General features: G+C 72.4%; 55 protein-coding genes, 2 pseudogenes and 1 riboswitch (1 of these 58 running past the window's edge). Of the genes and pseudogenes, 24 read left to right on the plus strand and 33 right to left on the minus strand.

Translation table 11 applies throughout. The annotated features are described in order from the left end of the window. A protein-coding gene (locus C7C46_RS00930; RefSeq protein WP_110664594.1) for an SCO7613 C-terminal domain-containing membrane protein crosses the window boundary here: on the plus strand, nt 1-1,573 show its 3' portion. 1,022 nt of this gene lie to the left of the window's left edge; the window shows 1,573 of its 2,595 coding nt (coding positions 1,023-2,595); the start codon falls outside the window, past its left edge; its stop codon occupies nt 1,571-1,573. Between the two features lie 66 nt (nt 1,574-1,639). Here the strand turns inward: C7C46_RS00930 and nicT are convergent, their stop codons facing one another. Next, entirely contained in the window at nt 1,640-2,743 is a 1,104-nt protein-coding gene (gene nicT / locus C7C46_RS00935) for a Nickel transporter NicT (RefSeq protein ID WP_425470002.1), read from the minus strand. A gap of 40 nt (nt 2,744-2,783) precedes the next feature. Further along, nucleotides 2,784-3,016: riboswitch (cobalamin riboswitch) on the minus strand. A 95-nt stretch (nt 3,017-3,111) separates the two neighbouring features. Here nicT and C7C46_RS00940 point away from each other — a divergent pair. Beyond that, nucleotides 3,112-3,477, plus strand: a complete 366-nt coding sequence (locus C7C46_RS00940; RefSeq protein WP_110664596.1) for an ArsR/SmtB family transcription factor — start codon at nt 3,112-3,114, stop codon at nt 3,475-3,477. Nucleotides 3,478-3,513: 36 nt separating this feature from the next. Here the strand turns inward: C7C46_RS00940 and C7C46_RS00945 are convergent, their stop codons facing one another. Both C7C46_RS00945 and C7C46_RS00950 read right to left on the minus strand, forming a co-directional pair. Then, complete coding sequence (locus C7C46_RS00945) at nt 3,514-4,452, minus strand: AraC family transcriptional regulator (protein WP_110664597.1); 939 nt, start codon at nt 4,450-4,452, stop codon at nt 3,514-3,516. A 55-nt stretch (nt 4,453-4,507) separates the two neighbouring features. Continuing rightward, complete coding sequence (locus C7C46_RS00950) at nt 4,508-5,431, minus strand: NADP-dependent oxidoreductase (protein WP_110664598.1); 924 nt, start codon at nt 5,429-5,431, stop codon at nt 4,508-4,510. A gap of 296 nt (nt 5,432-5,727) precedes the next feature. Here C7C46_RS00950 and C7C46_RS00955 point away from each other — a divergent pair, with 296 nt between their 5' ends. The 3 genes from C7C46_RS00955 to C7C46_RS34665 all read left to right on the plus strand — a co-directional run bounded on the left by C7C46_RS00955 (nt 5,728) and on the right by C7C46_RS34665 (nt 7,270). Beyond that, complete coding sequence (locus C7C46_RS00955; RefSeq protein ID WP_110664599.1) at nt 5,728-6,030, plus strand: hypothetical protein; 303 nt, start codon at nt 5,728-5,730, stop codon at nt 6,028-6,030. 290 nt (nt 6,031-6,320) lie between these two features. Then, nucleotides 6,321-6,731, plus strand: coding sequence for a hypothetical protein (locus tag C7C46_RS00960; RefSeq protein ID WP_146258946.1), 411 nt, complete (start codon nt 6,321-6,323; stop codon nt 6,729-6,731). 389 nt (nt 6,732-7,120) lie between these two features. Then, on the plus strand, nt 7,121-7,270 hold the full coding sequence (locus C7C46_RS34665) for a hypothetical protein (RefSeq protein ID WP_181442122.1): 150 nt from the start codon (nt 7,121-7,123) through the stop codon (nt 7,268-7,270). Between the two features lie 61 nt (nt 7,271-7,331). On the opposite strand, the gene C7C46_RS00965 is transcribed toward C7C46_RS34665, so the two are convergent. The 5 genes from C7C46_RS00965 to C7C46_RS00985 all read right to left on the minus strand — a co-directional run bounded on the left by C7C46_RS00965 (nt 7,332) and on the right by C7C46_RS00985 (nt 10,192). After that, the gene (locus C7C46_RS00965) at nt 7,332-8,135 is read right to left on the minus strand and encodes a maleylpyruvate isomerase family mycothiol-dependent enzyme (protein WP_110664666.1); all 804 of its coding nucleotides are present in this window, start codon (nt 8,133-8,135) and stop codon (nt 7,332-7,334) included. Between the two features lie 427 nt (nt 8,136-8,562). Continuing rightward, a complete protein-coding gene (locus C7C46_RS00970; RefSeq protein ID WP_146258947.1) occupies nt 8,563-8,922 on the minus strand; it encodes a hypothetical protein in 360 nt (119 codons plus the stop codon). A gap of 73 nt (nt 8,923-8,995) precedes the next feature. Next, complete coding sequence (locus C7C46_RS00975; RefSeq protein ID WP_110664602.1) at nt 8,996-9,205, minus strand: DUF397 domain-containing protein; 210 nt, start codon at nt 9,203-9,205, stop codon at nt 8,996-8,998. A 31-nt stretch (nt 9,206-9,236) separates the two neighbouring features. Beyond that, nucleotides 9,237-9,449, minus strand: a complete 213-nt coding sequence (locus C7C46_RS00980; RefSeq protein WP_110664603.1) for a DUF397 domain-containing protein — start codon at nt 9,447-9,449, stop codon at nt 9,237-9,239. After that, a complete protein-coding gene (locus tag C7C46_RS00985; RefSeq protein WP_245983969.1) occupies nt 9,446-10,192 on the minus strand; it encodes a helix-turn-helix domain-containing protein in 747 nt (248 codons plus the stop codon). The genes C7C46_RS00980 and C7C46_RS00985 overlap by 4 nt, the downstream gene beginning before the upstream one ends. A gap of 496 nt (nt 10,193-10,688) precedes the next feature. Here C7C46_RS00985 and C7C46_RS00995 point away from each other — a divergent pair, with 496 nt between their 5' ends. From C7C46_RS00995 to C7C46_RS01010, 4 genes are all read left to right on the plus strand, one after another. After that, complete coding sequence (locus C7C46_RS00995; RefSeq protein ID WP_110664605.1) at nt 10,689-10,883, plus strand: hypothetical protein; 195 nt, start codon at nt 10,689-10,691, stop codon at nt 10,881-10,883. A 482-nt stretch (nt 10,884-11,365) separates the two neighbouring features. Further along, the gene (locus C7C46_RS01000) at nt 11,366-11,557 is read left to right on the plus strand and encodes a hypothetical protein (RefSeq protein WP_110664606.1); all 192 of its coding nucleotides are present in this window, start codon (nt 11,366-11,368) and stop codon (nt 11,555-11,557) included. A 223-nt stretch (nt 11,558-11,780) separates the two neighbouring features. Then, complete coding sequence (locus C7C46_RS01005; protein ID WP_146258949.1) at nt 11,781-12,521, plus strand: hypothetical protein; 741 nt, start codon at nt 11,781-11,783, stop codon at nt 12,519-12,521. Beyond that, on the plus strand, nt 12,518-12,856 hold the full coding sequence (locus C7C46_RS01010; protein ID WP_110664608.1) for a winged helix-turn-helix domain-containing protein: 339 nt from the start codon (nt 12,518-12,520) through the stop codon (nt 12,854-12,856). Before C7C46_RS01005 ends, C7C46_RS01010 begins: the two co-directional genes overlap by 4 nt. Nucleotides 12,857-12,964: 108 nt before the next feature. On the opposite strand, the gene C7C46_RS01015 is transcribed toward C7C46_RS01010, so the two are convergent. Then, a complete protein-coding gene (locus C7C46_RS01015) occupies nt 12,965-13,867 on the minus strand; it encodes an NAD(P)-dependent oxidoreductase (protein ID WP_342775356.1) in 903 nt (300 codons plus the stop codon). A gap of 76 nt (nt 13,868-13,943) precedes the next feature. Here C7C46_RS01015 and C7C46_RS01020 point away from each other — a divergent pair, with 76 nt between their 5' ends. Continuing rightward, nucleotides 13,944-14,498, plus strand: coding sequence for a CGNR zinc finger domain-containing protein (locus C7C46_RS01020; protein WP_110664610.1), 555 nt, complete (start codon nt 13,944-13,946; stop codon nt 14,496-14,498). Nucleotides 14,499-14,580: 82 nt separating this feature from the next. Here C7C46_RS01020 and C7C46_RS01025 read toward each other — a convergent pair whose 3' ends face one another. Beyond that, complete coding sequence (locus C7C46_RS01025; protein ID WP_245983975.1) at nt 14,581-15,558, minus strand: alpha/beta hydrolase; 978 nt, start codon at nt 15,556-15,558, stop codon at nt 14,581-14,583. Between the two features lie 232 nt (nt 15,559-15,790). Between C7C46_RS01025 and C7C46_RS01030 the strand changes: the two genes are divergently transcribed. Both C7C46_RS01030 and C7C46_RS01035 read left to right on the plus strand, forming a co-directional pair. Beyond that, nucleotides 15,791-16,291, plus strand: coding sequence for a MarR family winged helix-turn-helix transcriptional regulator (locus C7C46_RS01030; RefSeq protein WP_110664611.1), 501 nt, complete (start codon nt 15,791-15,793; stop codon nt 16,289-16,291). Beyond that, nucleotides 16,282-17,553: an MFS transporter gene (locus tag C7C46_RS01035; protein ID WP_110664612.1), complete on the plus strand. Its 1,272-nt coding sequence runs from the start codon at nt 16,282-16,284 to the stop codon at nt 17,551-17,553. The genes C7C46_RS01030 and C7C46_RS01035 overlap by 10 nt, the downstream gene beginning before the upstream one ends. A gap of 108 nt (nt 17,554-17,661) precedes the next feature. On the opposite strand, the gene C7C46_RS01040 is transcribed toward C7C46_RS01035, so the two are convergent. From C7C46_RS01040 to C7C46_RS01060, 5 genes are all read right to left on the minus strand, one after another. After that, complete coding sequence (locus C7C46_RS01040; RefSeq protein ID WP_110664613.1) at nt 17,662-18,915, minus strand: AMP-binding protein; 1,254 nt, start codon at nt 18,913-18,915, stop codon at nt 17,662-17,664. A gap of 151 nt (nt 18,916-19,066) precedes the next feature. After that, nucleotides 19,067-19,915 carry an SDR family NAD(P)-dependent oxidoreductase gene (locus C7C46_RS01045; RefSeq protein WP_110664614.1) on the minus strand — a complete coding sequence of 283 codons (849 nt, stop codon included), beginning with the start codon at nt 19,913-19,915 and terminating at the stop codon, nt 19,067-19,069. Beyond that, nucleotides 19,912-21,183: an MFS transporter gene (locus tag C7C46_RS01050; protein ID WP_110664615.1), complete on the minus strand. Its 1,272-nt coding sequence runs from the start codon at nt 21,181-21,183 to the stop codon at nt 19,912-19,914. Before C7C46_RS01050 ends, C7C46_RS01045 begins: the two co-directional genes overlap by 4 nt. Continuing rightward, complete coding sequence (locus C7C46_RS01055) at nt 21,183-22,397, minus strand: AMP-binding protein (protein WP_110664616.1); 1,215 nt, start codon at nt 22,395-22,397, stop codon at nt 21,183-21,185. Before C7C46_RS01055 ends, C7C46_RS01050 begins: the two co-directional genes overlap by 1 nt. Continuing rightward, the gene (locus C7C46_RS01060; protein ID WP_181442123.1) at nt 22,397-23,452 is read right to left on the minus strand and encodes an ATP-grasp domain-containing protein; all 1,056 of its coding nucleotides are present in this window, start codon (nt 23,450-23,452) and stop codon (nt 22,397-22,399) included. The genes C7C46_RS01055 and C7C46_RS01060 overlap by 1 nt, the downstream gene beginning before the upstream one ends. 540 nt (nt 23,453-23,992) lie before the next feature. On the opposite strand from C7C46_RS01060, the gene C7C46_RS01065 reads away from it, so the two are divergent. Then, complete coding sequence (locus C7C46_RS01065; protein WP_110664618.1) at nt 23,993-25,357, plus strand: FAD-dependent oxidoreductase; 1,365 nt, start codon at nt 23,993-23,995, stop codon at nt 25,355-25,357. 79 nt (nt 25,358-25,436) lie between these two features. On the opposite strand, the gene C7C46_RS01070 is transcribed toward C7C46_RS01065, so the two are convergent. The 5 genes from C7C46_RS01070 to C7C46_RS01090 all read right to left on the minus strand — a co-directional run bounded on the left by C7C46_RS01070 (nt 25,437) and on the right by C7C46_RS01090 (nt 31,009). Further along, nucleotides 25,437-25,985: a cysteine hydrolase family protein gene (locus tag C7C46_RS01070; protein ID WP_110664619.1), complete on the minus strand. Its 549-nt coding sequence runs from the start codon at nt 25,983-25,985 to the stop codon at nt 25,437-25,439. Nucleotides 25,986-26,078: 93 nt separating this feature from the next. Further along, nucleotides 26,079-26,936 (minus strand): NAD-dependent protein deacetylase, encoded by an 858-nt coding sequence (locus C7C46_RS01075; protein ID WP_220040532.1) that lies wholly within the window; start codon nt 26,934-26,936, stop codon nt 26,079-26,081. A 69-nt stretch (nt 26,937-27,005) separates the two neighbouring features. Then, a complete protein-coding gene (locus C7C46_RS01080) occupies nt 27,006-28,202 on the minus strand; it encodes a vWA domain-containing protein (protein ID WP_245983986.1) in 1,197 nt (398 codons plus the stop codon). A 173-nt stretch (nt 28,203-28,375) separates the two neighbouring features. After that, nucleotides 28,376-29,632: an AAA family ATPase gene (locus tag C7C46_RS01085; RefSeq protein ID WP_245983978.1), complete on the minus strand. Its 1,257-nt coding sequence runs from the start codon at nt 29,630-29,632 to the stop codon at nt 28,376-28,378. Between the two features lie 48 nt (nt 29,633-29,680). Next, entirely contained in the window at nt 29,681-31,009 is a 1,329-nt protein-coding gene (locus tag C7C46_RS01090; RefSeq protein WP_110664622.1) for a hypothetical protein, read from the minus strand. Nucleotides 31,010-31,194: 185 nt separating this feature from the next. Here C7C46_RS01090 and htpG point away from each other — a divergent pair, with 185 nt between their 5' ends. Further along, complete coding sequence (htpG, locus tag C7C46_RS01095; RefSeq protein ID WP_110664623.1) at nt 31,195-33,090, plus strand: molecular chaperone HtpG; 1,896 nt, start codon at nt 31,195-31,197, stop codon at nt 33,088-33,090. Nucleotides 33,091-33,142: 52 nt separating this feature from the next. On the opposite strand, the gene C7C46_RS01100 is transcribed toward htpG, so the two are convergent. Further along, complete coding sequence (locus tag C7C46_RS01100) at nt 33,143-33,472, minus strand: hypothetical protein (protein ID WP_245983980.1); 330 nt, start codon at nt 33,470-33,472, stop codon at nt 33,143-33,145. 399 nt (nt 33,473-33,871) lie between these two features. On the opposite strand from C7C46_RS01100, the gene C7C46_RS01105 reads away from it, so the two are divergent. Next, nucleotides 33,872-34,825: a LacI family DNA-binding transcriptional regulator gene (locus C7C46_RS01105; RefSeq protein ID WP_181442131.1), complete on the plus strand. Its 954-nt coding sequence runs from the start codon at nt 33,872-33,874 to the stop codon at nt 34,823-34,825. A 90-nt stretch (nt 34,826-34,915) separates the two neighbouring features. On the opposite strand, the gene C7C46_RS01110 is transcribed toward C7C46_RS01105, so the two are convergent. Continuing rightward, a complete protein-coding gene (locus C7C46_RS01110; RefSeq protein ID WP_110664625.1) occupies nt 34,916-36,295 on the minus strand; it encodes a ricin-type beta-trefoil lectin domain protein in 1,380 nt (459 codons plus the stop codon). Nucleotides 36,296-36,528: 233 nt separating this feature from the next. Here C7C46_RS01110 and C7C46_RS01115 point away from each other — a divergent pair, with 233 nt between their 5' ends. Next, on the plus strand, nt 36,529-38,829 hold the full coding sequence (locus C7C46_RS01115) for a glycoside hydrolase family 3 N-terminal domain-containing protein (protein WP_181442125.1): 2,301 nt from the start codon (nt 36,529-36,531) through the stop codon (nt 38,827-38,829). 71 nt (nt 38,830-38,900) lie between these two features. Here the strand turns inward: C7C46_RS01115 and C7C46_RS01120 are convergent, their stop codons facing one another. Next, entirely contained in the window at nt 38,901-39,647 is a 747-nt protein-coding gene (locus tag C7C46_RS01120) for a dienelactone hydrolase family protein (RefSeq protein ID WP_110664627.1), read from the minus strand. Between the two features lie 295 nt (nt 39,648-39,942). Here C7C46_RS01120 and C7C46_RS01125 point away from each other — a divergent pair, with 295 nt between their 5' ends. Both C7C46_RS01125 and C7C46_RS01130 read left to right on the plus strand, forming a co-directional pair. After that, nucleotides 39,943-40,227 (plus strand): hypothetical protein, encoded by a 285-nt coding sequence (locus C7C46_RS01125; RefSeq protein ID WP_146258950.1) that lies wholly within the window; start codon nt 39,943-39,945, stop codon nt 40,225-40,227. A gap of 715 nt (nt 40,228-40,942) precedes the next feature. After that, nucleotides 40,943-41,299: a hypothetical protein gene (locus tag C7C46_RS01130; RefSeq protein ID WP_110664629.1), complete on the plus strand. Its 357-nt coding sequence runs from the start codon at nt 40,943-40,945 to the stop codon at nt 41,297-41,299. Nucleotides 41,300-41,322: 23 nt separating this feature from the next. Here C7C46_RS01130 and C7C46_RS37650 read toward each other — a convergent pair. Beyond that, nucleotides 41,323-41,628 (minus strand): annotated as a pseudogene (locus C7C46_RS37650) (SCO2400 family protein); the annotation flags it as partial. A gap of 347 nt (nt 41,629-41,975) precedes the next feature. After that, the gene (locus tag C7C46_RS01135) at nt 41,976-42,467 is read right to left on the minus strand and encodes a hypothetical protein (protein WP_146258951.1); all 492 of its coding nucleotides are present in this window, start codon (nt 42,465-42,467) and stop codon (nt 41,976-41,978) included. Between the two features lie 578 nt (nt 42,468-43,045). Between C7C46_RS01135 and C7C46_RS01140 the strand changes: the two genes are divergently transcribed. The 3 genes from C7C46_RS01140 (at nt 43,046) to C7C46_RS01150 (ending at nt 45,473) form a co-directional block, all read left to right on the plus strand. Continuing rightward, nucleotides 43,046-43,348 (plus strand): DUF4193 domain-containing protein, encoded by a 303-nt coding sequence (locus tag C7C46_RS01140; RefSeq protein ID WP_110664631.1) that lies wholly within the window; start codon nt 43,046-43,048, stop codon nt 43,346-43,348. A 250-nt stretch (nt 43,349-43,598) separates the two neighbouring features. After that, nucleotides 43,599-44,216 carry a 3'-5' exonuclease gene (locus C7C46_RS01145; protein ID WP_110664632.1) on the plus strand — a complete coding sequence of 206 codons (618 nt, stop codon included), beginning with the start codon at nt 43,599-43,601 and terminating at the stop codon, nt 44,214-44,216. Between the two features lie 111 nt (nt 44,217-44,327). Further along, the gene (locus C7C46_RS01150) at nt 44,328-45,473 is read left to right on the plus strand and encodes a hypothetical protein (RefSeq protein WP_110664633.1); all 1,146 of its coding nucleotides are present in this window, start codon (nt 44,328-44,330) and stop codon (nt 45,471-45,473) included. A gap of 25 nt (nt 45,474-45,498) precedes the next feature. Here C7C46_RS01150 and C7C46_RS34670 read toward each other — a convergent pair whose 3' ends face one another. Next, nucleotides 45,499-45,666, minus strand: coding sequence for a hypothetical protein (locus tag C7C46_RS34670; protein ID WP_181442126.1), 168 nt, complete (start codon nt 45,664-45,666; stop codon nt 45,499-45,501). A 258-nt stretch (nt 45,667-45,924) separates the two neighbouring features. Here C7C46_RS34670 and mscL point away from each other — a divergent pair, with 258 nt between their 5' ends. After that, nucleotides 45,925-46,323 carry a large conductance mechanosensitive channel protein MscL gene (gene mscL, locus C7C46_RS01155; protein ID WP_220040533.1) on the plus strand — a complete coding sequence of 133 codons (399 nt, stop codon included), beginning with the start codon at nt 45,925-45,927 and terminating at the stop codon, nt 46,321-46,323. Nucleotides 46,324-46,548: 225 nt separating this feature from the next. Here the strand turns inward: mscL and C7C46_RS01160 are convergent, their stop codons facing one another. Continuing rightward, a complete protein-coding gene (locus C7C46_RS01160; protein WP_110664634.1) occupies nt 46,549-48,606 on the minus strand; it encodes a phosphocholine-specific phospholipase C in 2,058 nt (685 codons plus the stop codon). A gap of 167 nt (nt 48,607-48,773) precedes the next feature. Further along, the gene (locus C7C46_RS01165; RefSeq protein WP_110664635.1) at nt 48,774-49,337 is read right to left on the minus strand and encodes a maltokinase N-terminal cap-like domain-containing protein; all 564 of its coding nucleotides are present in this window, start codon (nt 49,335-49,337) and stop codon (nt 48,774-48,776) included. A gap of 128 nt (nt 49,338-49,465) precedes the next feature. Here C7C46_RS01165 and C7C46_RS01170 point away from each other — a divergent pair, with 128 nt between their 5' ends. Then, the gene (locus C7C46_RS01170) at nt 49,466-49,813 is read left to right on the plus strand and encodes a cupin domain-containing protein (RefSeq protein ID WP_181442127.1); all 348 of its coding nucleotides are present in this window, start codon (nt 49,466-49,468) and stop codon (nt 49,811-49,813) included. A 25-nt stretch (nt 49,814-49,838) separates the two neighbouring features. Here the strand turns inward: C7C46_RS01170 and C7C46_RS01175 are convergent, their stop codons facing one another. Together C7C46_RS01175 and C7C46_RS01180 are read right to left on the minus strand one after the other, a co-directional pair. Further along, nucleotides 49,839-50,735, minus strand: a complete 897-nt coding sequence (locus tag C7C46_RS01175; protein ID WP_181442128.1) for an adenosine kinase — start codon at nt 50,733-50,735, stop codon at nt 49,839-49,841. 89 nt (nt 50,736-50,824) lie between these two features. Next, on the minus strand, nt 50,825-51,460 hold the full coding sequence (locus C7C46_RS01180) for a GNAT family N-acetyltransferase (protein ID WP_110664638.1): 636 nt from the start codon (nt 51,458-51,460) through the stop codon (nt 50,825-50,827). A 73-nt stretch (nt 51,461-51,533) separates the two neighbouring features. Between C7C46_RS01180 and C7C46_RS01185 the strand changes: the two genes are divergently transcribed. Further along, complete coding sequence (locus C7C46_RS01185; protein ID WP_110664639.1) at nt 51,534-52,130, plus strand: NAD(P)H-dependent oxidoreductase; 597 nt, start codon at nt 51,534-51,536, stop codon at nt 52,128-52,130. An 82-nt stretch (nt 52,131-52,212) separates the two neighbouring features. Here the strand turns inward: C7C46_RS01185 and C7C46_RS01190 are convergent, their stop codons facing one another. The 3 genes and pseudogenes from C7C46_RS01190 to C7C46_RS01200 all read right to left on the minus strand — a co-directional run bounded on the left by C7C46_RS01190 (nt 52,213) and on the right by C7C46_RS01200 (nt 54,796). Then, the gene (locus C7C46_RS01190; protein ID WP_110664640.1) at nt 52,213-53,079 is read right to left on the minus strand and encodes an SCO6745 family protein; all 867 of its coding nucleotides are present in this window, start codon (nt 53,077-53,079) and stop codon (nt 52,213-52,215) included. Between the two features lie 199 nt (nt 53,080-53,278). After that, a complete protein-coding gene (locus C7C46_RS01195; RefSeq protein WP_110664641.1) occupies nt 53,279-53,491 on the minus strand; it encodes a hypothetical protein in 213 nt (70 codons plus the stop codon). 115 nt (nt 53,492-53,606) lie between these two features. Beyond that, nucleotides 53,607-54,796 (minus strand): annotated as a pseudogene (locus C7C46_RS01200) (GTP-binding protein). Nucleotides 54,797-55,132: the final 336 nt, after the last annotated feature.

The following is a 55,132-nucleotide window of genomic DNA, read 5'->3' on the forward strand; positions in this document are numbered from 1 at the left end:
GCTGCTGGCGGGTACGGTCGCGGTCCGGCTGCGGGACCGCGGTGAGCGGGCCTGGCCCGTCGGCGCCGCCGCCGTCGCCGGGCTGGCGCTGGTGGCGGCCGGCGGCGGGACGCTGCGGCTGCCGCTCGGCGCGCACTGGGCCGCCGTCGGCTACCAACTGACCGGCTCGGCACTGGTGCTGGTCACCGTGCCGCTGCTGCACCGGACGGACCCGCGGCTGCGCGGGCTGCCCGGCCTCGGCGCGGTGGGCGCCCTGACGGCACTGGCCGCCGCACTCGCCGCGCTGACCGGCCTCGGGCCGGCCCTGCGGGCGCCCACCGTCCAGGCCGGCCGGGTGTGGGGTCAGCACCTGTCCGGCTCCTGGGCCTGGCCGGTGGACGGGGCCGCGCTCACCGGCCTCGCGCTGCTCGCCGCGCTGCTGGCCGTGGTGACGGTGCTTCGGATCCCCGGTGCGGCGAGCGGGTGGCCGGCGGCCGGTACGGCCGTGGTGGCGGTGCCCGTACTGGCCCTGCTGCCGGCCATGTTCGGCCTGCCCTACGCCCTCGCGGTGGCGGTCGCCCTGCTGCTGGTGCTGGCGGCGGCCGCCGGCCTGCTGCTGCGACCGGGGCACCCGGCGGCAGTGGCGATGCTGTTGACCGCCCTGGTGCTCGCCCTTGACTGGGCGTCGGCTGACCGCACCGCGAGCCTGCTCACGCTCGCCCTCTGCACCCTGCTCGGCGCGACCCTGGCCTGGCGGCTGCGCGCGTCCGCCCAGCTCGCCCCCTCGGCCGCAGTCGGCACCGTCCTCGCGCTGGCCACGACGGCGCTCGCGGCGACCGACACCGCCGGCCTGTCCGCACCGGTAGTGCTGCTGACGGTGCTGGCCGTCGCCCTCGCCACCGCGCCGGCGGCGGCCCGGCTGGCTCAACTCGCGGCACTGTCCCGTGCGGTGGAGTGCACCGGATACGGCCTGGCCGCCCTCGCCCTGGCCCTGCTCACCGCGCACCCCGAGCCGCTGGTGCTGGGCCTGGCCGCCGGTGCGGTCACCGCGCTCGGCGTGGCGCTGCGCGCCGACCGGCGCCCGGGTGCCGGGTACGTGGGCGCCGGCCTGGCCCTGCTCGCCTGCTGGGTCCAACTGGCGCTGTGGCACGTGCACAGCCCCGAGCCGTACTCGCTGCCCCTGGCCGCCGCCGCCCTGCTCGTCGGCCGGGCCCACGCCCGCCGCGACCCGGCCCCCTCCTGGACCACCGACGGCCCGGGCCTGGCCGCCGCCCTGCTGCCCAGCCTGCCGGCCCTCTGGCTCGCGGACAGCAGCCACTGGCTGCGCCCCCTCCTGCTGGGCACCGCCGCCCTGGCCGTCACCGTGCTCGGCGTCCGCCTGCGCCGTCAGGCCCCCCTACTCCTCGGCGGCACCGCCCTGCTCCTCACCGCCGCCCACGAACTCGCCCCCACCGTCCTGCACGCCCTCGGCCTCCTCCCCCGCTGGATCCCCCTGGCCACCGCCGGCCTCCTGCTCCTCACCCTGGGCGCCCGCTACGAACAACGCCTTCGGGACATGCGGCGGCTGGGGCAGACACTGCGTCAGTTCAGCTGACTCGAAGGCCTTGCAACGCCCGTACAACCCCGGAGTTCGCTCCCCTAGCAGTGACCTGGCGGAGCATCAGCTCTTGGCCGCCCACTTGGTCTCGACCTTGGCCAGCCGCCAGTACCCCAGCGCCACCGCCCAGACCGCCACGAAGATGCCGACGATCACGAATCCGACGTTGTTCAGGTCGACCCCGGAGATCCAGCCGGTGACCGGGTCGGTCAGGTCGAGTTGCTCGTGCAGCACGCCGACCAGCTCGATGGTCCCGATCAGGAACGCCACCGCGATGGACAGGCCCGTGATGGTGAGGTTGTAGTAGACCTTGCGGGCCGGGTTGGCGAAGGCCCAGTGGTAGGCGAAGTTCATGAAGGTGCCGTCCAGGGTGTCGAACAGGCTCATCCCGGAGGCGAACAGCAGCGGCAGGCAGAGCACCGCGTACCAGGGCAGCCCGGCGGCGGCGCCGGAGCCGGCCATCACCATCAGGGTGACCTCGGTGGCGGTGTCGAAGCCGATGCCGAACAGCAGGCCGATCAGGTACATCTGGCCGGGGCGGGTGATCGACTTCGTCAGCCGGCCCAGGATCCGGTTGACGAAGCCCCGGCTGTCCAGGTGCTTCTCCAGCTCGTGCTCGTCGAACTGGCTGGCCCGCATCGCCTTGAACACCCGGTAGATCCCGGCCAGCGAGACCACGTTGAGCGCGGCGATCAGGTAGAGGAAGCCGCCCGAGACGCTGGTGCTCAGCACGCCGAGCAGCTTGTGGGTGCCGGAGGCGTCGTCGGTGAGGGTGCCGACCACCTTGGCGCCACTGGCGATCAGGCCGGCCAGCACCACCACGATGCTGGAGTGGCCGAGCGCGAACCAGAAGCCGACCGAGACCGGGCGCTTGCCGTCGGCCATCAGCTTGCGGGTGGTGTTGTCGATCGCGGCGATGTGGTCGGCGTCGAAGGCGTGCCGCATGCCCAGGGTGTAGGCGGTGACGCCCAGGCCCAGGCCGAACACCTGGGTGCCGACGGTGTAGTGGTGCGGGGCCACCATCGCGATCAGCACGGTGAAGGCCGCCACGTGCATCGCGACGATCACCGCCAGCAGGCCGCCGGTGCGCAGCCAGTCCTTGCGCTCCCAGCGCAGCGCGGGGGGTCTGGCGCTGCCGCGGTCCGGGACGGCGACGGTTTCGGGCATGGTCATAGGGGGGCAGCCTCTCCAGCACCTCGTGGATGGGTCATCGTGCGGTGCCGTGGCCGGTCTCCTGGCTGACGGGTTCCCTTCCGCGGACGGAGTGGCGTGCGCCCGCACCTGGCCTTCCCGGACACCGCGGTGTCCAGTGACCGCCCGCACCCCGAGGGCGCGGACTCGATGCGGGAGCTCCCGATCACAGTGGCGAGGGCCGCTCCGGACTCCTGTGACGAGCACAGTGCACCGGTCTTCCCGAACACCACGGCGGCTCCACCGTAGAGGTGACAGCCGCTCACCCACAAGCCTGCACAGGTGTGCAGGTGTTTCAGGTGGCGCAGGTCACGCCGGGAGCCGGGTGGTGAATGATGGACCCCATGCACCTGGTCCCCGAAGAGCGCGCCCACCGGCGCCCCATCGACGAGCACACGGTCTGCGCGGCGGTCGCCGGCATCGGTGAGCCGCAGGCCGTCCGGGTCTGGGCCGACCGCTTCTCGCTGCTCGGCGAGCCGGGCCGGCTCGCGGTGCTGCTGGCCGTGCACCGGGCCGGGCCGATCGCGGTCACCGACCTGGCGCTGGCCACCGGGATCAGCGAGACCGCCGTCTCGCAGATCCTGCGCCTGCTGCGGGTGGCGGGCGCCGTGACCGCCGCCAAGGAGGGCCGGGTGGTCCGCTACCGCCTGGACGACCCCGACCTCGCCCGGCTGCTCGACTCGGTGCCGCCGCTGCCGGGCGGCCACTGACTGCGGATCAGCTCGGCCCGCGCGCCTGACGTACCGTCAGGCCGCCTTGCTGCGAAGGCGGTAGCTGCCCGGAGCCAGTCCGTACTCGCGCTTGAAGGCCTTGCCGAGCGCGTACTCCGAGCCGTAGCCGGTGCGGGCGGCCACCGTGCTCAGCGGGGTGTCGCCCTCGCGCAGCAGGCGGGCCGCGGTGGTCATCCGCCACCGGGTCAGGTACGCCAGCGGCGGTTCGCCGACCTGCGCGGTGAACCGGCGGGCGAACCCCGCCCGGGACAGGCCGACCCGGCCGGCCAGACCCGCCACCGTCCAGGCCGCCGCCGGGTCGGCGTGGATCGCGGTGAGCGCGCCGGCGATCGCCGGGTCGCTCAGCGCGGCGGCCCAGCCGCGGCCGGTGGTGGTGTCCTGCTCGTCCAGCCAGGCCCGCAGCACGTAGAGCAGCAGCGCCTCGACCAGCAGCGGCACGATGCCGCTCGACCCGGTCCGCGGGTTCTCCAGCTCGCTGCTCAACAGCTGCACGGCGGCCGACAGTTCGGGATGCCGGCCGGGGCGGGCCGGCAGGTGCACCACGGCCGGCAGGTGGCTGAGCAGCGGGTGCGGGCGGTGCTGGTCCAGCTGGTACGCCCCGCAGAGCAGCCGGGAGAGCGCGCCGTCCCCGCCCAGGGTCACGCTGCCGATCGGCGAGTCCGGCGGGACCGGGTTCGCGCTGACCGGGGAGAGCGGCGAGCCGGGCTGGTCGGCGAGGATGTGCCCCTGGCCGGCCCGCAGGAAGACCACGTCCCCCGGGCCGAGCGGGACCGGCGCGCCGGCGCCCGGGGTGCCCTCCAGCGGGACCAGCCAGCAGGTGCCCTGCAGCACCACGTGGAAGCCCGCGCCGGAGACCGGCGGCAGCCGCAGCCCCCAGGGTGCCCGCCCCTCGGTGCGCACGGACGTCGCGCGCCCGGTCCGCATCGAGCTCAACGCCTCGCTCAGCACGTCCACCGCTGCTCCTTCTCCCTCACCCCGGTCCTGGTCCCGGTTCCGGGCCTCGTTCCGGTCACACCGTCAGGACGATCTTGCCCTGTGTGTGGCCCTGCTCGAGCTGCTGGTGCGCCTTGGCCGCCTGGGCCAGCGGGAAGACCGCGTCGATGTACGGGCGCAGCAGACCCTGGTCGACCAGTGCCGCCAGCTCGGCCAGCCCGGCGCCGTCCGGCTCGACCGAGATCCCGACGAAGCGCCGCCCGGCCGCCGCCACCTCGGCGGCGAGCTCCTGGTCGCGGTGCTCCAGCAGGCTCACCAGCGCGCCGCCGGGGCGCAGCACCCGCAGCGAGCGCGCACCCTCGGCGTTGGAGTCCAGCACCACGTCCACGTCGCTCAGCACGGTCGAGAAGTCCACGGTGCGCGAGTCGACCAGCTCGTCGGCGCCCAGCTCGCGCAGGAAGTCGTGGCGGGCCGCACTGGCCAGCGCGATCACGTGGGCCCCGCGCGCCTTGGCGATCTGCACCGCGAAGTGGCCCACCCCGCCGGCCGCGCGGTGGATCACCACCCGGTCGCCGGCCTTGATGCCCGCGCCGAGCACCAGCCCCTGCCAGGCGGTCAGCGCGGCCAGCGGGAGGGCAGCGGCGTGCACGTGGTCCACGCCGGCCGGCTTGGCGGCCAGCTGGTCGGCGGGCGCCAGCACGTACTCGCTGTAACCGGCCGCCTGCGCCGGGAAGTGCGGCATCCCGTACACCTCGTCGCCCACCGCGAACGCCGCCCCGGGGCCGGCCTCCTCGACCACTCCGGAGATGTCCCAGCCGAGCGCGAACGGCGGCTCGCCCAGCAGCGGGAGCAGCCCGGACCGCACGGCCGCGTCCACGGGGTTCACCGCGCTCGCGTGCACCCGCACCAGCACCTCCCCCGCGCCGGCCTGCGGCCGCTCGACCTCCATAAGCTCCAGCACCTCGGGGCCGCCGAAGGACTTCTGCACCACGGTACGCATGATCTCTCCTCGTTGATCGAGCCCTGCTCGACCTGCTCGTTCTGCCCGACCCGGCGTCGAACGAGATCAACGTTAGGGATGCCGACTGAGACGCTGAATGGCCGATGATCCACCATGGATGTCCGAGCGTCTACGCGCCCTGGACGGCCGGCCATGTCAGCCACTGTCCGTTCTGCCCCGCTACTACCCTGGACTAGACCAATTCCAGCGACTATGGTGCTTCGAGGGCCCCCGGTCGGCCGGCCCGCGAGAACCAGGGCCGGCCAACGCACAACCAGCTGCCCCAGGAGCGCGCAATGGCTCTTGCTGTTCCCCCCACCTCGGCCGACTCCGACGCGGACCACCGCACCGTTCACCGCCCCGTCCCGCCCCCGCGCTCCTGCCGCGCCGGCGACCTGGGCCTGCCGCTCTGGCTGGTCACCATGCCGACCAGGCTCACCACCGGGGCGCACGGCACCCAGACCTTCGCCGTCCGCGCCCTCACCATCCCGGACGCCATCGCCACGGCCACCGCCCTCGCGCACAGCCATCAGGCCGCCACGCGCCGTCGGGGCGCCGAGATCGACCCCCTGGGCGCTTGCGCTGCGCCGTTCCACTGAGTAGCGGGTGATCGAGCACGGTGCGCGGGTTCCGGCCGGCCGTGCCCTGAGGTAGGCGCGCGTACCGCGGCCGCCGGACGCTGCCCCGCGACACCCCGTACCGAATGCGGGAGTTCGCACTGGTGGACCACAGCGGGAACGTGCTGCGGCGAGGCATCCTGCTCGCTCGCCGCGCATGCGGATCCCCAATGTGACCGACATTAGAGCAGCGCGCTACCCCTGCGCCGCCAATCCCCTCGATCCAGTGAAGATGCGCATGCCAGGAATGCCGTTCGGGCATGCTGGGCCTCGTGACCAAGACTCAGACCGCGCCGGCGCAGCCCGTCGGCAGCACGCTCCCCGCACCAGCGGACCAGCGCGCCTTCGCCGCACCACCACGCATCGTCAACGACCTTGCCCGCGACCTGGCCGGCGCCGCCGCGGCCGCCCGCGCGATGCAGCCCGGCGCGGGCGATGTCACTGTCTCCGCCTACACCGCCGTGGTCTGCACCGGCGCCACCGTCCGGGACGCCCTGCTGGAGGCCGCCCGCTGGTGCCACGAGGCGCCCGCCGCCGAGGTGCACGCCAGCAGCCTGGCCCGGGTCCCGGGGCACCGCGAAGACCTCTGGGAGTACACCGTCACCCTCACCGTCTCCTTCCCCGACGAAACCGGCGTCCCCACCGGCCAGTCCCACCACAGCTCCCGCCTCCGCCCGGCCTGAGCGACTGGCATATGCAGAAACGGTTCAGCAGCCGCCTCGGCTGCCGACCGGACCGCCCCGGTCGCCTCGCGTTCGACGCCCGGCAGGCCCAGCAGCACCTCGTCGCCCCGGACACAACTCGCAGCCGTGAAAACCGAGTCGAGTTCACACCCTGCCGACAAGGCCCCGCGACAGGATCCGCCCCGCCCCAGCCCCCACCACGCGACCTGACCGACTGCATCACCCAGCCCCCTGACCGACTCGACGCCGACCGCCCCGAGCCCCTCGCGGAGCTCCCTCCCGGCCCACCGTCCGGGCCGCGTCCATACCGTCGGACACGTCCGGGTTGTCGCCGAATCAGCTCCCCGCCGTGCGCATCAGGGCGCGGGCTGCGGTCACCTGCCCTGGCGGTGAAGTTCAACGCCCTGCTCACCAACCGCCAGATCTTCCACAGCACCCTGGACATCGCCCAGGTGGTGCGCGAGGACCCCGGCCGGCCCATCACCGTCACTCCCCTGGACTGGCGCCGCCGCCTCGTCGGCCAGGGCCGGCCTGTGTGATGTCGCCGTTGCCGCGCTGACCGCGTCTGGCACCGGTTTCGTGGCGGTGGACGCCTCCCGGTCAGCCGGCTACGTGGGCTGTGTTGTCGACCCACTGCTGAGCGAGGTCGGTGTCGCCGTCGACGCTGACCCCGGCGGCGACGCGGTCGGTGAGAGGAAGTCGGCGGGTCAAGATCAACAGCAGCGAGCGCGCCGGGCCGGTCACCGTGACATCGGCCTGCTGGGTCCCGGGCTTCCACACCGCCCCGTCAGGCCGCCGTTCGACGAACCAGGCGCCCGCATTCTCAAAGGTGTCGGTGGCCAGCCACTGCAAGGTCTGCCCCGTGCCCCGGATGGCGTGGGCGGACTCGGAGCGCTGCATCTCCCACGTGGGGGAGGTGAGCATCGCAAGGTGGTGGCTGATGAGCGCGGCTGCGACGTCAGCGTCGATATCGGCCGGTCGGCCCGCCGCGTCGGCTGCGTCGAAGCCGTGGACGACCGCCTCGTTGAGCATGCTGGACAACCAGAACCGCGTCCCGGGCCGCCCGTCGGCCGCAGGGTTGAAGACCGGTGCGTCGAGCGCCTCGTCCGAGCACGCGCTCACGACCCGCTGCGCGGACTCCGACAGCCATGCCTGCCACTGGCGAGGGTCGGTGGGGGACACGGCAAACTCCGTCGGCAACTGCGTGGGGTCGGTGATGCGCCGTTCGATGATCTCCGCGACCCAGTGCTGGGTTTGGCCCACGTGCGTGACCAGGTCGCAGACGGTCCACTTCGGGGCTGTCGGCACGGCCGCGTCAGGACCGGCCTCAGCGGCTGATTCCGCCAGACGCCGGGTGTGTTCGACAAGCGCTAGCCGGGCCTGCTCTGCGTTCAGCTCGGTCATGGACTGCCCTTTCCGGAGGTCATGGTGCTGTGTGTGACACGCCGTGTCGGGCAAACTCATCGGCGGCCAGCAGATCGGGATGCCAGGCCGCTCGCGGATCGCTTCCTGGCCCGTCATCCGTCGGTCGGATCCTCGAAGAGTTGGACTCGGCGCGCGGGTCCGAGGGGAGAGGCGATTGCCTCGTCCTGTCGGCCCACTCAGTATGGAGCGAGGGACCGACAACCCATCAGATCGGTTGCGCTGGCGACTCGAACACGGTCACGGACGTAACTGCGGTGCCGTGGACACGCCCCCCGCGGCATCGCCCACTCGCCGACGCCGACCACCCGCGGCCGCCGTCGCGGAGCTGATGGTTGCCCTGACGCATTGACGTCCGACGCCGCTTGGGTGCCGCGCGCCCTGAACCGCGAACCGTCGGGACGGACCCTCACCGCGGCGGGCTCGTGATGTAGTTCGTGACTCCCATCGAGCCGGCGGTCAGCGGGCAGCCCTGGTTGGTACACGGCCCGGCGGCCTGCCAGCCCGTCTCGAAGAAGTGCACCTCGTGGCAGTACAGGCCGAAGCACGGCCGGGTGGTACTGGACGCCGTGGCGGCTGCCGCGGACGGCGTCGCCGGATGCGTGTGGGTCAGCCAGTTCTTGAACTCGTCGAAGGTGTGGAAACCGAAGAAGCCGGCGACTGCCAGGGCGGTGCCGATCCCCAGGTAGCCGAGCCTTGAGACTGCGTCGCCGCCTACCCCCCCGGAGCACCACCCTCGCCCACCACCGGACGACGGTGTTGGCAGCACCCGCCGGCCCGCCTCTGCCCGGGTCGAACCGTCGGCCGCCCTGCGCCGCCGGCCGACCCGGGCCAACGCCCCGTCAGCCGACGCCGAGCCCGCCGGCCCGCACCTCGGCAACGAACGCCCGCCACGCCCCACATCCGAACGCCAGCATGCCGCCCTCGGCGTCCTTGGAGTCACGCACCGGGACCACACCCACCCGAGCAGCCTCGGACGGCGCCCACTCGATGCACTCTCCGCCAGTCTGGCTGTAGGACGACTTCACCCACGCCACGTCAGCAACCGTCATCACTCTTATCCCTTCGAACGGTGGCGACCCGTCAGTTGGTGCCGAACTCTCCCGCCTGCACCCCGGCGACGAACGCCTGCCACGCCCCACGTCCGAACGCCAGCGCGCCACCCTCGGGGTCCGTGGAATCCCGCACCGGGACCACACCCAGCCGAGCGGCCTCGGACGGCGCCCACTCGACGCAGGCTCCGCCGCTCTGGCTGTACGACGACTTCACCCACACCACGCCGGTGACCTCTATCATTCGTATCCCCTTCGGACAGTGCGGATCACCCTGAGCGAAGCCACGGTTGAGAGCGACTCCACCGGAAGCTGATCGTAGTCCCTCTCCCAGCCCGCGCATGTGGCTGGAGCCCGCTCCAGGTACCCGCGCGCGTGAGTCTCCGTATAGCCGACCAAACTGCGGTCCGGGAGATACAGCAAGAACACCGGGAAGACAAACGGATTCAGCTCACCAAGACTGAGCGGCGCGACCCGCATCGTGATGTTCGGTCGTGCGGACAGCTCCACCAGGTGGTCCAGCTGAGGACCCATCACCTCCGGGCCGCCGACCACCCGGGTAATGCAGGTCTCGTCCATCACGGTGTAGATGAGCGGTGGCTTCCGTCGCTCCAGCACCCGCTGCTGCCGCGCCGCCAGGAAGGCAACTCGTTCGTCCGCCTGGTCCTGCGTGATGCTGCCTCGTCGAACGGCCGCCGCTGCCAGGGCAGCGGCATACTCCGGAGTCTGAAACAGGCCGGGGATCACGCCCGTCTCGAACGACCGCAGCTTGCGGCACTTGGCCTCGCAGTCGGCGAACTCCTCGAAGCCCTCCAGCAGGGCCGTGTTCTTGATCCGCCGGTACAGCTCGACGAAGGTCCCACCCGTCTCGAACACTTCATCGGCTTTTACCGCGAATTTCGGTGTTGGTAGGCGGTTCACTCGTTCGATGAAAGAGATGGCGGTGTCCGAGTAACCCATCCGCCGGCCGAGTTCGACCTGGGACACCCACGCGCCCGCCGCAGCCTGCGGAGTTCCGTCGCGAACCGGACTGACGGAGATGACGTGACGTCAGTCTCGTAAGCTTCCAAGACCATTCCTGGATTTTACCCGCCGGTCCATTGCGGGTGAAAGCCCTAGCTTTCAGCCATCTCCGAGCCAATCCTGGTAACCGATCGACTACGGAGAGGAGTGCACCCATGGCACCGCGGACCAATCCGCCCAACACCCCGCATTCACCCCAAGTAGGCGAAGTCGTCGCCGACTTGGGACACGAGGGACGTCAGGGGGTCTATATGGGCCGACTGCGCGGCCGCGCCTACCTGCGCCCGCTCGGCGGCGGGATCGAGTGGGACACCGACCCTCGCAACCTCGAACAGCTCTCCGACCCCGCGCAATTGGTGCAGGTCAGCACCCGCAGCAGGCCTCGCTCCCCCGAACGCGTCCGCCTCCCGGGGCCTGCCCCGGCTTGATCCGTACCCTCATCAGCCCAGGAAAGACCGAAGTGAACCCCTACGGCAGCTTGCCGTTCCCCGACCCCGTGCCCGACTGCACCGAGTGCGCGACCTTCCGCCGCCGGCTCGCCGAGGTCAGCCTCGACGACTCCGCCGCTGCCGACGTGCGCGTGCTGTGGCGCCGGCACGCTGCGGAGCGGCACGGCCAGCAGTTCTCGATCCTTCAACACCCGCCTCAGCAATAGGCTTCCGAATGCCCAGCCCCGCCAGCACCACACCGCCCCGGCTCCCGTGCTTCCCTCCCCCGCACTGCGACCGCTGCCACACCGTCCCCCTGCTCCCGGTCCGCATCGGCGCCCTCCCCACCCTCACCGGCCCCGCCCTCCCCCTCTGGGCCTGCCTACCCTGCGCCCCAACACTGCGAGTCCTGCTGGGGTCGCCGCCGGGGCTCGAACGGCCAGATCCCCGTGGCCGGCCATAGGACCCAGCACGTGTCCCTGCCCTGCTCAGCCCCGCCCAAGGGCTCGCCCACCGCTTGCGCTGGTCACACCGGCCACGCCGGCAGCGAGCCTGCGTAGTGCGCCCGTGTCATCACTCCAGGCAGCCCGCCGCCCATCCGCCAAGCTCAGGATCTCCGCCTTGAGTACTACTGGCTTGTCAGACCCGCGCGCCATCGTCGAGCGGCTTCCGGCTGGTCCTCACGCGCGTGAGGAGCCGTCTCGACGAGATGCAGGAGACTCCAGGCCACGCCGAAGCATTCGTCGTGGCCGAAGCACTGCGCCAAGGCATGGCCCTCTTCGTCGGTCACGGGACGCTCAATGAGATCCAACAGAGCTCCCGCGCGTTCAACGGCATCCGCAAGAACCTCGTCCGGCTCACCGTCTTCGACTGTTCAACGCCGCTGCGTTTGGCGTGGTGAGCGGGATGCAAGTCCGTTTGGTGCTGTGCCTGCGTTGTCGGACGTGCTCACGAGCACCGGCGGTCTGTGCCGGGTGCGCCGCAGATTCGGCTGACGCCCAGGGGGCTCGCTCAGCGACCGTGCAGGTCGACAGGAACGAGCACGTTCAGCCGAAGACTCAGGCCCGCAGTCTCTTGTCAGAATTGGTTTGCGATGCAAACCTAACTGCATGACAGATGCATCGGTGCCATCACCCAGCTCCCCCCGCGAGGTGCTCTCCAGCCTCGGCGAGCTGACCCGCCGTGTCCGTTCCGCCCAGCGCGGTACCTGGTTCCCGCTGCTGCTGTTCGGGGTGCTCACCCTCGGCGGGATCCTGGTGGACCGGCTCACCTTCACCCTCCAGACGGTCACCTGCTCCCCCGCCCCCGGATCGGCCGACATCGCCCCCGCGAGCTGCACCCTCGCCAGGCAGGGGTCACCGGTGTACTGGACGCTCGGGGTCGCCCTGGCCTACGGCGCGACCGCGTACTTCTACGTACGCCAAGCCCGCAGCCGTGGGGTCGGCAGCCCGGTCCGACCGTACGTCATCGCCGGCGCCGCCCTCCTCGCCTTGGTGGCCGCGACCACGTTCTGGGCCACCCGGCACGGGGTGCCGGCGCCCAGGACCCCGATCGACTTCTTGGGTCTGCACCTCGACCCCGCCAGTGAGTTCACACAATTCCTCGAACGGTTCACCGGAGAAGCCGCGACCATCGGGCTGCCGCTGCTGGTGCTCGCCTGGGCGGAGCGCAACCGCGCGCTGCTGTCCTTCGCGTTGGCCTACCTGCTCGTGGAGCTCGCCCCGATCTCCACCGGCTGGGCGGGAATCTCCGCCACCTCACCCTGGTCGGGCCTGCCCCGGCTCGCCCTCCCCGCCGGGTTCCTGCTGCTCGGGGCGCTCGGGTTCGCCCTGGCCCAGCGGGCCCGTCAGCGTGACGCGTCATGACCACCGAACCTGATCAGCACCCCGTCAACTCCCTGGACGACGTGGTCCACCAACGCGTCCGTCTGGGCATCCTTACCGTCGCCCGCCAGGCCCGCCGGGTCGAGTTCGGTTTCCTGCGCACCACCCTCGGCCTGACCGCCGGCAACCTCAGCCAGCACCTGACGGTCCTGGAGAAGGCCGGTCTGGTCCACATTGAGAAGGGCTACGAGGGCAAGCGCGCCCGCACTTGGCTCTCCCTCACCCCGGCCGGGGACCGCGCGCTGAGGGATGAGGTGGCCCAGCTGAAGCGGCTCATCGAGCAGATCGAGCAGGGGGGCTGGCCAGTGGCAACCTGAGTCCTCGTCATACCCAACGCACCGTCCCGTGCTGCGGGCGTGCTCATCGACGGGACCGCCCGGTTGCGCTCGCGCCACGCAAGATGACCAACCGTCGGTCCTCGGAAATCACCGCGGTTGCTGCTCGGCGATGACTGCCCAGTCGTCCGCCCCGCGGCCGTCGGCGATGGCCTGATCGAAGATAGCGCGCAGCAGTTCACCGATCGGAAGCGGTGTGTCCTGGTCGGTCGCTGCGTCGAGTGCGAGGTGGAGGTCCTTGCGGCCCAGGACGGTGGTGAATCCGGCCGGCTGGTAGCGCCGTTCAGCGATCATCGATCCGTAGCCGGTGTAGACGGGTCCCGGGAAGAGGGTTGAGGTCAGCAGCTCGACGAACTGGCCGGCGTCGACACCGGCGCCTTCCGCGAGACCGACGGCCTCGCCCATCGACTGGATCGCGCAGGCGATCAGGTAGTTCCCGAGGATCTTCACGATGTTGGCTTGCTCCGGACGGTCGCCGAGCCGCCAGGTCCGCGAGCCGATCACGTCGAAGAACGGCTGCACCCGATCGATCAGGCCGTCCTTGCCGGCCGCAAGGATGTTGAGTGCTCCGGCTTCGGCGACCGGAACCCGGCCGAAGACCGGTGCCGCGAGGTACGCGACACCGTGCTCCGCGTGCGCTGCGTCCGCCCGGCGAGCAAGGCCCGCGCTGACTGTCGCGAGGTTGACGTGAATGGTCCCGCCCGGGGTCTGCGTGAGAACGCCGGAGTCGAGGAACGTCTCGGCCACAGCCCTGTCGTCGGACAGCATCGAGAAGACCACCGGCGAGTGCATCGCCTCCGCGACCGAGGCGGCTCGACGGGCACCCGCGGCGACGAGTTCGTCCGCGGGCCTGTCGGAGCGGTTCCACACCACGACCTCGTGGCCTGCCTTCACGAGGTTGTGTGCGATGGGCCGCCCCATTGCTCCCAGACCGATGACCGCGATGCTGTCCACGTGGAGAATCCTTCCCATGAACCGTCTAAGACGGTTCATGGTGTCATAGGGTTACCATCCTGTCGAACCAGCTAAGACGGTTCGAAGGTGCTGTCGCTTGCTGTGGAGGCTGGGAATGACCGGGGAAGTACGTCGTGCGTTCCGCATGGACAACGAGGTCCTGGCCTTCCGGTTCACTGCCACGGTCAGCGATCGGGCCAGTACGGCGCCGCGCGAGCGGCTGACCGACCCGGCCTGGCTGAAGATGTGGCTGCAGGCCACCGGGCTCGACGTCACGGACGTGTCGCCGCCTGATCTGAAGGACGCCGTCGAACTGCGTGAGGCCATCTACCGCGTCGGGTCAGCACTCGCCGCAGGCGAACCGGCCGACTCGAAGGATGTCCGCACCCTCAACCTGGTCGCCGCCGCCGGGCACGCCAAGGCCGCGCTCGAACACGGTCTCGCAGGATGGCACTTGACCGAGACCACGCCGGTCGGTGACGCGCTCGGGGTGCTGGCCACGGAAGCCATCCGCATCCTCGGAGGCCCCGAGCGCAGCCGGATCAAGAACTGCGAAGGCCCAGGCTGCGCGGGACTCTTCCTCGACACCAGCCGCGGGGCCAACCGCCGTTGGTGCTCCATGAACACCTGCGGCAACAAGGTCAAGAAGTCCCGACTCGCCGAGAACTGACCCACCAGCCGGTAGGGTGCTGGGCGGCGCCACCCGCGTCTGCGGCCGGCGTTCCGCGCACGCCGGCCGGAGACGTCAGGGCTCACCACTCGTGCAGGCTGTCCCGCAGGGTGTCGCCGGCCAGCCTGAGCGCGAGGTTGTTGGCGGCGGTGTCGCGCAGGCTGTCCAGCATCATGAAGTCGTGGACCATTCCGAGGACTCGAACCGCCGTGACCGGGACGCCTGCCGTGCGGAGCTTGGCGGCGTAGGCCTCGCCCTCGTCGCGCAGCACGTCGGCCTCGTCGGTGATGACCAGGGTCGGGGGCATGGGTCTGAGCTGGTCCAGGGAGGCACGGAGCGGTGAGGCGTGGGGGTCGGCGCGCTGGGCGGGGTCGGCGGTGTACTGGTCCCAGAACCACTTCATGCCGTCGAGGGTGAGGTAGTAGCCCTCGGCGAACTGCTGGTAGGACTCGGTGTCGAAGCTGGCGTCGGTGACCGGGTAGAGCAGGACCTGGCACTTGAGGGTCAGTCCGCCGCGCTCGGCGTTCATCATCGCGAAGACGGTGGACATGTTGCCGCCGACGGAGTCGCCGCAGACCGCCACGTGGGCGGGGTCGAGGTTCTTCTCGTGGCCGTGGTCCTTGAGCCACTGGCCGACCGCGTAGTTCTGCTCGATCTGCGTGGGGTACTTGGCCTCCGGCGCCCGGGCGTAGACCGGGAAGACCACCGCGGCGTTCGCGCGCACCGCCAGCTCGCGTACGAGCCGGTCGTGGGCGCCCTCGTCCCCGAAGACCCAGCCGGCGCCGTGGATGTACATGATCACCGGTAGCACGCCGGTGGCACCTTCGGGGCGGATGATCAGGGTGCGGAGGGTGCCCCAGGTGCCGGCGTCGACCTCGGTCCACTCTTCGTCGACGGCGGGCTTGTCGACGCCCGCGCCGGTCTGCAGACCGGCCAGCGTGTCGCGGCCCTCGGCCGGGGCGACCTCGTAGATGCGCGGGTGGGGATCGGAGGCCTGGGCCAGCTCGGTCGCCGCAGGCTCCAGCACGGGGGTGGACGACATGCGGGAGGACGTGGCCATAGGGGCCTCCTCGATGGGATGAACGCGGCGAGCCGTCGTGGCCACCGTCGGCACCATCCTCTTCACACGCCCTTGTCCGGCGCGTGCCGGACCGTCTGGCAGCTGAGCCACCCGGGTGAACCTTCCGCCCGGCAGCGCCCCCTGACGAGCAGTCCGAGGCCGGCCCTCAGCCTCAGACCGGGTCATGGCGGTATCGTAACAGCACTTATATAAGTGCTGTTACGATACCGCCATGACCACCAACCAACCCCCGGACCCCACCCACCACAGCCGCTGGCGCCCCCTGCGTCTGCTCCAGGCGGCCATGGACGCCGATATCGGCCGGGTCTACCCCGAGCAGCCGATCGAGGGGCTCAAGCCCAGCTTCGTGATGGAGCTGCTCCGGCTGCACGCCTGCGGGCCGATGACCATCGCAAAACTGGCCGAGTCGGTCCAGCGCACGCACTCGGCGCTCAGTCAGAAGGTGGCCGCGATGCGGGCGGCCGGGTGGGTGCAGACCGTCGTGGGCGAGGATGCGCGGACCAAGAGGGTGGCGCTCACCGACAAGGGCCGCGACGTGGTGGGCCGGCTCGCGGCGGAGTGGCGGGCCACCGAGGCTGCGCTAGCCGAACTGGAGGCGGAGATTCCGTACCCGCTCTCCCAGGTCGTCACCGACATCGAGTGTGCGCTCGAGCGCCGCAGTTTCCACGACCGGATCGCCGAGAAGCTGGCGAAGGATCCCGCATGGGGCTGAAGCACACGCTGATCGACGTGACGCCGTTACGGTCGTCGCCACCCTTCCGCCGGCTGTGGGTCGGGCAGACGCTGTCCGGCTTCGGCAGTCAACTGACCCTGGTCGCGGTCATGTTCCAGGTCTGGCAGCTGACCCGCAGCCCGGTCTGGACGGGTGCCGTCGGACTGGCCCAGGCGGTTCCGCTGGTCGCACTCGGGCTGTTCGCCGGCTCGCTCGTCGACCGGGTGGACCGCCGGAGGTTCTACCTGGTCACCATCGGCGGGCAGGCCGGGTGTTCGCTGCTGCTCGCGCTCCAGGGGTTCCTCGGGCACGCTCCGGCCGTCGCGGTCCTGGGGCTGGTGGCCCTCCAGTCCTGTTTCGGCGCCGGCAGCGGGCCCGCCTCGCGCACCTTCCTTCCACACCTGCTGCCCGAGCGCCAACTGGCGGCGGGCCTGGCCCTGCGGCGGATCGCGTTCCAGGGCGCGATGCTGCTCGGCCCTGCCCTGAGCGGCCTGCTGGTGGGCGGGCTTGGCGTCGGTGCCTGCTACCTGATCGACGCCCTGACCTTCCTCGCCGCGCTCCACGCCGCGTACGGCCTGCCGCAGCCGGCCCCCGTGGACGAGCCCGCCCAGGCGGCCCGCCCCGGCCTGCGCGGCGTGCTGGACGGCCTGGCCTTCCTGACCCGCACGCCCGTCATCCGCGGGGCCCTGCTCACCGACCTCGCCACCACGCTGCTGTCGATGCCCGTCAGCCTGTTCCCCTCGATCAACGCCGAGCGGTTCGGCGGCAGCCCCCGCACCCTGGGGCTGTTCCTCACGGCCATCGCGGTCGGCGGCGTGGCGGCGTCACTCTTCTCGGGGACCTTCACCCGGCTCCCCCGCACCGGCCTGGCCATGATCGGCGGGTCCGCCACCTGGGGCGCGGCGCTGGCCCTGTTCGGCTTCGCGCGCAACCCGTGGGCCGGCCTGGCCTGCCTCGCCGTGGCCGGCGCGGCCGACACCGTCTCCGTCGTCTCCCGGAGCACCGTCGTCCAACTGCACACCCCGCGCGAGCTGCTCGGCCGGGTCAGCGCTGCCGAACAGATCGTCGGACAAGCCGGACCCGACCTCGGCAACCTGCGCGGCGGCCTCGTCGCGAGTGCTACCTCGGGCACAACGGCCCTGGTCAGCGGCGGACTGCTCTGCCTCGGCGCCGTCGCGGTGGTGGCCGCCACGACGGCAGGTCTGCGCAGTCCCGCCACCACACCCATGCTCAGCCGCCCTGCGGCGCAGAGCACTCCGTGACCTGGTCCTCCGTCAGGTAGTCGCACGCCCGCTCCCGGCGGCGATCACGACCCACCGGACACCACACGTCCTCCCAGACGAATCGCCGGACTCACCGGCCTCCCCTCGCTACACCGGCCGCTCGTCCACCACCTGCTGCAACTTGCCGGTGCGCGGGTTGGTGACCAACTCGGCGCGCGGGACCCACTCCACCCGCAGCGGGTGGATCCGACCGGCCTCGGCCTCCTCCCGGTAGAGCGGCCGGGCGGCGTACACCGCGGCGACCAGCTCCTCGGCCAGGTCGGCGGGCGGCCGCTCGACGCAGCCCAGCCGCAGGACCAGGCCGTCCCGGTTCTCCCAGCGGCGCTGGACCAGTTGGATGCCGGAGATGTGCTGTCCGGGGTCGGCGGCGACCAGCACCCCACGGGTGTCCTCCACCCCCATGGTGACGGTCCCGACCCGGGCGCCCTCGATCGAGCGGCCGACCAGACGGAACCGGCGCAGTTCGCCGTCCACCCACTCGGCCCGGTCACCGGCCGGGTAGCGCAGGATCGGCATCAGGGTGCGGAACAGGTTGGTGACCAGCAGGCGGCCCGGGACCCCGGGCGTGGTGATCGGCTCGCCGGTCAGGTCGTCGACGATCTCCACCACGGTGCGGTTGGCGAAGGCCTCGTGCACCCGCACGTCGTCGCCCGGCACCGGGCCGGCGACCAGGCCCGCGTCGACCGAGGCGTAACCGGCCGAGGAGATGGCGGCCTTGGGGAAGGCCCGGGTCAGGATCGGGCGCAGGTCGGCGAAGAGGATGTCGCCGGCGAACAGCAGCAGTTCCACCGACTCGGCCACCTGCCCGTGCTGGAGCAGGTGTTCGGCGACCGCGCTGAGCCGCATCGGCTCGCCGGCCAGTACGTGCACGCCGAAGTTGTGGATCAGGTCGACCACGAACGCGTCCGGGGCGGAGCCGGCCACGGGCAACCGGACGTTCTCCACCGGGGCGGCGTGCAGCGCGTGTTCGATGTAGAGGAAGCTGCTGTAGAGCTCCCCGGCCCAGAACAGGTTGGCGACCCGGTGCCCGGGCCGCAGCCCGGCCTGCACCAGGCCGGCGCCGAATGCGGTGACGGAGTCGGCGTGTTCGCTGCGGGTCCAGGGCGAGACCTTCGGCCTGCCGGTGGTGCCGCCGGTCGTGTAGACCCCGGCGTCGCTCAGCGGGCCGGTGAGCAGCTGGTTGTCCGGCCAGGTGTTGGCGGCCCAGAAGGCCTTCTGGTCGATGATGGGCAGTTGGGTCAGGTGGGTCACGGTCGCGGGCACGTCGCGGTAGAGCTCGGCGTAGAACGGCGAGTTGCGCCGGGCGTGGTCCACCAGGTCCTGCAGTGGCTTCGCGGGCAAGAGGGTCTCCGAGTAGGTCGGTGGGTCAGTCCTGGGCGCTCGGTACAGGGCGCTCGGTCCTGAGTGCTCGGTCCAGGGCGCTCAGTTCAGGGCGCTCAGTTCAGGGCGCTCAGTTCAGGGCGCTCAGTTCAGGGCGCTCAGTCCAGGGCGCTCAGTCCAGGGCGCTGGGCGGTCGGCCGAGCCAGCCGCGGGCGAGGCCCTGCACCGTGGCGCCGTCCGGGTCGGCGAGTTTGTGCGCGAGGTACTCGGCGGCCCACGGGCCGGTCGGCACCCGGAAGGCGGGGCGTTCGGCGCGCAGCGTGGCCAGCACCACCTCGGCCACCTGGCGGGCGGGCTGGCCGGCCGACTCCCAGCCCTGGCCGGTCACCCACTCCAGGTAGCCGGCGTAGGTGTCCGCGTAGGGGCCGGAAGCGGCTTGCAGGGTCTGCCGGTTGACGTCGGGGAAGTAGCCGAACCGGGTGTCCGGCACGAAGCCGGGCACCACGATGGAGACCCGCACGCCGTGCGCCTCGGCCACCGGCGCCAGGCTCTCCAGGAACCCCTCGACGGCGAACTTGGCTGCGCAGTAAGCCTCGTTGAACGGCTGCCCGACCACCCCGTGCACGCTGCCGACGGTGACCAGCCGCCCCCGGGCGGCCCGCAGCAGCGGCATCGCCAGCCGGCTGACGGCGACCACCCCGAAGAAGTTGACCTCCAGGTTGGCACGCAGCGCGGCCATGGTGGACATCTCCATGGTCGGATCGGAGTTGGCCACCCCGGCGTTGTTGACCAGCGCGTCCAGCCCGCCGTAGTCGCCCACCACGCCGGCCAGGCAGCGGGCCGCCGAGGCCTCGTCCGTCACGTCCAACTGCCTGACGTCAACCGGTAGTTCGCGCAGCTCCTCGGCGCGGTCCGGGTCGCGGACGGTGGCCACCACCTGCCATCCGTCGCGGGCGGCCGCGGCGGCGGTGGCCAGCCCGATCCCGGTGGAGCAGCCGGTGACCAGCACGGTGCGGCTCACGTCTGCACCAGCACCGGGTCGCCGGCGGGGTCGGCCGCCGCGTCCAGCAGCGGCTGGATCCGCACCGCCGACAGGAACGAGCAGGCGGCCAGCAGGGTGCCGCCGACCATCGTCACCCGCGCCGCGTCCAGCGCGCCGAGCGGGTGGCTGAGCAGTGAGACCGCGAGTCCGCCGACCAGCGCGGCCAGCGGGATGACGCCCCAGGTGAAGGTGCGGTAGGCCGCGTGCATCGCACCCTGGTGCTGGGCCGGCATCCGCAGCTGCCGGGTGGGCGCGCTGCACACGTTGATGCAGGACATGAAGAAGCCGTAGCAGCCCATGGTGACCGCGATGACCGGCCCGGCGGGCAGTGCGGGCGCGGCCAGCACGCCCAGACCCACCAGGCAGTGCAGCAGCAGGGCCCAGGCGAAGGCCCGGCCCAGGCCGAACCGGGCGCTGAGCCGGGGCGCCACCAGGGCGCCCAGCAGCGCGCCCAGCGCCGCCACCGACATGGCCGCGCCGTACCCGGCGACCGACATGCCCAGTCCCCGGTAGGCCAGTAGCGGCAGCACGGTGACGAAGATCGGCCCGCCGCTGTTCAGCGTGACGGCGGCCAGCACCACCCGGCGCAGCACCGGGTCCTGCCAGTTGAGGCGGAAGCCCAGGGTGAGCCGCTGCCAGACCGAGCCCTCGACCACGGTCCGCTCGCCCCACGGGCGCATCGCGCGGAAGCAGGCGGCGGAGACCAGGTAGCTGGCCGCGTCGACCAGCAGCGCGGCCGCCCCGAACACGGTGTACAGGCCGGCCGCGATCGACGGCCCGGCGACCTCGGAGACCGAGCCGCTGCCCTCCAGCCGGGAGTAGGCGCCGACCAGTTGCTCCTCCTCGACGACGGCCGGCACCGCGACCAGGTAGCCGACGTTGAAGAAGATGGTGGCGCCGCTGATCACCGCGACGCAGCAGAACAGCAGCGGGGTGGACAGGAAGTGCTGCCAGCGGGCGATCGGGATGACGGCGACGGCCACCAGCCGGATCAGGTCGCAGGCCAGCATGGTGGCCCGCTTGTCCCAGCGGTCCACCAGCACCCCGGCGATCGGCCCGAGCAGCGGGATGCCCAGGTACTGGGCCATCGAGACGATGCCGACCTGGAGGGCACTGGCGTGCAGCACGAAGATCATCAGGGTCGGGACGACGAAGACGGTGATCCGGTCGCCGACCAGGCTGACGGTCTGTCCGCCCCAGAAGAAGTTGAATCCGCGGCCCATTCCCAGACGGTTCCGACGTGCCATCAGTCCACCTCCTGGATGACCGAGTTGGCGGTCTTCCCGGTGCGCCCGTTGCTGATCAGCGCGTCCACGGCGCGGACCCGGAACGCTTCCGGGTCATGCTGGAAGGCGGTGGCCAGGGTGAAGGTGGCGGCGAACAGCTCCTGGCGCAGCCGGGCCAGGTCCACTGCCGGGTCGGCGAGCACCAGCAGGTCCACACCGGTGGCCCGGCCGCCCTGCTGGGTGACCAGCACCTGGGCCTGGCGCACGCCCGGAGCCTGCTCGGCGCGGGCGACCAGATCGTCGACGTGCAGGCCCAGGCCCCGCACCTGGACCACGCCGTCGCGGCGGCCCAGCACCCGCATCGCCCGGCCCGGCCGCCCGCACGGGCAGGCCACCAGTTCGCCCGCGTCGCCGGTGCGGTAGCGCAGCACCGGGTTGAGCATCTGCGGGTTGAGGGTGGTGAAGTCGAGCAGCAGGTCGGCGTCGCTGTGCACCAGTTGCTCGGGCAGGGTGTGGAAGGTGTCGGCGGGGCAGCCGGGGGTGTTGGTGCCGACCACCCAGGTCTCGGTGCTGCCGAACATCCCCCACCGCTCGGCCTGCGGCGCCACCTCGGCCATGTCCTCGGCCAGTTGCTCTTGCCAGGCCTCGCCCAGCCAGAGCACCTTGCGCAGCGCGGGCAGCTTGCGGCCGGCGGCGCGGGCCTGCGCGAACCAGAGCCGCAGCACGCTGGGGGTACCGCCGATCGCGGTCACCCTGCGGTCGGCGAAGAAGTCCAGCCAGTCGCCGTACTCGTCCTTGGTGACCGAGCCGAGCGCGATGATCTGGCAGCCCGACAGGTCGGCCAGCGCCGCGGCCAGGAAGTGCGCGCCCCACATCCGGCCCGCACCCCAGGCGTTGACGAACACGTCGGTGCGGTCCAGCGGCTGCCAGTGGGCGTGCACGCCCGCCATGTAGAACCCGGTGGGCGCGTAGCCGACCTTGGGCGCGCCGGTGCTGCCGCCGCTCTGGAACAGCCAGGTGGCACTGTCGGCGGCGGCCGGCTCCAGGTGGGCCAGCGCGGTGTTCAGCTCGTCCTTGACCAGCGGCGGCAGCGCGGCCAGTTCGGCCAGCGTGCGCGGCGCCGCCAGGCCCGCGTAGCGCTCGCCCAGGCCCGGCACCGAGCGCAGCAGTTCGAGGTTGCGGGCGGCCACCGCCAGCAGCGGCTCGGCGGCCTCGGGATCCAGCGAGAAGGCCATCACGCCTCCGTCCGGACCGCGCCGCCGCGCGGGGCGCCGGCAGCCAGCCAGCGCGCGTGGCCGGCCCGGTAGGCCGCGAACCGGGCCCGGGTGATGTCGCGCTGCAGGGTGCGCTCCGGGTCGGCGGCGTCCGGCAGGATCACCCCGTCAGGCTCGAGTTCGGAGAACCAGAACCGCTCGCCGTCGTGCAGGAAGTCCACGCAGAAGAACGGGATCGGCAGCTTCTCGGCGAAGTAGGCGGTGGCCTCGGCCAGTTCCGGCGGCATCGGCGGGAACTCCATCCGGCCGCCGCGGCTGGCGTTGGCCACCAGCGAGCCCGAGTCCGGGATCCGCTTGGCCACCGCGTACGGCTCGCCGTCGATCACGTAGACCCGGTAGTCCACCGTGCCCTCGCCCAGGTAGGGCTGGACCACCAGGGTGGTGTCACCGCCCTGGGCCAGGCTGGCCAGGCCGCGCAACTCCTCGCTGTCGCGGGCCAGGTTGATCCCGCCGCCGCCGCACCAGCCGGCCGGCTTGACGATCGCGGGGTAGCTGACCTGCTCCATCCCGACCTCGTAGCCGTACTTGCCGACGTCGCGACCGGTTCCCAGGCGCCAGGTGGGGATCGCGGGCACCGGGGAGCCGTCCAGGTAGAGCATGGTGGCCAGCTTGTCGTTGCCGATCAGCGAGACCTGCGGCGGGAACGGCAGGTAGAAGCCGGCCTGTTCGAGTACCGCGTAGAGCGCGTACTGGTTGAAGATGTCCATCGCCTGGTACGGCAGCGAGTAGAGGGCGGTGATGAAGAGCGTGTCCTGCGGGGTGACGGGCTCCTGGTCGACCCAGATCCGGGGCTTGCCGGGGACCGAGGCGTCCACCGTCACCTCCTCGGGCGCGTGCCGGGACCAGGCCAGGCCCAGGTCGGCGGCGCACTCGGCGTAGAGGTTCCAGAAGAAGTCCTGCCACATGGCCGTGCCCTTGATCGATTCCCGGTCCGGGAAGATCCAGCACATCCGGCGCAGCGGGCCGTTGGGCTCCGCGGCGGTTCCGGCAGGTTCGCGTGTCGAGGGTATGGACATCGAGATCCTCACGAGGAATCGCCCGGTGGCCGACCGCCGGGCGTGACGCGCCGACCGCACGTTCGTCTGCCCACCCCGCGCACGGTCGGCGCGCGGAATCGGCTGAGCGGGTCGGTGAAGATGCTGAACGCTGCGCAGCCCGGGTCGAGTTGGCCAGGCGGAGGGTACCGCCGGCCGACGCGCCCCCTGCGTCGAACCTCGCCCCGGACGAGGGAAACTCTCGCAACGCCGTTCGGGCGCTGTCAATGCTCGCGCCACGCTTGGTTCTTGTCGTTCCATGCTTGCAATGTGCAGGTCAGATAGGTGATCGGACGATCCGTCAGCTCTTGCGGCGGGTGTTGCGCCGCGTGATCACGTGGTAGGAATCGTGATCACGCGACGGGCACCGCGAGCCGACGGCCGACGCCGGCGGCGGTCCCCGATTCCCGACCAACCCATAAGTTGATCTTATGAGGTCATAAAGGCGGCCCTACTACTGGAGCCGGGCCCGGGGCGGTGAGCTGTCAGCCAGCCACCCGTGTGACCCTAGGAGCCGCCGCCATGTCCCGCCCCCTGCGCGTCGCCATCGTCGGTGCCGGTCCGGCCGGCATCTACGCCGCCGACGCCCTGCTGAAGTCCGACGCCGCCCGCGAGCCCGGGGTCTCGATCGACCTGTTCGAGCGGCTGCCCGCGCCCTTCGGGCTGATCCGCTACGGCGTGGCCCCCGACCACCCGCGGATCAAGGGCATCGTCACCGCGCTGCACCAGGTGCTGGACAAGCCGCAGGTCCGGCTGCTGGGCAACGTCGACTACCCGGCCGACCTCACCCTGGACGACCTGCACCGGTTCTACGACGCCGCAGTCTTCGCCACCGGCGCGAGCGCCGACCGGGCGCTGGACCTGCCCGGCATCGAGCTGGCCGGCTCGTACGGTGCGGCCGACTTCGTCTCCTGGTACGACGGCCACCCGGACGTGCCCCGCGAGTGGCCGCTGGAGGCGGTCAAGGTCGCGGTGCTCGGCGTCGGCAACGTGGCCCTGGACGTGGCCCGGATCCTGGCCAAGACCGCCGAGGAGCTGCTGCCCACCGAGATCCCGCCGAACGTCCACGACGGACTGAAGCGCAACCGGGCCGTCGAGGTGCACGTCTTCGGCCGCCGCGGCCCGGCCCAGGCCAAGTTCAGCCCGCTGGAGCTGCGCGAGCTGGACCACTCGCCCAGCATCGAGGTGGTCGTCGACCCCGAGGACATCGACTACGACGAGGGCTCGATCGCCGAGCGGCGCGGCAACAAGCAGGCCGACATGGTCGCGAACACCTTGGAGCGCTGGGCCATCCGCGACCCGGGCGACCGCCCGCACCGCATCCACCTGCACTTCTTCGAGTCCCCGACCGAGGTGCTGGGCGCCGACGGCGCGGTGGCGGGCCTGCGCACCGAGCGCACCGAGCTGGACGGCACCGGCAACGTGCGCGGCACCGGCCGGTTCACCGACTGGGACGTGCAGGCCGTCTACCGGGCCGTCGGCTACTACTCCGACGAGCTGCCCAAGCTGCCCTTCGACCCGGTCGCCGGCACCGTGCCCAACGAGGCCGGCCGGGTGCTGGCCGCCGACGGCTCGCACCAGCAGGCCACTTACGTCACCGGCTGGATCAAGCGCGGGCCGGTCGGCCTGATCGGCCACACCAAGGGCGACGCCAACGAGACCGTCGCCTGCCTGCTGGCCGACCACGCGGCGGGCCGCCTGCCCGGCGCGGCCGAGCCGGACCCCGAGGCGGTGCTGGCCCACCTGGCCGAGCGCGGCGTCCGCTGGACCAGCTGGGCGGGCTGGCAGCGCCTGGACGCCCACGAGCGGGCCCTGGGCGCCCCCGAGGGCCGCGAGCGGGTCAAGGTGGTCGAGCGCGCCGAGATGCTGCGCCGCAGCGAGGGCTGAGCCGGCCGGTGCGCGCAGCGAGGACTGAGCCGGCCGCTGCGCGGCCAGGCCCAGCCGGGCGGGCCCGAGGCAGGCGGCCTTAGAAGGCCACCTCCTCGGCCGCCGTGGTGGCGCAGCGGCGCCCCGGGGCCTCCTGCTCGGCCCAGTAGAGGTTGGTGTGCGCGATCACCAGCTCCGGGGCGGGGGCGCCCCACTCGGTGTTGTCCTCGGTGGTGTGGGCGTCACCGACCAGGGTCACGTCGTAGCCGCGGGTCAGGCCGCCGTGGATGGTGGAGCGGACGCACATGTCGGTCTGGGCGCCGGCCACCACCAGGCGGCCGGCGCCCAGCTCGGCGAGGTGCAACTCGAGCGAGGTGGCCTCGAAGGCATCGGGGTACCCCTTGAGCACCACCGCCTCCCCCGCGGCCGGCACCAGCTCGGGCACCAGCTGCCAGCCCTCGCTGCCCTCGGCGAGCTGCTCGTCGGTCTGCTGCACCCACACCACCGGGGTGCCCGCCTGCCGGGCCCGCGCGACCAGGCGGGCGATCCGCCCCACCACCTCGTCGCGCCGGTGGGCGCGGCGCACCACCTGGTTCTGCACGTCGATGACGAGCACGGCGCTGCCGGGGCGGTTCTCCAGGGTGGTCATCGGTCGGTCTCTCCTGAGGCTGCTGAGGCTCTGCGGCTTCCGGCGCTCGTTCACGGCCGGCGCCTGAGCCTAGAGCGCGCCACTGACAGGCCGTCAACTCCCGAGCTGGTCCGCCAACCCCGTCAGCGCGGCGCCCAACGGGAGGGTGAGCCGGACCGCGGCGTAGCCGTCCCCGCGGGTCGGGCCCTGGTTGACGATCGCCACCGGCCGGCCGAGCTTGACCGCGTACCGCACGAACCGCAGGCCCGACATCACGGTCAGCGAGGAACCGAGCACCAGCAGCGCCTGCCCGCCCTCGACCAGCCGGTAGCAGTGCTCGACCCGCTCCTTGGGCACGTTCTCGCCGAAGAAGACCACGTCCGGCTTGAGCGTCCCGCCGCAGGCCGTGCAGGGGGCCACCCGGAACCCGGTGACCAGCTCCTGGGGCAGTTCCACGTCCCCGTCCGGATTGGTCCGCGCGCCGCTGTCCCACAGGGCGCCGTTGAGCGCGTGCAGGCGCTGGTCCAGCTCCTCGCGGCCGCTGGTGCGCCGGCAGTCCAGGCAGACCACCCGGTCCAGGCCGCCGTGCAGCTCGACCGCGTCCCGGGTGCCGGCCGCCTGGTGCAGGCCGTCCACGTTCTGGGTGATCACCGCCGACAGGTGGCCGCTGCCGCGCAGCCGCTGCACCGCGTGGTGCCCGGTGTTCGGCTGCGCCCGGGCGATCCCGCGCCAGCCGGCGTGGCTGCGCGCCCAGTACCGCTGCCGGGCGGCCGGGTCGGCGACGAACTCCTGGTAGGTCATCGGGCGGTGCCGGCGCCAGGTGCCGGTGACCCCGCGGTAGTCCGGGATCCCGGACTCGGTGGACAGCCCCGCCCCGCTGAGCACCACCACCGCGCGCCGCGCCAGCAGCTCGGCCAGCTCGGCCGGGCCGCCACGCTCGACCACCGGTTCCTGTCCCTGCCACTCCGTCATCGCCCGCACCCGCATACCGCCAGGCTACCCACCCGCCCGAGGCGGCGCGGCGGCGCGCACCCCACCCGGTCAGCCCGCCCCGATCTCCACCACCCGGGCCCAGTCCGGAGGCGCGTCCGGCCGGTAGTCGGGATCGACCTCGCGCACCTTCGACCTGGCGCGCGGAAAGAGGCCGACAACGGTGCGACAGGGCGGGCGCTGGGAGGGCCACGGGGTCTGACCATCCGTCAGGGCCACGATGACGTCCGGCCGGGCGCGCAGCGCGCGGGCGAAGCCGGCCCGCAGGTCGGTGCCGCCGCCACCGAGCAGCGGGATGCCCTCGCTGTGGCACAGGGGGTGGACGGAGCGGGCAACCGCGTCGCACGGCACCACGCTGACCAGCTCGCGCCGCCCGCCGACCGCGCGGCCGATCGCCGCCACCTCCAGCAGGGCACTGCCCAGCTCGGCGTCGCTGACCGAGGCCGAGGTGTCGATCACCACGCAGACCCGCGGCGGCCGGCGCCGCAGGCTGGGCAGCACGATGCCGGGCAGCGAGGCCGAGCGCCGGGCGGGGCGCCCGTAGCTGTAGTCGTCGCCCGCCCCGCCGGCCGCGGCGGCCGAGCGGAGCGCGGCGCCCAGCAGGTCGCGCCAGGGCTGCGGGGGGTGGAAGGCCTGCTCGGCCCAGCGCTGCCAGCCGGCCGGTGCGGTGCCGGGGCGGCCCCGGATGCCCTCAGCCACCTTGAACCGGACCGCGTCCCGCTGCTGCCTGCTCAGCCCGTGCGCACCGTCCGGGCCGAGCTCCCACTCGCGCGCCATACCGTCGGCGCCGCTGCCGCAGTCCAGCCAGGCCAGCTGTTGGGTGCGCGGGCCGAGCCCGAACCGGTCCAGGTACTCCTCCATCAGCAGCCCGCTGTCCAGTTGCAGCCCGAAGGGGTGCACCGCGCCGCTCGGGCGGTGCAGGCCGTCGCCGTAGATGTCGTCGTTGATCTCGCAGTCGGCGGCAATGTTCATCCGCAGCCGCTCGCCCGGGCCGGTCAGGCCGTACCGGCGGGCATACCGCTCACTGCGCTCGTGGTGCTCGCGCAGCAGGTGGGAGACCTCGTGCACCCAGACTCCGGCCAGCTCGGCCGGCGGGGTCCGGGCCACGAAGGCCGGGCTGACGTAGCAGCGCCAGTGCCGGTCGACCGCCATGGTGAGGACCTGGTGCGACTCGACCGGGCGCAGCGCGAACAGCGCGGTGGCCAGGTACGGGCGGACCCGGGCGGCGTGCAGCCGGGCGGCGAACAGCTTGTCCCAGTCGACGGCCGGCGCCGGGGACGCGGGGGCGTCGGCCGGCTCGCGAGCAGCCGCGGGGGCGGCGACGTCGGCGGGATCGGCGGTGGGCTCGGCAACGCCCTCGGGCCGGGCGACGTCGGCGGGATCGGCGGTGGGCTCGGCCACATCAGCGTGATCGGCAGCGGTCACCGGTGCGCCCCGCCGACAGCCTTGGCCCTGGCCACCGACCGGTCCACCCGCTCGTCCAGGGCGACGGTGCCGGCCAGCCGCTCGACGGTGTTCGGCACCGGCCAGTCCGCGCGCCGCAGCGCGGCGAGCGTCTTGGCGGGGACCACCACCAGATCGGGGGCCCCGGTCTCCAGGGCTCGGGCGAGCACCGCCCAGGCCGCGTCCCACCGAGCCCGCTCGGGGCGGTGGTGAACAGCGGCCACCACCGCCTCCAGCGCGGCCTGGCGCAGGTCGCCGCGCTCGGGCAGTTCGGCTCCGGCCGGGTCGGCGAGCAGCGTCTCGGGGTCGGGCAGCTCCATCCGGTCCAGGTGCGCGAGCAGTTCCAGCCCCGGCCCGTCGCCGACGGTGCCGCGCACCAGTAGTGACAGCACCTCGCGGTCGACGCCCGCCGCGGTGGCGAAGGCGATCAGCCGCAGGGTCATCTCCCAGCTGCGCGGGGAGGGCCAGGCGCCGCCGCGGCGGGTCTCGGTGGTGGGCAGCCGGTGCACCAGGTTGGGGCGCACGGCCAGCAGGCCGCACACCGCGCGCCGGGCGAAGTCGACCGCGGCGGCCAGCCGGTCGGCGTCGAGCCGCGGCAGCACGGCGCGCGGCCAGGTGCCGCCCAGGCCGCGGACCACCACCTCGTGGTCGTGGACCCACTGCAGGTGGACGAAGCGGTTGGCCAGCGGCGGGCTCAGCTCCCAGCCGTCGGCGGCCGAGGCGCGCGGGTTGGCGGCGGCCACGATCCTTACCCCCGGAGGGAGTTGCAGGGCGCCGATGCGCCGCTCCAGGACCAGCCGGAGCAGCGCGGCCTGCACGGCGGGCGGGGCGGTGGACAGCTCGTCGAGGAAGAGCAGGCCGCGGCCGGCCCGGACCAGGCGCACCGCCCAGTCCGGCGGGGCCATCGGGACGCCCTGGGTGGCGGGGTCGTCGCCGATCACCGGCAGGCCGGCGAAGTCGGCGGGCTCGTGCACGCTGGCGATCACCGTGGTGAGCGGCAGGTCCAGGGCGGTGGCGAGTTGGGTGAGCGCGGCCGTCTTGCCGATCCCGGGCTCGCCCCAGAGCAGCACCGGCAGGTCGGCGGCCACCGCCAGGGTGAGCGCTTCGAGCTGCTGGTCGGGGCGGGGCTCGGTGTCGGCCTCGCGCAGCAGTGCGAGCAGCGCATCGGCGAGGTCCAGCTGGGCGGGCACGGCCGCTACAGGCACAGGCGCCGTGAGCGCAGATGTCAAGGGCATGCTGATCACCATTCAAGTAAGAGGTCTGGAAAATGAGTTGCCGCTGCGTCAGCGACTGAGCAGCTTGCGCACCGCGTGGGCCGACTGCCCGCCGCGCACCCGCCGCCGGTCCGGGCGGCCCCGACCCGCCAACGGGTCGGCGAGCCCGGCCCGGAACAGCCCGTGGTCGATGCGCCGGGCTACCGCGTCGTCCAGCTCGTCACGCAGCTCGCCGTCCCGCAGCACGGCGTTCGCGCCGAGCAGTTCCTCGACCACGGCCAGTGCGCCGGTGTAGTCCCCGTGGTCCAGGCGCCCACGCACCTCGGACAGGCAGCCCGGCTGCCGGTGCGCCCGCTCGATCGCTTGCAGGCACGGCACCGGAGGGCCGCCGAGCGCGGCGAGCAGCTGCTCGCGCCGCAGTTCGGCCGCGCCGTGGTCCAGGGGCACCAGGACGCCGTCCACCAGGCCGAGCCGGTGCCGCTCCCCCTGGCAGTCGACCAGTTGCGAGCCGGTCGGGGCGCTCGGGCGGGCGGACTCGCCACCGGGCGCCAGCGCAGCTGCGACCAGCGGGTGCAGCTGATCGGGCCGGATCGCGCCGGCCCGCAGCAACGCCAGGTCGGGCTGCACCCAGGTCGCGGCGTCGGGCAGCACCGGCAGCCCCGCCCCGCGCTCGGGCCGCACGGCCACCGACATTTCGCTGCCGGTCAGTTGGAGCTCCAGCCAGCGCCGGGAGCCGAGCCGCACCGCGACCGCACGGCCGCCGCGCCCCTCGTCACCCAACAGTAGCTCCGCTTCGGCCGCCCAGCGCCCGACAGCGCACCGCTCGGCGGCACCGAAGGGCAGGTTGGACAGCTCAACTGACGGAGCGTCAGCCCGGTACAGCAGCTCGCCGCTGCGCCGTACGTCCCACAGGTGCCGGTGCAGGTCGAGGCGGTAGCGCTGCTGCGGGTGCCGGCCTGCCCCGGCCGCGGCGCCCCAGAGCCCGAGGCTGATCCGCTGCCCGGCCTGTGCCCAGCCCGGCGGCGTGCGCACCACCAGGTGCACGGCACCGGTCCCGTCCCGCGCGGCCCCGTCGTAGCGGGCCAGCGAGCTGCTCAGCCCGGGCCGCAGCAGCCCGTCCGGGGCGATCCGCGGCAGGTGCCAGCGCAACAGGTCCGGTGCCAGGTGCCGCAGGTCGTCCCGCACCCGGGCGGCCAGCTCGCACCCGTGGCTGCGGCTCAGGTCGCTCAGCCGGAAGTCGACATCGAGGCCGGCCGCAGCGCAGGCGCCGCCCCAGTCGCCGACAGCGCGGCGGGCGGCAGCAGTTTCGATCATGGTGGGCGGCACGGCGAACTCGCGCACGCGCAGCCAGAAGGTACGGAAGGAATCCCCGTCGGCGACAGTGGGGTGAGTGGCCATCAGCACTCACCTTGCGCGGACGGGACCCCCGATCTCATGCGAAGGTCGGTAGTCATCGCCCCGGAGCATAGCCCGGCCCGCTCCGGAGGGCCAGTGACTTCCGCGGGCAACGTCACCTCCGCTCCCCGGCCGGTGATCTAGATTATCCGGGTACACCACCCGCCCCCGAGGAGGAGCCGCCCGCCATGTCCGCCGAGACCCTTGAGTTCCAGGTCGAAGCCCGCCAGCTGCTGCAGTTGGTGATCCACTCGATCTACTCGAACAAGGACGTGTTCCTGCGCGAGTTGGTCTCCAACGCCTCGGACGCGCTCGACAAGCTCCGCCTGGCGGCGCTGCGCGACGACGCGCTCGGGGTGGACACCTCCGACCTGCACATCGAGCTGGCCGCCGATCCCGAGGCGCGCACCCTCACCGTGCGCGACAACGGCATCGGCATGTCGCACGACGAGGTGATCCAGCTCATCGGCACGATCGCCAACTCCGGTACCGCCAAGTTCGTCCAGGAGCTCAAGGAGGCCAAGGACGCCAAGGACTCCTCGGCCGCCGAGAACCTGATCGGCCAGTTCGGCGTCGGGTTCTACTCCAGCTTCATGGTCGCCGACGAGGTGGAGCTGGTGACCCGCAAGGCCGGCGAGGAGCACGGCACCCGGTGGACCTCCAGCGGCGCCGGCACCTACTCGCTGGAGCGGGTGGAGGAGGCGCCGCAGGGCACTTCGGTCACCCTGAAGCTGCGCCCGGCCGACAGCGACGACCAGTTGCACGACTACACGGCCGCCTGGAAGATCCGCGAGATCGTCAAGAAGTACTCGGACTTCATCACCTGGCCGATCCGCCTCCAGCAGGAGACGCCGGAGGCCTCCGCCGAGCCGGTCAACTCGATGAAGGCGCTGTGGGCCCGCTCCCGCGACGAGGTCAGCGACGAGGAGTACCACGAGCTCTACAAGCACATCAGCCACGACTGGCTCGACCCGCTGGAGGTCGTCCGGCTCCAGGCCGAGGGCACCTTCGAGTACCAGGCGCTGCTGTTCATCCCCTCGCACGCCCCGCACGACCTGTACACCCAGGGCTACCAGCGCGGTGTCCAGCTGTACGTCAAGCGGGTGTTCGTGATGGACGACTGCGAGGCGCTGATGCCGCCCTACCTGCGGTTCGTCAAGGGCGTGGTGGACGCGGCCGACCTCTCACTCAACGTCTCCCGGGAGATCCTGCAGCAGGACCGGCAGATCCAGCTGATGCGCCGCCGGCTGGCCAAGAAGATCCTGGCCACCGTCAAGGACCTGCGCGCCGGGGACCCGGAGAAGTACGCCACGCTCTGGCGCGAGTTCGGCCGGGTGATCAAGGAGGGCCTGCTCAGCGACTTCGACAACCGGGACGCGATCCTGACCGCCGCCTCCTTCGCCTCCACCCACGACGCCGAGCAGCCGACCAGCCTCGCGCAGTACGTCGAGCGGATGAAGGAGGGCCAGCAGCACATCTACTACCTGACCGGCGAGTCGCGGCAGTCGGTGGAGCACTCCCCGCACCTGGAGGCCTTCCGGGCCAAGGGCGTCGAGGTGCTGCTGCTCACCGACCCGGTGGACGAGCTCTGGGTCGAGGCGGTGCCGGAGTTCGACGGCAAGCAGCTGCGCTCGGTGGCCAAGGGCGAGCTAGAGCTGGACGGCGAGACGGACCAGGAGCAGCAGGAGGACCGCGAGCAGCGCAAGCAGGAGTTCGCCGCACTGCTGGGCTGGATGACCGAGCAGCTCGGCGCGGAGGTCAAGGAGGTGCGGCTGTCCGCCCGGCTGACCGTCTCGCCCGCCTGCGTGGTCACCGACACCAACGACGCCAGCCCCGCGCTGGAGGCGATGTACCGGGCGATGGGCCAGGAACTGCCGCACGCCAAGCGGATCCTGGAGCTCAACCCGGAGCACCCGCTGGTGGCCGGCCTGAACCGGGCGCACAGCGACCGGCCGGACGACGCGGCGGTCACCGAGACCGCCGAACTCCTCTACGGGATGGCCCTGCTGGCCGAGGGCGGCCAGCCGGCCGAGCCGGGCCGGTTCCTCACCCTGATGGCCAACCGCCTCACGCACAACCTCTAGCAGCTCGCCCGGCCGGCGGCTCCCTGCGGAGCCGCCGGCCGGCGCACCCCCGTCACGAGGTCTCCGAGGCCCCCTGCTCCTCGTCGAGCGCCGCCACGGCCAGCGCGAGCATCCGGGCCCGGTACGGGTTGGCCGGGCTCAGCCCCCGGGCCACCGCCACCGCCTCCTCCAGCAGGGCCACCCTGGCCTGCGGCAGTTCGGCCACCCGGGGGGACCGGCCGGCCTCCACCAGCACCTTGACCAGCTTGGAGCCGTACACCTCGGGGTTGACCCCGGTCAGCACCCGGTAGGCCGACAGCCCGCGCGGCCCGCGGACCACCCGCCGGTTCGCGCCCAGCAGCAGCACCTTCGCCCGCATCACGGCATCCTGATCCACCGTCATCCCCCTTCGTTCACCCTGCCCCGCTCCCTGCCGCCGCACGACGGCCGGGAGTGGATGTGCGGTCGAGTCTGCGGGTCGGCCAGGAGCCCGGGCAACGTGCGCTTGGTCCTACTCACAGCACCGCTGAGCTGGCATGATGGACTCGACACCCTCCCCGCGGGCGGTCCGGTGGGCCAGGGCGGCGGAGCGCGTCCGACCTCTTGACGCGAGCGCGGCAACGGCGGCAAGCTGATGATCGTGGTGGACCGGCGCGGGTGGCGGCGGCCGCACGAAGTTCCGTGCATCCAGCATCGATTCAGGACGCCGCCCATGCCTGCTCTCGTCAACCATGCCAACTCTCCGTTTCCACCTGCCGGTTCACCCATCGCGCAAAGCGCTTCGCCCGCCACGCTGGCCGAGGTGGCCCGCCGCGCCGGAGTCTCCACCGCGACCGCCTCGCGGGTGCTGAACCGCTCCGCCCCGGTCTCCCCCGAGCTGGCGGCCCAGGTCGAACACGCGGCCCGTGAACTCAGCTACGTCCGCCGCCGGGCGGCCAGCGCCCGCGACACCGGCGTGGTCGCGGTGGTGGTCTTCGCCGACCCGCTGCAGTACCACGTGGACGCCTTCCACGCCCGGCTGCTGGCCGGGCTGCGCCGGGCACTGCCCGGCAGCGAGCGGGAGTTGGCGGTCTTCACGGTGCCCCGGCACTCCCGCCGGCCGCCGCTGGTGCGGTTCCTGTGCGGCGGGCACGTGGACGGGGCGGTGCTGGTCGGCCCGTGGGGCGACTCAGGTCTGACCCGGCTGCTGCGCGCGGCCCGAGTCCCGGTGGTGGCGCTGGGCCGCCCCGCCGAGCCCGGCACGGTCCGCTACGTGGACGCCGACAACCTGGCCGGCGCCCGGGAGGCGGTACGCCGCCTGTGCCTGGCCGGGCGCCGCTCGGTGGTCACCATCGCCGGCCCGCCCGACACCGCGGCCGGCGCGGACCGGCTGGCCGGCTACCACCAGGCGATCACCGAGAGCGGGGCGCAGCCGCGGGCGGCGGTCGCCTACGGGGACTTCAGCGGCGCCTCCGGCGAGCACGCGATGCTCCACCTGCTGGACCAGCGGCCGACGCTGGACGCCGTGTTCGTGGCCTCCGACCAGATGGCGCTCGGCGCGCTGCGGGCGCTGCGGCGGCGCGGGCTGCGGGTGCCGCAGGACGTGGCGGTGATCGGCTTCGACGACGCGCCGGCCGCCGCCAAGGCGCGCCCGGCGCTCACCACGGTCCGTCAGCCGGTCGAGGAACTGGGCATCCAGGCGATGGAGTTCCTCCAGCACGGCGGGTCCGACTCGCTGGTGCTGCCTACCCGGTTGATCGTGCGCGACTCGGGTTGAGGCACCGCCGCGCCGCTGGTCGAGCCTCCGCAGTCGTGCGGGGGACGCCCTCGTTCCGGGCGTCCCCCGCAGCGCGGTTCTGGCTGTCCGTCAGCTGGGCAGCTTCCAGACCTGGTTGGCGCCGCCGGTGCAGTCCCAGATCTCCACCTGGGTGCCCGGCGTGGTGGACCAGCCGGTGTCGTCCAGGCACTTGTTGGACTGCGGGTTGTACAGCGAGCCGTTGGCCTGCGGGATCCACACCTGGGCAGCGGTGTTGTTGCAGGTGTAGAGGTCCACCATGGTGCCGTTGGCGGTGCCGCCGCCGTTGATGTCCAGGCACTTGCCGAGCACGTGCAGCGTGGTGCCGGCCTGCACGAAGGTCCACTGCTGGGCCGGGGTGCCGTTGCAGGTGTACACCTGGACCGGGTTGAGGTCGGCGGTGCTGGCGCTGCGGTCGTCCAGGCACAGGCCGTTGTAGCCGACCACCGCGCCGCCGGAGCCGGTGCCGCCCCCGCCGCCGCCGCCGCCCGTGGTGGTGTACGCCGCGACGTAGCCCACCGCCATGGTGCCGCCCGAACTGGTGGCCCCCGTCGGCGTGGTGCAGCCGCAGACGCCGTTGGGGAAGCCGCCGCCCATCGCCAGGTCGAAGATGATCATCAGGTTGTGGTCGAAGGCCTGCTGCCAGGTCGCCGCGCCCACCTGGCTCTCGTTGACCGAGAAGTATGCCGCCCCGTCCAGGTACCAGGTGATGGTCTCGGCCGAGGTGTTGGTGCGGTCCAGGATCATCGAGTAGGTGTGGAACCCGCTCTGGCAGCCGTTGCAGGCCTGCAAGCCGCTGCCGATCCCGTTGCCCTCGTTGCAGACGCCACCCGGGTAGGTGCCGCAGTGGATGGTCCCGGCCACCTGGGAACGGGCGTTGACGTCCTCCATGATGTCGATCTCGCCGTTCTCCGGCCACTGGCCCTGCCCGAGCATCCAGAACGCGGGCCAGTAGCCGAGGCCGCCGGTGGGCTGCTGGATCGAGGCGGTCACCTGCAGCTTGCCGCCGGCCGGAGCACCGACCGCGGCGTTCGGGGTCCGGATCCGGCCCGAGGTCCAACTGCCCCCGTTGTTCAGGGCGGTGATGTCCAGGTGGCCGCTGCCGTCCAGGTGGACGTTGGCGGTGGAGTTGGTCATGGTCTCGATCTCACCGGTGCCGAAGTTGGATCCGGGACCGGTGTCGTACGTCCAGCGGCTGCCGTTGGGGGCGCTGCCGGCCGCGCCGGAGAAATCGTCGCTGAACACCGTGGTCCAACCGGCCGGTGCGCCGGGCACCGTGACGGCCGCGGCGCGGCCGTGGCCGGTGACCAGGAGCAGGGCGGCCAGCAGGGCGACCACGCAGGAGGCGGCGCGCGAGCGGCGCAGCGCGGTGGGGGTGGAAGCGCGGGCGGCAGCGGCTGTGGGTGTGGGCGTCGGATTGGGGCTGGCCGTGGGGGTGGCCCAAGCAGACATGAAGCGGCTCCTCAGTCTAGGTACTGAGTCCAACTCAACTGACCCGCATTCAACTCCTGTACAAATCATCACGTCAATAAGCCGGAGAGCGCGATCTTGGTTCAAGTTGTTGACGATCAGACCGGAGCCGAGTTAACTCCTCACCCAGTTCTTGTGGTCATGCTCACGCTGCACGCCGACTCCGAACGGACGGTTCCATGCGCCTCGTCCCACCCACGCGCCTCGTCCCACCCGTGCACCGCATCCGCCGCCGACTCGCCACCTTCGGCTCACTGGCCCTGCTCTGCACCGCCCTCACCGGCGTCACCGCCGCGCCGGTCCCGGCCGCCGACTCCCAAGCCAGTGCCGGCGCCCGCTACCTGGACCCGCGCGCGCCGATCCCCGAGCGGGTCGCCGACCTGGTGCACCGCATGACGCTGCCCGAGAAGATCGGCCAGATGGACCAGTTGGCGCTGGTCACCGTCCAGGGCACCTGCAACTGGAGCGGCGGCGCGCTCAACGACGCCTGCCTGCACGACGTGCTGGTCGACCACGCGGCCGGTTCGATCCTGTCCGGCGGCGGCATGCCACCCCAGGTCAACTCCCCCAAGGACTGGGCCGATCTGACCAACCAGGTGCAGAACTACGCGATCACCAACTCGCGCCTGCACATCCCGATCCTCTACGGCATCGACGCCGTCCACGGCCACAACAACGTGCTCGGCGCCACCATGTTCCCCCAGCAGATCGGCATGGGCGCCACCTGGGACCCGGCACTGGAGGGCGAGGTCGAGCAGTCCACCCAGCGGGCGGTGGCCGCCACCGGCATCAACTGGGTCTTCGGCCCGGTCGCCGAGGTCGCCCGCGACCAGCGCTGGGGCCGCTACTACGAGGCCTTCTCCGAGGACCCCGTGCTGACCGGCACGCTGGCCGCCGGCGCCGTCACCGCGCTGCAGGACGGCACCAGCGGCACCAGGCTCGCCGCCTCCGTCAAGCACTTCGCCGGCTACTCGCAGCCGCTCAACGGCCACGACCGGGTGCCGGCCGACTACTCCGCCCGCTACCTGCAGGACACCGTCCTGCCCGCCTACCGCCAGGCCGTACAGGCCGGCGCGCTGAGCGTGATGGCCGACTCGGGCGCCGTCAACGGCATCCCGGTCACCTCCTCGCACTACCTGCTGACCGACGTGCTGCGCGGCCAGTACCACTTCGACGGCGTGGTGGTCAGCGACTGGAGCGACGTCCGCAACCTGCAGACCTCGTACCACATCGCCGCCGACTACCCCTCGGCGATCGCCGAGGCGGTCAACGCCGGTGTCGACATGGCGATGGAGCCCACCAACGCCGCCGACTTCTCCACCTCGGCGCTGACCGCGGTGCAGCGCGGCCTGATCTCCCAGCAGCGGATCGACCAGGCGGTCTCCCGGATCCTCACCATGAAGTTCCGCCTTGGCCTGTTCGAGCACCCCTACGTGGACGCCTCCCGGGCCGACGCGATCGTCGACAACGCCGACCTGCCGCTGGCCCGCAAGGCAGCCGCCGAGTCCGCGGTGCTGCTGCGCAACCAGAACAAGGTGCTGCCGCTCGGCTCCACCACCCACAAGCTGGTCGTCACCGGGCCCAACGCCGACAACATGGCGAACCAGCTGGGCGGTTGGAGCATCGGCTGGCAGGGCGTGCCGGCCGGCACCTCGGTCCCCGGCACCACCGTGCTGGCCGGCCTGCGGGCCGGCGCCCCCGCCGGGACCAGCATCGACTACCAGTCGGACCCGGCCGCCGCCGCCAACGACCTGCGCACCGCCGACGCGGCCGTGGTGGTGGTCGGCAACACCCCCGGCGCCGAGGGCCCCAACGACCAGCCCAACCCCTCGCTCGCCCCCGACCAGCAGGCCGAGGTGGCCGCCCTGCAGGCCACCGGCAAGCCGGTGATCGTGGTGGTGATCGCCGACCGTCCGCTGGTGCTCGGCAGCGCCGCGAACACGGCTGGTCTGCTGATGGCCTGGCTGCCCGGCACCGAGGGCGGCAACGCGGTGGCCGACCTGCTCTACGGCAAGGCCGACCCGAGCGGCCGGCTGCCCGTCTCCTGGCCCAAGGCGATCGGCAACGAGCCGGAGTTCTACACCCAGCTGCCGGGCACCAACGGCGGCACCGACTCCGGCTACAGCCCGCTGTTCGCCTTCGGCGCGGGCCTGTCCTACACCGACTACTCGATCGGCACGCCCGCCCTGGACCGCGACACCGTCAAGCCGGACGCCACCATCAAGGTGAGCGTGCCGGTCACCAACACCGGCAGCACCGCGGGCGACCTGGTGGTCCCCGTCTACGCCGCCGAACCGGTCAGCCAGGTGCTCACCCCACCCAAGTGGCTGGTCGGCTTCACCCGCGTCCACCTCGCCGCGGGCGCCACGGGCACCGCGAGCGTTTCGGTCCCCGTCTCCCTGCTCGCCCACACCCAGGGCGACATCAACGGCGACGGGCACCCGAGCGTGACGCCCGGCTCCTACACGCTGCTGGCGGGAGACGCGACGACGGGAACCGCGTTCACGGTCAAGTAGCTGTCCTGCACAGGCCCGTGGGCCCCCGCCGTGCGGCGGGGGCCCACGGGCCTTCGGTCACTTACCGGCCGCTACTGTCCGGCCCTCAGATGCCGGTCGTAGAACCGGCTCCCGTCCTCCACCTCGAACCACGGGGTGCCGACGTGCCCGCCCAGGTTGGCGTGCAGCGTCTTCTCCCTGCTGCCGAAGTCGTCGAACAGGTCCAGGGCCCGCTGGCGCGGGTTCCCCTCGTCGTCCCACTGCAGCAGGAACAGCAGCGGCACGCTCACCTGCCGCGCCTCCGCGCGCTGCGCGAGCGGCACGTAACCCCCGGCAAACAGGCCGGCCGCCGCGATCCGGGGCTCGGTCACCAGCAGCCGGATCCCGAGCGCGGTCCACCCCGAGTACCCGACCGGCCCACCGATGCCCGGCAGCGCGAGCAAGGCGTCCAGCGTGGTCCGCCACTCCGGGGCCGCGTTCTCGACCAGCGGGGCGATGAACGACTCGAAGATCCCCTCGATCTCGTCCACCGGCGCACCGGCCTGCATCGCCCGCCGCAGCTCACCGCGTGCCTGCTCGTCAGCGGCCGACCTGGGCCGCCCACCGCACCCGGCGGCGTCAATGGTGGCCACCGCATACCCGCACGAGGCCGTGTACCGCGCCCGCGCCACCAACCGGGGCTCCCCCTTGGGCAACCCGTTGTTGTGCGCCATCAGCACCAGCGGAAGGGCGCCGTCCCCGGACTCGGGAGGCGTCCACAACGTCCCGGGGATCTCGCCAAGGATGAACTCGCGCTCGAGGCCTCCGCCGTCGAGGTACTGCTCAGAAGTGAAGTGCACAGTCGTGCCTTTCGGGAGAGCTCGGAAAACGGCGCTCCCGGACGACCTACTACCGCCCGACCGTGACCCCGCAGGAGAGCACCCATGTCATCTTGTCCACAGGTACCACCTCCTCGTTCGCTCACACGGCCACCGGAACGGTAGCAGCGCCCACCACCCGCCACCAAACGGCACCTCGGCGAGCGGGGCGCGTCCGAGCTGATGCTGATGGCCAAGTCCCGGCAGGGGGCGCGCACCCGTCGCGGCCGTCCCCGGGCGGGGACGGCCGCGTCCTTCGAGGGCGGCTCAACCGTGCGTGCACCACAACAGGATCCGGGTGCAGGTGGGCGAGGCGGTCGGACTGGCCGGGGTGGCGGACGGCTGCTCTGCCGAGGAGGTCGGCGCGGGGCTGCGTGAGTCACTGCGGCCAGGTGCGGGCGCGGTGCTCGACGGGTGGGCCGACGGGCTCGCCGCCACGGGGCGTCCGCCGGTGTGGCTGGCCGACACCGTCGGCGACGCCGCCGCCGGGTGCTTGGTCGGCGACGCGCTGGGTGACGCGCCGGCGGTCCCGGGGTCCGCGATGTCCGTCGGCGCTGCCTGACTGTCGGTGGGCGAGGCGGCCGGCGCGACCACTGCGTCCGAGCCGCCGGACTGCAGTGCCACCGCACTGACGCCGGCGACCGCCAGGCCGACGACGACCACGCCGAGCGCGGCCTGCCAGGCCTTCAGCCTGCTGCGCTCCGGCTGGGATGGGGTGAGGTCGGCCTCATCATCGGTGGACTGGTCGGCAGCCGCCACAAACGGGATCGACACGGTGGAAGCAGGGGTCTCCGACGCGGTCGGCTCCGACGCAGGGGCGTCCAGGACTGGCGCGTCCGCCCCAGGAGCATCCACGGCCGGAGCGTTCACGGCCGGAGCATCCGATGCGGGGGCACCCACAGCCGGAGCGTCTGACGCGGGAGCTGATGCTTCGAGGATCGGCTCCGCCGGGACGGACGCCTCGGGCTCCCGCGGTATCGGTGCCGGATGCGCCGCCTCGGGTGTGACGGCGCCTTCCACGGAGTCGGCGTCCGCCGAGCTCCGGCTCGGCGGGTCCGCAGCGGCGGGTGTGGCGGGTGGCGTGTCCATGTGGTCTTTCCATAGGTGACGCGCCATCGCATCCAGTTGGTGGTTGCCGATGGCACTCGGGATCAGTGTTTTCAGCGGCCCGCTGCTCAGGCCGCGATGAGGGTGACTCGACCGGTACTACTACCGAAGTCCGCGCCCCGCAGCCAGCTCGACTGCCAGGCGCTCAGTTGCACCAGAAGAGGAATTGGGTGCAGGTGGTCGAAGGCGACGGCCGCGGCGACGGCGTCGGTTTCGACGTGACCGGGGGCGACGCCGACGACGGCGAGGCGGACCCCGGGCGGGTACTGGTGGCGCCCGCGCCCGGCGTGCTCGCCGAGGGCTGGGCGACCGGGCTCGAAGCCCCGGCACTCGTGGAGGCGGATGCGGATGAGGATGCCGTGCCGGAGGCGGACGCGGAGGAACTCGGGCGAGCGCTGCCGGTCCGCTGTGCTCCCGCCGTCGGCAGTCCGACCACCGGCACGGAGCCGGGACTCGCGGTCGCACTGTCCGTCGCTGCGGGCAGCCCCACGTCAGGAGCGGAGGCGGGAGCCGTGGCGTCCGAGTGACCCGAGGACATCGCCACCGTGCCCAGGCCACCGCCGGCCACCAGACCGACCACCGACAGCACCAACACACTGCGCCGCCGGCCCGACCCACGCCGCTTGCCGCGCCGCGCGCCGACCGCTCGACCCGGCGGTACCGGTGCAGTCGCGAGCGGTTGCTCAAGCTGTTGCGGCTCCGCGGCCGGCTGCTCGATCGGCGGCGGGCCGGGCAGGTTGCCGTGGGACCCGTACAACGACTCGGTCGGCACTGCCGCGCGCGGGGCGGTGGCTCCGCAGCCGGGGCAGGACAGCGCACCGTTGAGATGGCGTCGACAGAACTCGCAGTAGTCCATGCGATCTTTCCGAAGGTGCCGCGCGATCCATTGACATCCCGCGGGTGGCGACAGTTACCGCCACGACCAGGAGCGTAAGCAGCGTCCGCGCTCCGGCAATAGGCGTGCCTCGTGATGCTTCTGGAAAGATCACGTGAACCTGCCAAAATCGCCGGCCTCCGAGGTCATCGCGCACCCCGTAGTTGCCCGCCTGGATCCGCCTGCCCGCGCCGACGAGGCCACTCGCCGGTGGGAGCCCGAGCGCGCGCGGCCGCGACTGTTCTCAGCCGCCGCCCAGTTCGTCACCCTCGGCGGAGCGTAGTCACGGGACGTGCTCAACGCTCGGTCCGAGGCCGGCGAGCCGTCTGCTACTCGGCGGTGCGCTTCTGCTTCCAGTCCCGTTCCGCGAGGCGTTTGATGCGCCAGCTCGGCAGCGGGTGACGGGCCTCCTCGGTGAGAAAGTGCGTCATGTCGATCAGCATGCGCCGAACGTCCGCAATGGAGACAACCAGCTCTTCCCACTGGTCGTAGTGGGCGTGCAGGCGAATCCCATCGTCGGAGACGCGCTCCAGCAGGCAGCTTTCCACTCCAAGTCGGAGCTCATCGCGAGCTTCGATCCTGAGCCACTGCAGGAGGACTGACGAGACCATCCAGTCCGGCTCGCACTGGGCAACGATCTCCTCTGCTGCCCAGCGCAGCGCCTGGGGCGTGCCCACAGGGGCGCTGATGACGGTGGTGCCGAAGGCGGAGGCAACACGGTGAGGCGACCCGTCCTCGCCCCTGTCAGATGCGGGGATCTCCTCCAGGCCGAAGACCCAGCGGTCCTTCGGGAACTCCCGGTGCGCGTTCGCCTCGTTCATCTGCACGAGGATGCCAGGCCACACCCTCGCCCGGCCCGCCCGGCCTGCCCCCCAGGCAGCCGATCCACAGACACGTGATCGTGTTACAAGCTCGAAGCGCGTAGTAATAGGTCCAACCGTTCCCGGCCTCGCGGATTCGGGAGGCGGCCGGTCCACCGAGTTGTCGATGCTCGCCCTTGATGGAACGTCACATCGGTGCGGTCGGCGCCGGGGTAGGCGGTTGTGAACCACTGCGATGTGGTCGATGGCATGGACGCGGCGTTGGTGATCCGGTCCATGCCGTCCTGGGTGGTTCCAGATCTGCGCGGGGACCTGGGAGCCCTGCGCGGAGAAGGCCGTGGAGATAGGAATGGGCGTGGACTCGTACGGCTGTGAGCTCTTGACCTCACAGACCTCGGCAGCCATCAGATGACAGCTGACAGAATCTGGATTCTGTCAGCTGTCATCCCCTTTTGCACGATGCCCGCCGGTCGACGCCCCGACCGGCGCGGCCATTGGGTGGTTTGCTCCCCGACAGGGCAAGCTGTGCAGGATTCTGATCCAGTACCATCAGTTGCCCCTGACGAGAGGTCACCATCTTGGCCACCGACTACGACGCCCCCCGCCACACCAACGAGGACGAGACCGAGAGCATCGAGGAGCTCAAGGGTCGCCGGGAGGAGCGCACCAGCGCGGCCGTGGACGCCGACAACGAGGCGGTGGAGGGCCTTGAGCTGCCCGGCGCGGACCTTTCCGGCGAGGAGCTGACGGTACGCGTGGTCCCGCTCCAGCAGGACGAGTTCACCTGCATGAACTGCTTCCTGGTGCACCACCGCACCCAGCTGGCCTACGTCGACAAGAAGGGCCAGCCCATCTGCGTCGACTGCGCCGGGCTCTCCTGACCTCGGGCGGGGCGGATCGCACGGCTTCCGCCCCGCCGTCAGCAGCCGTGGCCGTCCTCCGCATCGAGGCCCCCGGCACCGGGTGCCCCAGCTCCCCCACCTCCCCCACTGCTCCCGTGAGCCCCGTGCACCGCCGTCGTGGAGGCCCTACCGGCAACGGTCGACCGGGGCCGGTGCCACGAACCCGGCCCACCGGGCCCACCGGGATATTCACGTGCCGGAACAGGCCTCGCGTCCCTACCCTCGGCCCATGCCCCATCACTACGCCCTGCTGAACGTCATCGACGTGGAAGCCACCTGTTGGGACGGCCTGCCGCCGCCCGGCACCGTGCACGAGATCATCGAGATCGGCCTCACCGTCGTGGACCTGTCGGCGGCGCGCCGGGTGTCCCGGCACCGTCTCCTGGTCCGCCCGGTCCGCTCCACCGTGAGCGCCTTCTGCACCGAACTGACCGGCCTGACCCAGGCCGAGGTGGACCTGGGCGTCAGCTTCGCCGAGGCGTGCCGGATCCTCGTCGACGAGCACGGGGCCGGCGAGCGGCCGTGGGCGAGCTGGGGCGAGTACGACCGCCGGCAGTTCGCCCGGCAGAGCCAGGCCGACGGCGTGGGCTACCCGTTCGGCTACCCCGCCGAGCGCAGCCACACCAACGCCAAGGCCGTGTTCGCCGAGGCCTACGGGCTGCGCCGCAAGCCCGGCATGGCCCAGGCGCTCCAGCTCGCCGGACTTCCGCTGGAGGGGCGTCACCACCGCGGCGAGGACGACGCCTGGAACATCGCCGCCCTCGTCCTCGACCTCCGGAGCCGCGGCGATTGGCCGCCGTCAGGCGGCCCGTCAGCGGCTAACCAGCAAACTCCACAACAAAACTGACGCTCCATCTGTTTATCCGCTGTGTATCGCGGTACGGCAGGGTCAGCCTCTCCGGACGGCTCCAGGTCGCCCGGCTGGATGGGGCGGCGCGCCGAGCGGAGGAGTACCACGGTGATCGGGTTCGAGGTCGAGATCAGCCTTCCAGTCACGGACGGGCAGCGGCAGGTACTGGCGGGGGACGTCCTGCTGGCCAAGAGCAAGACGGTGCACGGCTACGGGCAGGGCGACATACCGATCTACACCCTGGTGTCCGACAAGCGGCAGCTGCCGAGCAAGGCGGTCTACTCCAACCTCGAGTTCGTCACCATGCCCTGGTACGCGGTCGGTGACGCGCGGCCCAACGGACCCCTCTTCCTGCAGAACACGCTGGCCCAGATCCGGCGGGTCCGGGATGCGCTGTACCTGGCGGGCGAGGCGCCGCTCGCCACGGCGGCGAGCGACCTGCTCACCTACTCCCCGGTCGGCCGGGCCGCACTGCTCGCTCCGCAGAACGGCTACCTGGAGGAGGCCGGCACCCTGGGCTGCGGCGACGGGCTGTTCACCCACTACTCGGTCGGCTCGCCTCTGGGCGGCCTGCCGGGCTTCCTGGACCAGCTCCGCCAGGCGCCTCCGCCCGCGAACGCGACGTACCTGGCGGACGCCCGCCACCGGCTGGTGCAGGCGAGGACCTTCGCGGCGGAGGTGCTCGGCGGGTTCGTCCAGCCAGGGGCGACCGCCACCCAGGCCCGCGAGCGCCGGGAGCTGGACGGCTACCTGCAGCTGGCGTTCACCCAGATCGTGGCGTTCGCCGACTACGTGGCCCGCAAGCAGGACGCCGGGCAGATCAAGAACGGCACGGTGGTGCTCTGCCGCTCCGCGCTCTCCGACGTGTTCGCGCTGCTGGCCCCGAGCGCGCAGGCCTACCTGCGGCAGGACGTGCAGCGGCTGATCTCGGTGCTGGCCGGGTACCAGGAGCAGTCGCGCACCGGGCAGCGGCTGCAGTTCCAGGACCGCTCCTTCCGCGAGGTGGCGGCCGGCGCGCCGGTCGGGTTGGAGGAGTACGCGCTGGCCACGTTCGGCGGGCGGCAGCGGATCGCCCAGGAGCGGGTGTTCGGCGGCATGCGGGAGGTGGATCCGCACCCGGAGCAGGGGGCGAGCATGGTGCCGTTCGAGATCCGCGTACTGGGCGCCCGGCTGAAGTCCTGGGCGGACGTCTCCAGCAACCTCACCGACCTGTGCACCTGGGCCCAGACCGCCTACGAGGCCGGCCGGCCCTGACGGTCCGGCGCGCGCGAGCGCCCCCTCACCGCCCCTTGAGGAACCTGAGGTAGCACGCCCCGAAGACCAGCACGATCCCGACGTTCACCAGCAGGCGCTCCCAGACGTGGTGCCGGAAGAACAGCACGTCCACGCCGACCACGACGGCGATCATGGCGAGCACGTAGAGCACGACGACCGCTTGTCTTCCCATACCCCCGTTCTACTACCTGCCGCCCGCCGAAGCAGCCCCCTCAGCGCCCCCAACCCCCGGCTCCCGGCGCCTCGCAGCGCTGGTTCCGGGGCGGGCCGGTGATCAAGGTCCCTCGGAGCCTATGCACCCGTCAGCTCGGCCGCCGGGAAGCGTTGCCTGTTCAGTTGACTGTCCGTCACCTGTTCGGCTCGCCCGGCGGGCCCGACGGCCGCGGGGGCGCCAGGCTGATGGGGAGCCACGACCCCCGAGGAGACACTCGTGTTGCAGGGATTCAAGAAGTTCATCTTGCGCGGCAACGTACTGGACCTGGCCGTCGCCTTCGTCATGGGCGCCGCGTTCACCGCCGTGATCACCAGCCTGGTGGAGGACCTGCTCACGCCGCTGGTGGCCGCCATCTTCGGCAAGCAGGACTTCTCGGCGCTGACCTTCACGATCAACCACAGCATCTTCCGCTACGGGGCCTTCATCAACGCCCTGATCTCCTTCGTGCTGATCGCCGCCGCGCTCTACTTCTTCGTGGTCGCCCCGATCAACGCCTACAACGACCACAAGCGCCGCAGGGCCGGCCTCCCGGCGGCCGACGAGCCGCTGACCGAGGTCGAACTGCTCACCCAGATGCGCGACCTGATGGCGGCCGACCGCGGCGGCCAGCTCTGACACCGGCGCGCCAGCGCGACCGCCGGGCTTGCGATCGGGGCTCGGCCGTCGGCCGCTTTACCGCCTCGATCCTCGGCGCTCGCCTGTGGCCTGCACCATCAGGTGCAGACCACGGGCCACCGCCTGCCGACAGGGCCTCACGCCCCTGCCGCCCCCGCGTTCGCATCACTCTCACGACGGCCGCGCGAAGAAAAACCCGGCATGACGAACCAATCCGACCGACCGTCAGCCGCTGACACTCGCAGCGCCGGTCTCCAGGTGCCCGGTCGCCCGGCGGCTCCACGAGGAATCGCTGTCGACCGTCACGGTGAAGTCGTACCAGCCGTTGCTGATCGACACCTGGTTGAAGTAGTCGGAGACCGAGGCCCCGGGCGCGACCCGGTAGGTCCAGCTGCCGCTGCGGTAGTAGTTCGACTTCACGGTGAACGTGACCGCGCTCGCACCGGAGTTGGTCATGGTGAACCAGACCGCGCCCTTGCCGGTGTCGGGGGCCGGCGCGTAGGAGGTGGTGGCCTCCACCGTCTTGCCGGCGCCGTTGGCGTTGCCGGTGAAGCGGCGCAGGAAGCGGTTGGGGCCCGTGCAGGTCAGGTCGTACTGGCCTTCGCCGAAGCCGGCGCCCACGTTGAAGAAGTCGCTGGTGCTGCCGTCGGTCCCGTTGCTGGACGGGGCGACGGTGTACTGCCACGGGCCGCCGCTGCGGTAGGCGTTGGCGTAGATCGAGTAGTGCGCCCAGGCGGTGGCCTGCGGGCCCTGGTTGGCCATGTCGATCCAGAGCAGCACCTTGCCGGCCGCGTCGTACTCGATCCGGTCCACCCAGGCGTTGGGCTGGTAGGGCAGCGCGCGGGCCGGCTTGGTGCCCGCCTCCTGGGTGGGCATCGAGTTGGTGCCCGGGCTCGGGTTGATCTGCAGGTTGGCGGTGGCCTGGCTGATCGTGGCACTGGTGTCGGGCAGCGCCGGGAGGCCGTAGACCGGGTGGGCGAAGTCGAAGGCACCGGTCAGGTCGCCGCAGACCTGCCGGCGCCAGGCGCTGATGTTCCCGCAGACCGCCGGGGTGCCGAGCGCGGCGGTCCAGGTCTCCAGGAACTGGATCACGCTGGTGTGGTCGTAGACCCGGGAGTCGACCCAGCCGCCGCGGGTCCACGGGGAGGCGATGATCATCGGCACCCGGAAGCCCAGGCCGATGTTGGTGTTGTTGTAGAACTCCCCGGCGGTGCCGGCCGGCGCGACCGGCGGCGGCACGTGGTCGAAGAAGCCGTCGTTCTCGTCGTAGTTGAGGAACAGCACGGTGGAGTTGAAGGTGTCCGGGTTGGCGGCCAGCGCCTGCAGCACCAGGTTGACGAAGTGCGCGCCGTTCTCCGGCGGGCCGTCCGGGTGCTCGGAGAAGAGCTGGTTGGACACCACCCAGGAGACCTGCGGCAGCGTGCCGTTGACCGAGTCGGCGCGGATCGCGGCGGCGATGTCGTCCGGGGTCGAGCCGGTGGAGGGCACCGAGCCCATGCCGCGCTGGGCCAGCGGGCTGCCGCTCGCGGCGCCGGTGAACTGGTTGAAGTAGGCCAGCGCGTTGTCGCCGTAGTTGTCGGAGGCGTTCTGGTAGACCTTCCAGCTCACGCCCGCGTTCTGCAGCGCCTCGGCGTAGGTCTGCCAGTGCAGGCCCTTCTCGTCGCCGCCGTCGTAGGCCGGGCCGCCCGCGGTGCCGGCCGGGTCGATCGTGCCGGACCACAGGTAGGTGCGGTTGGGGCCGGTGGCCGACAGGATCGAGCAGTGGTACGCGTCGCAGATCGTGTAGGCGTCGGCCAGCGCGTAGTGGAACGGGATGTCCGACCGGTTCATGAAGCCCATGGTCCGGTCCGAGCCCTTGGCCGAGATCCAGGAGTCCATCTTGCCGTTGTTCCAGGCGCCGTGCTGGGTGCCCCAGGAGTGGTCCAGCGACCCGTCGCACTGCGCCAGCTGCTCCTTGCTGACGCCCCACCACCAGGTGCTGGTGGCGCTCAGCTGCCAGGGGTACTGCCGGCCGCTGCCGTTGGGCTGGTTGAAGACGCTGTTGCCGCCGGAGATCTGGATGGCGGCACGGTCGCCGAAGCCCCGCACACCCTTCAGGGTGCCGAAGTAGTGGTCGAAGCTGCGGTTCTCCTGCATCAGCACCACGACGTGCTTGACGTCGCGGATGGTACCGGTGGTCGCCGCGTTCGCGCGGGCGGCGGTGCCGGGCAGTACGTCCAGGCCGACGGCTGCGCCGAGCGCGGCGGCGGAACCGAGGAAGGTACGACGAGTGACGGGGGTCACAGATGCCTCCGGAAAGAAAGCTGTACAACTCCAGCGCCGGAGACTCTGCGACACATAGATGTCAACTGTCCAGTAACAATGTGGCGTCAAGATGAAGGCAAGACAACCGTTGCCCGGCCCGCAGGTCAGCGGGGGTGACGGTGCCCCGCACCCCCGCTGACCAGCCGTCAGCTCACGTCCTCGCTGGTCAGCGCGGCGAACACGGCCCGGACCTCGGTGCCGTCCGATGCCTGCCAGACCCCCGTGACCACGGCCGTCGCACCGGCGGGGGCGGACTCGCCGAGCACCCGCTGGACGTGCAGCACTCCGCCCTCGCCGACCGGTCCGACCTGGACCGTCCGGTCCACGGCGTCGCTGTCGTCCTGCGCCTGGGCCACCGCGCGGCCGGCCAGCAGCGCGCGCAGCTGCTCGACCAGAACCGGGTCCCGCACGCCGTCGTACACCCAGCGGGTGCCCAGCACACCGTGCTCGGTGGTCCCGATCAGCGCGGCCTCGGCCTCGGGGCCCGGCAGCGGGGCGCCGCGGTAGGTCAGCGGCACCAGGTACGCCACCGACCCCGCGGTCACCACCAAGAACTCCATCCCCACCTCCCCCGCCGGGTCGTCCAGCCGGAACCCGCCGGCCCGGACCGGCGCCGCGCCGGACCCGGCGTACCAGTCCTGCTGCGGCAGCCAGGCGGCGAGCAGCTCCAGCTTGGTCGGCGTCAACGTGGTGTGGTGGATGACGGCCATGACACTCCTGCCCCATTGGTGTTGAATGATCCGCCGACGAACCTACCGGTCCGTCAGCACGGCCTACGGACAGGGTCCGCGCATCCGTGCCGAGGAGTCAGCAGTTCCGCAGTGTCGAGGAGCCAGTGGTGCACATCTTCCGGTTCGACCGCGCCGAGCGGCCGATCACCCGCTTCGCCAGCACCGGCGCCACCGCCACCCGGGTGGCGGCCGGCGACGGGCCCGGATACGTGACCTGCCTGGCCATCGCGCCGGGCGGGGCGATCGGCACCCACCCGGCCCCGGTCCGCCAACTCTTCCTGGTGGTGGCGGGCGAGGGCTGGGTGGCCGGTCCCGACGGGCAGCAGGTGGCGTTGACGGCCGGGTGGGGTGTCTGCTGGGAGGCGGGAGAGCAGCACACCTCGGGGACCGAGTCGGGGCTGACCGCCCTCGCGGTGGAGGGCGACGGACTCCAGCTCTACGCGCCCCAGGACTGACCCAGCGTCAGCCCCGCCGGAGGCATCAGCCCCACGCGGGATCCGTCAACTCCGTGCGTCCGATGAACTCCGCGCGGGTGGCGGGTACGGTGCAGGCGTACGCGCCCGCCCGTGCCCCGTACCCGGCGCAACGCCCCCAGGGCTCGCCGGCCAGCCAGCCGAAGAGGAATCCGCAGGCGAACGCGTCCCCCGCACCGTTGGAGTCCACCACCGCGGCCGGCGGCTCGACGGCGGGCAGCTGGCGGACCGCCCCGTCCGCCAGCAGGTACGCGCCGTCCGCCCCCGCCGTGGCCACCACGGCCCGGGCCCGCCCGCGCTCGGCGATGCTGCGCATGGTCGCCTCGGGGTCGGCCAGCGCTGCGGCGGACAGGAAGACCAGGTCCGCCTGGAAGGCGAACTCCTCGTGGTACGGGTTGCGGCCGTCCCAGTCGTGCAGGTCGGTGGAGGTGGTCACCCCGGCCGCGTGCAGCATCGGCAGCGCGCTCGCGCACGGCTGGGTGATCGCGACGTGCGCGTGCCGGCTGCGCCGCGCCAGCTCGTCCACCACCGCCGGTGACAGCCCGTCGGCCGCTCCCCCTCGGGTGCCGTCGTAGAGCGAGAGCCGGCGCCCGTCCGGGCCGACCAGGTTGACCGCGCGCTTGGTGCCGCCGGGGTGCGGCAGCGCGGTGAGCCCCACGCCGTGCTCGCGGTGCAGGGCGCGGACCAGTTCGCCCTCGGGGTCCGCGCCGAGCAGGTCCAGGTGGTGGGTGCGCAGGCCGAGCGCGGCCAGGCCCAGGGCCACCATGTCCCCGGTCTGCCCGGCCCGGGTCACGATGCCGGGCACGTGGTAGCTGTCGGCGTACGGGAGCGGGAGCTGCGGGACCTGGACGATGGTGTCCACCCCGGCGCCGCCGAGGACCAGCACGTCGTACTCGGTGCGCATGGGCATCCCTTCCTCCGCCGTCGACCCGCCGTCGACCCGCCGTCGACCCCGCGAGTCAAGCAGGTGACGGATCATCGGAACAAGGAATTTCAGAAACTTTCCGCAAGCTCTTGCGACGTGCTGCGGCCGAAGTAGATCAGCTCCGGCGCCGCGGGCACCGCGAGCTCACGGAAGCCGAGCCGCCGGTAGAACGCGCCGGCGGGAGCGTTGGCGGCCAGCATCCCCAGGTGGACCGCGCCCACCCCGCGGGCATTGAGCGCCCCCAGCAGCGCGGCTATCAACTCCCGCCCGTAGCCGGCCCGCTGATGGCTCGGCAGCAGGTCGATGTGCAGGTGCGCCGGGTAGTCGGCCAGCTCCGGGACCAGCATCCGCTCGGGGGTGTGCAACAGCTCGGCCATCTGCTCGCCCGGAGTCACCGGTACCCCGGCCGGGCGCGGCAGCCGCTCGGCGACCCGGGGCAGCCACTCGGCCCGGAACCGGCGGACGAACTCGGCCGTGTCCGCCGTCCCGAGGACGTACCCGACCGCCCGCTCGCCGTCGTCCACCACGAACGCGAGCTCGGGCTCCAGCACCGTGTACGGCTCGGCGAAGATGCTGGGCAGCAAGGCCAGGTCCGGATACACCTCCCGCGAGTCGCCACCGGCCAGCCCGGTACGCACGCAGATGTCCGCCACCGCCGCGCGGTCGGTGGGGCGGTAGGGACGGATGATCGCTCGTTCGGTCATGATGCCGAGCGTAGAGCCTCCCCGTGCGCCCCTGCCGTACCATCGGTGTTCGATCACTTCGGGGGGCAGCAGTATGAATCGGATCGGGGTCTACCTGGCGCACCCGCGCCCTGGCAGCTTCAACCACGCACTCTTCGAGGCCGTGGTGGACGAACTGCGCGGCCGTGGCTGCGAGGTGCGCGCCCACGACCTCTGCGAGGAGGGCTTCGAACCGCTGCTCACCGCCGCCGAGACCGGCACGGTGGCCGCCGCCAGGACCGCCACCGATCGCCAACTCGCTCTGCACCGGGCCGAGGTGGCCACTCTGGACGGCCTGGTGCTGATCCACCCGAACTGGTGGGGCATGCCGCCCGCGGTACTGGTCGGCTGGGTGCAGCGGGTCCTGGTGCCCGGCGTCGCCTACAAGCTCGGCACGGCCGACGGCGAGCCCGCCGGGCTGCTGCGGGCCGGGCGCGCCCTGGTGCTCAACACCTCGGACACGCCCGAAGCCCGCGAACACGCCGAGTTCGGCGACCCGTTGGAGCGGATCTGGGCGGCCTGCGTGCTGCCCTACGTCGGGGTGCACGAGGTCCGGCGCACGGTGTTCCGGACGGTGACCGACTCCTCTCCCGAGCAGCGGGCCGCCTGGCTCCGACAGGCACGGGAGCAGGCGGCCGCGCTGGCCGGCTGAGCAGTCGGCGACAGCTCCGCCGACCGGGTCGGCCGAGCCCTCGGGCGACCCGGTCAGCAGAGCACTCGGCGCGGTCCGCAGCCTACCTTCGGCCCGCGTCGGTCGCGAAGACACCGCCGGGGAATGCCCCGTTGGCCACCGTTGCCGCCGTCAGCTTGCCCGCCAGCTCGGTGAGCCGGGCCACCCCCGCCTCGCCGAGCAGCTGGTAGGGCGCCACGGCCAGCCGGTCCGTGCGCTCCTCGATCTGCTGGCGCAGCTGCTCGCCGGCCTCGGTCAACTCGCCCACCGCGTCCAGCAGCCCGCGCGAGCGCAGCCGGTCCTCGGCGGCGGCCCACTCCTGCTCGCTCCAGCCCCGGGTGGCCCGCGCCGCCTCGGGGAGGAAGCCCTTGCCGGTCGCAGTGTGGCTGATCAGCGCCTCCAGTCCGTCCAGTTCGGCATCCAGCAGGGCGGCCAGGTGCCCGTCCCCCCGGTGTTCGCGCAGCAGCGTGGCCGCGTGCCACAGGCGCAGCCCGGGCTCCTCGGGCACGGCCAGCTCCGCGTGCGCCGCGTACAGCGGCCGCCCGGCCGGGGCGCACGCCTGGCTGGCCCGCAGCGCCAGCTCGGCCGCCTCGGCCAGCTCCGCCGAGGCCAGCAACTCGGCGCCCAGCGTGCGCTGCTGAGCGGCGGCCACAGCGCGCAGCCGGGCCGCCAGCACCTGCTCGGGCGCGGCGATCTCCCACAGTGCGGGGACGTGACGGGCGATCAGCGCCGGGTTGAAGTTGTAGAACGTTCCGGCCACCACCCCGGCCCCGACCCGCCCCATCGCGGCGGCCCGCCCGGCGAAGTAGCTCATCGCACCCCGCTCCAGCCCCAGCGCGGTGAACTCCGTCTGGGTCTCCGGCGCGAAGTAGACCATCGAGTGCAGCGGATTGACCACGTTGTAGCAGCGCCTACCGGCGAGTAGCGTCATGCGGCCAACCGTACTCCCAGCGGTCCCAGCAGACTACGGCTTCCGACCCCGGCCGGGTAGGGCGGCGGGGTCACGCGCAGGACGGGGCCGGGCTCGTGCGGCAGGATGCGCCGACTCACAGGTCGCCGCCCCCTGCTTCGACCAGGCCTGACCTGACCTGACCTGACCTGCCCCTCGCCCCGTCCCGCCCGACGCACTCTCAGGAGTGCCCGCCCACCAACCCCGCGGCGCCGTCCCTGGCCGTGGTCACCACCAGGTCCGGCACCCGCTCGGTGATCGGGCGAGCCGCCTCTGCGGCCGTCGGCGGCGGGCCGCCCAGGCTCTCGGCCGCGGCGCACGGGGCGGCGGCGAGCACGGCGAGGGCGGCGGTGGCAACGCCGGCGGCGAGCCGGCTGCGGGTCGTCAGCGTCATGCCCTGTCCAACGACCGGCCCCGGCCCCCGTCGCTCACCTCACCCCGAACGGCTCAACGGACCCTGCCGGGTGCGGCGGCCCGAAGGCCCGGCCGCCGCACCGCTGTCACCGCTGTCACCGCTCCGCCGGCGCCGGCGCGTACCCGGCGGCCCGGGTGCTGAACCTCCCGCGCCCCTGGGTGCGGCTGCGCAGCCGGGTGGCGTAGCCGAACAGCTCGGCCAGCGGGACGGTGGCCGAGACCACCGCCGTGCCCGAGCGGACCGCCTGGCCGGTGACCCGGCCGCGGCGGGCCGCGAGGTCGCCCAGCACGGCGCCCACGGCCTCCTGCGGAACCGTCACCGTCACCTCCGCGACCGGCTCCAGCAGCACCATCGCGCACCGCCGCAGCGCCTCGCGCAGGCCCAGCCGGCCGGCCGTGCGGAAGGCGAGCTCCGAGGAGTCCTTGGGATGGGTCGCCCCGTCCGTCAGCACCACCCGCAGCCCGGTCACCGGGTGCCCGCCCAGTGGCCCGTCCGCCAGCGCGTCCCGGCAGCCGGCCTCGACCGCCCGCACGTACTCCGCCGGGACCCGCCCGCCGACCACGGTGGAGGCGAAGGCGAACTCGCCCTGCGACCACGGCTCGACGTCCAGCACCAGGTGCGCGAACTGCCCGGCCCCGCCGTCCTGCTTGACGTGCCGGAAGACCACCCCGGCAACGCCGCGCCCGACCGTCTCCCGGTAGGAGACCCGCGGCCGACCCACCGTCAGCTCGGGGCCGCCGGCCTGGCGCAGCTTCTCCACCGCGACCTCCAGGTGCAGCTTTCCCAGGCCGGAGAGCACGGTCTGCCCGGTCTCCGGGTCGGTCCGCACCGCCAGTCGAGCTTGTTGACGAAGGCGATCCGCGGCACGCCGTGCCGGTCGGCCTGCCGCCAGACCGACTCGCTCTGCGGCTCGACCCCGGCCACCGCGTCGAAGACCGCGACCGCACCGTCGAGCACCCGCAGCGAGCGCTCCACCTCGTCGGCGAAGTCGACGTGGCCGGGGGTGTCGATCAGGTTGATCCGGTGTCCGTCCCAGGCGCAGCTGACCGCGGCGGCGAAGATGGTGATGCCGCGTTCGCGCTCCTGCGGGTCGAAGTCGGTGACGGTGGTGCCGTCGTGGACCTCGCCGCGCTTGTGGGTGCTGCCGGTGGCGAACAGGATCCGCTCGGTGAGCGTGGTCTTGCCCGCGTCGACGTGCGCGAGGATGCCGAGGTTGCGGACGTTCAGCGCGGTCCGGGTGGTGAGCGTCGTGGGGGTGGTCAGGGTGGTCAGGTCGGTGCGCATGGCCCGAGGCCTTTCGGGGTGGTGCGGGAGATGGGCGGCGCGATTGCCCCGCTCCCCGACCTGAGCAGGCGTCGGCTGACGGATGCTCAGGCGGTGGCGGGTCCCCGGTGCCGGCCGCGCGGCGGGCACCGGTGGACCCCGGACACCAGGATCACCTCGAACCGGGACGCGGGGACGACGGCAGCGGCGTGTGCACGCATGGCCGTCTCCTCCTTCGTCGTCCCAGTGGCGCCACAACTCGGCTGCAGCGCGCGGTCGTCGGCGAGTGTATGCAGCCCCGGCGCGGCGCGGCCACCGGTTTTGCCCGCGGCGCGCGAAGATCGGCCCGGGACCAGT

The organism is Streptomyces tateyamensis (genome assembly GCF_003205575.1).
Lineage (GTDB): Bacteria > Actinomycetota > Actinomycetes > Streptomycetales > Streptomycetaceae > Kitasatospora > Kitasatospora tateyamensis.

Bases quoted from the DNA above. Each gene is read 5' to 3' on its own strand.
- C7C46_RS01000 (WP_110664606.1), top strand. From the start codon at position 11,366: ATGCAGGAGACTCCAGGCCACGCCGAAGCATTCGTCGTGGCCGAAGCA.
- C7C46_RS01035 (WP_110664612.1), top strand. From the start codon at position 16,282: ATGGGGCTGAAGCACACGCTGATCGACGTGACGCCGTTACGGTCGTCG.
- C7C46_RS00980 (WP_110664603.1), bottom strand. From the start codon at position 9,449: ATGATAGAGGTCACCGGCGTGGTGTGGGTGAAGTCGTCGTACAGCCAG.
- C7C46_RS01175 (WP_181442128.1), bottom strand. From the start codon at position 50,735: ATGCGCACCGAGTACGACGTGCTGGTCCTCGGCGGCGCCGGGGTGGAC.
- C7C46_RS01055 (WP_110664616.1), bottom strand. From the start codon at position 22,397: ATGGCCTTCTCGCTGGATCCCGAGGCCGCCGAGCCGCTGCTGGCGGTG.
- C7C46_RS00950 (WP_110664598.1), bottom strand. From the start codon at position 5,431: ATGCGTACCGTGGTGCAGAAGTCCTTCGGCGGCCCCGAGGTGCTGGAG.
- htpG (WP_110664623.1), top strand. From the start codon at position 31,195: ATGTCCGCCGAGACCCTTGAGTTCCAGGTCGAAGCCCGCCAGCTGCTG.
- C7C46_RS00940 (WP_110664596.1), top strand. From the start codon at position 3,112: ATGCACCTGGTCCCCGAAGAGCGCGCCCACCGGCGCCCCATCGACGAG.
- C7C46_RS01050 (WP_110664615.1), bottom strand. From the start codon at position 21,183: ATGGCACGTCGGAACCGTCTGGGAATGGGCCGCGGATTCAACTTCTTC.
- nicT (WP_425470002.1), bottom strand. From the start codon at position 2,743: ATGCCCGAAACCGTCGCCGTCCCGGACCGCGGCAGCGCCAGACCCCCC.
- C7C46_RS01110 (WP_110664625.1), bottom strand. From the start codon at position 36,295: ATGTCTGCTTGGGCCACCCCCACGGCCAGCCCCAATCCGACGCCCACA.
- C7C46_RS01165 (WP_110664635.1), bottom strand. From the start codon at position 49,337: ATGGCCGTCATCCACCACACCACGTTGACGCCGACCAAGCTGGAGCTG.
- C7C46_RS01190 (WP_110664640.1), bottom strand. From the start codon at position 53,079: ATGACGCTACTCGCCGGTAGGCGCTGCTACAACGTGGTCAATCCGCTG.
- C7C46_RS01090 (WP_110664622.1), bottom strand. From the start codon at position 31,009: ATGGCCACTCACCCCACTGTCGCCGACGGGGATTCCTTCCGTACCTTC.
- C7C46_RS01180 (WP_110664638.1), bottom strand. From the start codon at position 51,460: ATGACCGAACGAGCGATCATCCGTCCCTACCGCCCCACCGACCGCGCG.
- C7C46_RS00965 (WP_110664666.1), bottom strand. From the start codon at position 8,135: ATGACCGAGCTGAACGCAGAGCAGGCCCGGCTAGCGCTTGTCGAACAC.
- C7C46_RS01020 (WP_110664610.1), top strand. From the start codon at position 13,944: ATGACCGGGGAAGTACGTCGTGCGTTCCGCATGGACAACGAGGTCCTG.
- C7C46_RS01060 (WP_181442123.1), bottom strand. From the start codon at position 23,452: ATGTCCATACCCTCGACACGCGAACCTGCCGGAACCGCCGCGGAGCCC.
- C7C46_RS01135 (WP_146258951.1), bottom strand. From the start codon at position 42,467: ATGAACGAGGCGAACGCGCACCGGGAGTTCCCGAAGGACCGCTGGGTC.
- C7C46_RS01100 (WP_245983980.1), bottom strand. From the start codon at position 33,472: ATGACGGTGGATCAGGATGCCGTGATGCGGGCGAAGGTGCTGCTGCTG.
- C7C46_RS01015 (WP_342775356.1), bottom strand. From the start codon at position 13,867: ATGAACCGTCTTAGACGGTTCATGGGAAGGATTCTCCACGTGGACAGC.
- C7C46_RS01030 (WP_110664611.1), top strand. From the start codon at position 15,791: ATGACCACCAACCAACCCCCGGACCCCACCCACCACAGCCGCTGGCGC.
- C7C46_RS01075 (WP_220040532.1), bottom strand. From the start codon at position 26,936: ATGACGGAGTGGCAGGGACAGGAACCGGTGGTCGAGCGTGGCGGCCCG.
- C7C46_RS01025 (WP_245983975.1), bottom strand. From the start codon at position 15,558: ATGGCCACGTCCTCCCGCATGTCGTCCACCCCCGTGCTGGAGCCTGCG.
- C7C46_RS01085 (WP_245983978.1), bottom strand. From the start codon at position 29,632: ATGCCCTTGACATCTGCGCTCACGGCGCCTGTGCCTGTAGCGGCCGTG.
- C7C46_RS01070 (WP_110664619.1), bottom strand. From the start codon at position 25,985: ATGACCACCCTGGAGAACCGCCCCGGCAGCGCCGTGCTCGTCATCGAC.
- C7C46_RS01185 (WP_110664639.1), top strand. From the start codon at position 51,534: ATGAATCGGATCGGGGTCTACCTGGCGCACCCGCGCCCTGGCAGCTTC.
- C7C46_RS01010 (WP_110664608.1), top strand. From the start codon at position 12,518: ATGACCACCGAACCTGATCAGCACCCCGTCAACTCCCTGGACGACGTG.
- C7C46_RS01195 (WP_110664641.1), bottom strand. From the start codon at position 53,491: ATGACGCTGACGACCCGCAGCCGGCTCGCCGCCGGCGTTGCCACCGCC.
- C7C46_RS01145 (WP_110664632.1), top strand. From the start codon at position 43,599: ATGCCCCATCACTACGCCCTGCTGAACGTCATCGACGTGGAAGCCACC.
- C7C46_RS34670 (WP_181442126.1), bottom strand. From the start codon at position 45,666: ATGGGAAGACAAGCGGTCGTCGTGCTCTACGTGCTCGCCATGATCGCC.
- C7C46_RS01065 (WP_110664618.1), top strand. From the start codon at position 23,993: ATGTCCCGCCCCCTGCGCGTCGCCATCGTCGGTGCCGGTCCGGCCGGC.
- C7C46_RS00975 (WP_110664602.1), bottom strand. From the start codon at position 9,205: ATGACGGTTGCTGACGTGGCGTGGGTGAAGTCGTCCTACAGCCAGACT.
- C7C46_RS00955 (WP_110664599.1), top strand. From the start codon at position 5,728: ATGGCTCTTGCTGTTCCCCCCACCTCGGCCGACTCCGACGCGGACCAC.